This is a genomic window from Streptomyces sp. NPDC058576 (assembly GCF_042718715.1).
Taxonomy (GTDB): domain Bacteria; phylum Actinomycetota; class Actinomycetes; order Streptomycetales; family Streptomycetaceae; genus Streptomyces.
The window spans coordinates 57,672-106,705 of sequence record NZ_JBHXPF010000024.1 but is presented as its reverse complement, the minus strand read 5'-3'; the positions used below and the strand labels follow the sequence as shown (position 1 = coordinate 106,705).

Sequence of the window (49,034 nt, the reverse complement as noted above, 5' to 3'; positions counted from 1 at the left end):
GGTCATGGGGCCTGCGCCCGCCCCCCCCCCGCCCTACCCGCGCCCCGGCCGGGGGCCCCCGCCCCCCCCCCCCGCGGGGCTCGGCGGACACGGGACCTCGTCGGGATGCGGCGCGTCCCGAGCCGCTCGAACTCATCCACCGCGCTCTGTCGTTCGGGTGAAGGTTCCGGGTTGTGGAGGGAGGCGCCGACGGTCCCGACTCCCGGGCGCGCCGGAGTGGCGAGGTGCGGGGGACGTGCACCGTCGCGCGAGCGCGGATCTGCCAGAGATCTGCTGATCTATAGTCGTCGGACGTCGCACGGCCCGGGCACGCAAGGGCCAACGGGGCAATGGGGGTACGCATGGCGGAGGTTCGCGCGGACTTACTCCGCCCGCTGGTCGAGGCGTTACGCGCGCACGCCGCGCACGCGGGTGCGAAGACCGCTTTCCGCGACCGGCAACGCGTCCTGACGTGGTCCCAGTTGGAGCGCCGGACGGCGCGCGTCGCCGGACGGCTGGCACCGTTGGGCGTGCGTCGCGGGGACCGGGTGCTGCTCTGTCTGCCCAGCCGGGTGGAGATGGTGGAGAGTTGCCTGGCGGTCCTGCGGGCCGGCGCCGTCGGAGTGCCGCTGGACCCGGGTGCGGCCGACGACGAACTGGCCCATGTCCTCGCCGACAGCGGTGCGGTGGCGGTCGTGGCCGAGGCGCCGCTCCTGGACCGGCTGGACCGGCTGGAGACCTGGCGGGCCGGCCCGCGGGTGAGCGTGGTCGTGGGGCCGGTGCCCCCGCGGACCGGCCCGCCCGCCGACCGGGTGCCGTACGAGGAACTCGCCGGGAGCGACGCGCCGGAACCGCCCCCCGACGACCTCGGCCTGGACGAGCCGGCCTGGATCCTCTACACCTCCGGCACCACCGGCACCCGCAAGGGCGCGGTGACCAGCCAGCGGGCCGCGCTGTGGTCGACCGCCGTCGGTTACGCACCGCTCCTCGGCATGTCCGAGGGGGACCGGCTGCTGTGGCCGCTGCCGGTGCACCATGCCTTCGCGTATTCCCTGTGCCTCGTCGCGGTGGTCGCGACCGGCGCGAGCGCCTGCCTTCTCGACCGGGGCGTGGACATCGCCCGGGCGCTGCGGGAGCAGCCCGCCGAGGAGCCCTTCACGATGCTGGCCGGGGTCCCGGCCACCTACCACCTGCTGGTGGGCGCGGCGCGCCGGAGCCGCCCGGCCCCCGGCGGGCTGCGGGTATGCGTCACCGCCGGAGCGCCCTGCCCCGAGGAACTGCGCCTCTCCGTGGAGGAGTTGCTGGGCGCACCCCTGCTGGACGGCTACGGGGCCACCGAGGCCGGCGGCAAGATCGCGCTCGCCCGGCCCGGTCCGGACCGGGTGCCGCGACCGCTGCCCGGTGTCGACGTCCGGATCGCCGACCCGGTCTCCGAAGCCGCCCTCGCGGACGGCGGCGAGGGCGAGATCTGGGTGCGGGGCCCCGGTCTGATGAGCGGCTACCACCATCGCCCCGACAGTACGGCCCTGGTCCTACGGGACGGGTGGTACCGCACCGGCGACCTGGGCCACCGAACACCGGGCGGCGGACTGCGGGTCACCGGACGGGTGGGCGACCTGATCATCCGCGGCGGCCAGAACATCAATCCGGTCGAGGTGGAGCAGGTGCTGCTGTCCTGCCCCGGAGTCGTGGACGCGGCGGTCGTCGGCCGCCCCCACGACGTACTGGGGGAGGTCCCGGTGGCGTTCGTCGTCCTCGGCCCCGGGGGCAGCGGCCCCGCCGGGCCGGGGGACGCCGGTATCGCCGAGCTGCGGGCCATGTGCCGGGAGCGGCTGTCCGCGTTCAAGGTGCCGGACGAGTTCCGCAGGAGCGAGCCCCTGCCCCGTACCTCCTCGGGCAAGATCCGGCGGACCGTTCTCGCCGACCGGCTCGCCGAGGCACGTGACCACGACGGCGCGAAGACCCGCGCGGGGCTGCGCACCACGTTGCTCGCCCTGCCCGCCCCGGAGCGGCGCCGCACCGTGCTGCGCCTCGTCCTCGACGCCACGGCCGGGGCGGACGGGACGCGGGGAAGCGAACCCGCCCCCGGACAGACCTTCGCCGATCTGGGACTCGGCTCTCTCCAGGGCGTCCTGCTGCGCGACCGGCTCCGGGCGGCCACCGGCCTCGACCTGCCTCCGACCCTGGTCTTCGACCGCCCGACACCGGACGCGGTGGCCGGCTTCCTGTGCGACGCCCTGCTCGGCCCGCCGGCCCCGACAGCCCGACCGGCCGCCTCCCGCACCCGGGATGACGCCCCGACCGCCGACGAGCCGGTGGCCATCGTCGCGATGGCCTGCCGCTTCCCGGGGCCCGTGGACGACGTCCGCACGCCCGAGGAGCTGTGGCGACTGCTCGCGGACGGAGCCGACGCCACGTCCGCGTTCCCCGCCGACCGGGGCTGGGACCTGGGCGCGCTCTACGACCCCGACCCCGACCGGCCGGGCACCTCGACCACCCGGCGCGGCGGATTCCTGCGCCGGGCCGCCGACTTCGACGCGGGCTTCTTCGGCATGTCCCCCAAGGAGGCACTGGCCACCGACCCCCAGCAGCGGCTGCTGCTGGAGACCGCCTGGGAGGCGGTGGAGCGGGCGGGTATCGCCCCCACCGCCCTGCGCGGCAGCGACACCGGTGTCTTCGTCGGCGTGATGCACGGCGACTACGGCGGCCGGCTGCTGCACCGAGGAGGCCATGCGTACGAAGCCCACCTCGCCCTGGGGTCCGCAGGCAGCGTGGCCTCCGGGCGCATCGCCTACACCCTCGGCCTGGAAGGGCCCGCGGTGACCGTGGACACGGCCTGCTCCTCGTCGCTGGTGGCCATGGACTGGGCGGCCCGGGCGCTGCGCTCGGGGCAGTGCTCCCTCGCCGTGGCCGGCGGCGCGACCGTCATGGCCAGTCCGGTGCCGTTCACCGCCTTCAGCAGGCTGCGGGCGCTGTCCCCGGACGGCCGCTGCAAGCCGTTCTCCGCCGCCGCCGACGGAACCGCCTGGGGCGAGGGCGTCGGACTGGTCCTGCTGGAACGGCTCGCCGACGCACGGCGCAACGGCCATCCGGTGCTCGCCGTGCTCCGCGGCTCCGCCGTCAACTCGGACGGCGCGTCCAACGGCCTGACCGCGCCCAGCGGACCGGCCCAGGAGCGGCTGATCCGCGACGCCCTCGCCGCGGCCGGCCTCACCCCGGCCGAGGTCGACGCGGTGGAGGCGCACGGCACCGGCACCCCCCTCGGCGACCCCGTGGAGGCCCGCGCGCTCTTTGCCGCCTACGGGCAGGACCGCCCGGCCGACCGGCCCCTGTGGCTCGGATCCCTCAAGTCGAACCTCGGCCACACCCAGGCCGCGGCCGGTGTCGCCGGGGTGATCAGGACCGTACTGGCGATGCGGCACGGGGTGCTGCCGCGCACGCTGCACCTCGACGAGCCGTCCCCCGGGGTCGACTGGTCCTCGGGCGCCGTGCGGCCGTTGACCCGGGAGCAGCCGTGGCGGCCCGCCCCCGGACAGCCCCGCCGCGCCGCGGTATCGGCCTTCGGCATCGGCGGGACCAACGCCCATGTGATCCTGGAGGAGGCCGTCGGCGAACGGGACGCGGGGGAGCGGAACGGCAACGCCCCCGCCGCCCCGCACCCACCGCTTCTGCTGTCGGGCGCCGACGCGGGGGCGCTGCGGGCCCAGGCACGGCGTACGGCCGTGTTCCTCCGGGAGCGGCCCGAACAGCCCCTGGCGGACGTGGCGTTCTCCGCCGTCACCGCACGCGCCGCGCTCCGGTACCGGGCGGCGGTGACCGCGGACGACCGGGCCGGCCTGCTCGGTGGACTGGACCGGCTCGCCGCCGGGACGGCCGAGCCCGCAGCCGTCCGTACGGGCCGGCGGCTCGCCCTGCTCTTCACCGGCCAGGGCGCCGCACGGCCGGGCCTCGGCCGCGAACTGCACGCCGCCTACCCGGTCTTCGCCGACGCCTTCGACGCCCTGTGCGGCCGGTTCGACGCCGTGGGGGGCGTGGGGGACCTGCCGCTCCGCGACAGCCTGTGGCCCGCGGAACCGGGCGGGCCCACCGACGCCCTCGACCGGACCGATGTCGCCCAGGCGGGCCTGTTCGCGTTCGAGGTCGCCCTGTTCCGGCTGCTCACCTCCTGGGGCGTACGGCCCGATGTGCTGGCCGGACACTCCGTCGGTGAGCTGGCCGCCGCGCACGCCGCCGGGATCCTCACCGAGGAGGACGCCGTCCGACTGGTCGCCGCCCGGGGCCGGTTGATGCAGAGCCTGCCGGCCGGCGGCGCCATGGCCGTTGTGGAGGCCACCGAGGAAGAGGCGACCTCGGAACTCGCGAGGCTCCGAGCCACCGCCGGGCCGCTCGCTGCCGGACCTGCTACCGCTGGGCCTGCCGCTACCGGGCAGCCTGCTACCGCTGGGTCGGCCGCTGATGGGCCGTTCACCGTCGGGCCGTCCGCCACCGTCTCCGTGACCCCCGGACCGGCCCCCGTCGGCCCCGTCACCATCGCCGCGGTGAACGGCCCCCGGTCGGTCGTCGTCTCCGGGGAGGAGCGGGCGGTGGCAGCGGTCGTGGCGCGCTTCGAGGCCCGCGGACGCCGTACCGAACGCCTGCGGACCAGCCACGCCTTCCACTCCCCGCTGGTCGAACCGGTGCTGGCGGAGTTCGCCCGGGCCGCATCGCGCGCCGCCTTCCACGAGCCCCGTATCCCCGTCGTCTCGACCCTCACGGGACGCCCGGCCGTCGGGGACGACCTGCGCGCCCCGGAGTACTGGGTCCGCCACGCCCGTCAGACGGTGCGCTTCTCCGCGGCCGTACGGCATCTCGTGGACGAAGCGGGAGCGACCGCCTTCGTGGAGGCGGGTCCCGGCACCCACCTCACCTCGGCAGCGTTGAGCACGGTCGGGGAACCCGGGGACCGCGTGTTCACCGCGACGACCAGGCCCGGCCACCCGGAGCCCGGCACACTCCTGACGGCACTCGCCCGGCTCCAGGTGCACGGTCTCCCGGTCGACTGGGAGGCGGTCCGGCAGGCGCACCCGGGGCCGCCCGCCCGGCGCGTCGACCTGCCCACCTACCCCTTCCAGCGCGAGCGGCACTGGCTGGCCGAGCCCTCCGCCACGGCGGCACGCCCCGTGGCCACCGCCGCGTCCACCACGGGCCACCCGGTCCTGACCGCGACGACGAGCCTTCCGGGCAGCGACCGCGTACTGAGCACGGGGCACCTGTCCCGGGCCGGGCAGCCCTGGATGTTCGACCATGTCGTGCACGGCCGGGCGCTGGCGCCCGCGACCGCTCTCGCCGACCTGGCCCTTCACACCGGCGCGGCCTGCGGCCTGGCGGAACTGGAGGAACTGACGCTGCTCCACCCGCTGTACCTGCCCGGCTCGGGCGGACGCGTCGAGGTGCAGGTCGCGCTCGGCGCACCGGACCCGTCCGGCCGCCGGGCCGTCGACCTGCACGCGCGTCCCGGGGACGGCGGCCCCCTCGGGGCATGGGCCCACCACGCCACCGGCCGCCTCCGCGCGGCGGCCGACGACCTCGACCCGGCACACGGCGACGAGGCCTCGTGGCCACCTCCGGACGCGGTGGCCGTCGACCTCACCGGAGCATACGAGCGGCTGGCGGAGGCGGGTCACGCGTACGGCCCGATGTTCCGCTGTGTGCGGGCCCTGTGGCATCACGGCGAGGACCTGCTGGCCGACGTGCGGCTTCCCGACGACGCCCTGGCCGAGGCACAGGGCTACGGACTCCATCCCGCGCTGTTCGACGCCGCCCTCCACGCGTCGCTGCTGCTCCCCGCGCAGCCGGGACGACCCGGCGGGACCGGCCGGCTTCCGTTCGCCTGGCGCGGCGTCAGCCGCCGGGCCGCGGGCGCGACCGCCTTGCGGGTCCGGCTGCGCCGCATCGGCGACCACACCGTCGCGGCGGATCTCACGGACCCGGCCGGGCGGCCGGTGCTGCGGGTGGCGGAACTGACGACGCGCGCGGTACGTGCCCCGGGCGGTGCCAGGGGCACGGGTGGTGCCGGGGGCACGGGTGGTGCCGGGGGCACGGGTGGTGCCGGGGGCACGGGTGGTGCCGGGGGCACGGGCGGTGCGGGTCGTGAGGTCCGTGCTGATGACGCCGGTCTGCGGCACCGACCGCTCTACCGGCCGCAGTGGACGCCCGCCGAGCCGGCCCGCTCGGCTCCGCCCGCCTGGGAGGTGGGCGCGCCGGACGGCCTCGGGCTGGCCGCCGAGTTGACGGGTGCCGTGCGTCCCGCGTCGGACGCCGGCACGACCCCGGGCAGGGGCACCGCCCCGGGCACGGGGCCGGGCAGCAGAGCGTGGGTGAGCGGAAAGCCGGGGCCCGGGGTGTCCTCCGCCGGGTCCGCAACGCCGGCCGCCCCCGCCCTCGTCGTCTCCCTGGCCCCGCCCGGCCCGTCCGAGGGCCCGGTGGCCGCCACGCACCACCTGGTGACGCGAGCCCTGGAGCTGCTGCGCGACCGGCTGCCCGCGCTGACGCCGGGCACCCGCCTGGCCCTGGTGACCCGGGGCGCCACCGGCGCGGACCCCGATCCGGCCGCCGCCGGGGTCTGGGGGCTGGCACGCAGCGCCCAGTCCGAGTACCCGGGCCGCCTCACCCTCGTCGACCTCGACGACCACCCCGATTCGGTGCACCGGCTGCCCCTCGCCCTGGCCACGGGCGAACCCCAGCTCGCCGTGCACGCGGGCCGGGTGCACGTCCCCCGGCTGACCCGCCCGGTGGCCGCCGGGCCCGCGCGGGCGGGCGAGTTCGCGGCGGAGGGCACGGTCCTGATCACCGGCGGAACAGGAGCACTCGGCGCCCTGCTGGCCGGTCACCTGGCGGAGCGTCACGGGGTACGCCGTCTGCTGCTCACCAGCCGCAGCGGCCCGGACGCGCCCGGCGTACGGCGGCTGCGGGAGCGGATCGAACGGGCCGGCAGCCGAATCGACGTGGTCGCCTGCGACGCCGCCGACCGCTCCGCGCTCGCCCGGGTGATCGCCGGGTGCTCCGCCGGCCTGTCCGCCGTGGTGCACGCGGCGGGGGTGCTCGACGACGGTGTGCTGGAGAGCCAGACACCCGAGCGTGTCACGGCCGTCCTGCGGCCGAAGGTGGACGCGGCCTGGCATCTGCACGAGCTGACCAGGGATCTGGCCCTGTCGCGGTTCGTGCTCTTCTCCTCGGCGGCGGGTCTGCTCGGAAACCCCGGCCAGGCCGGATACGCGGCCGCGAACGCCTTCCTCGACGCCCTCGCGCTGCACCGGACGGCCCGCGGACTGCCCGCGCTCTCGCTGGTGTGGGGGCCGTGGGCGGGAGGCGAGGGGATGGCTGCCCGCACCGGACGGACCGGTGACGGTGTTCTCCGTGCCGTCACCGCGGCCGAGGGCTTGGCCCTGTTCGACGCCGCCCTGGCGGTGGGGGAGCCCGTGCTCGCGCCGCTGCCGCTGGACGCGGCGGCCTCCCGGTCCCGACGTCCCCTCCCGCCGCTCCTGCGCGGCCTGTTCCAACCGTCGGGCCCTCCGTCCGCCCCGTCCGGGGAGCCCGGGCGCGACCGCCGTGCTGCCGTTGACGCCGGAGGATTCGGCGACGGCCGAGGGCCTGGCGACACCGGAGAGGCCGGCTACGGCGGGGTACTCGACGACGCCACGGGTTCCGGCGACGCCACGGGTTCCGGCGACGCCACCGGTTTCGGTGACGCCACGGATTCCGGAGGCGGCCCTGCGCCGCGTGACGACCGTGCACCCGCCGGGGGCGGAGGGCCCGCCTCCGGTCCCGGCCCCGTGCCGGACGAGACGCCGGGCGCCTGGCGCGGCCGGCTGGCGCGGGTGCCCGCCCCCGACCGTTCCGCCGCTCTGCTCGCGCTGGTACGCGAGGCCGTCGCCGACGTGCTCGGGCACACCGGCGCGACCGCCGTCGCGCCCGACCGGGTGCTCGGCGAACTCGGCCTCGACTCGCTGGCCGCCGTGCAGCTGCGCAACCGACTGGGTCTGCTCACCGGTCTGGAGCTGCCCGTCACCCTCCTCTTCGACCTGCCCACCTGCGAGCAGCTGACGGAGCATCTGCTCGGCCGGCTGTCCGAGTCCATGCCCGATCAGGAGACGGCCGACCCCGGGCCCGCGCGCCCCGCGAAGACCCGGTCGCCCCAGACCCTCGCCTCCCTCTACCGCCGCGTGTGTGCGACGGGTGACGTCGTCTCGGCGATGCACCTCCTCGTGACCGCCTCACTCGCGGTCCCCGATTTCGGCCCCGAGGACTCCCCAGCGCACACCCTGGACCCGCTCCAGCTGGCCGAGGGCGATGCCGGGAGGCCGCCCCTGGTGTGCTTCCCCGGCTTCTCCCCGGCTCTCGGCAGGCCCTGGTACGCCACGCTCGCCCGCCACTTCGAGGAGGACCGCGACGTGCTGGAGGTGCGGCACCCGGGCGTCACCACCGGCGAGGCGATGCCGCGCGACTGGCGGACGCTGGTGGACCTGCACACGGCCGCCCTGCGCGAGCGGCTCGGCGGACGACGCCCCGTCCTGCTGGGGTGGTCGATGGGTGGCTGCCCGGCGCACGCGGTCGCCGCTCGGCTCGCGGCCACCGGCACGCCGCCCGCCGGCCTGGTGCTCCTCGACACCTACCACGTGACCCCCGAACGGGAGGCCGAGCCCTGGCTGCTCGCCATGCCCGCCCGCGCGGCCCTGGCCATGGGCGCGGAGTTCGACACGGCGGTGGACGACATGTCCCTGACCGCGCTCGGCGCGTACACGCGGATGCTCCGGGGGTGGCGCCCCGAACCCCCGGACGTACCCTTCCTGCTGGTCCGCGCCGCCGACCGGCCGCCCGAGGCCGACACCTACGGCGGCGACGCCTTCGGGCACGCGGGGCAGCCGCTCTGGCCGGGTCCGTACGACACCGTCGACGTCGTGGGCGATCACTGGACGATCGTGGAGGAACACGCGGCCACCACCGCCCGGGCGGTCCGTGCCTGGGCCGACGGGCTCGCGGGGCACACCGGCTGAGGCGCGGTCATCCGGAGCGAGGTCTTCCCTCCCGCCGGTCCATCCCCGACCGGAGACGGGCTCCCGCGTGGCGGATCGCCCCCGCGCTCAGGCCTGCGCCTCCTCGGTCGACGACGGCACGGCACACGGACGGAGGACCATCAGCGCGTCCTCCAGGGTCGCGACCATCGCGAAGGGAAACCGGTCGAGTTCGAGGCAGAGTGCCACGTCATCGGGGTGCGCTCCTTGACGTACCCCCTTTGTCAGTTCGGCGGCGGCGCGCGACCCACCGGCGCGTCGCAGGAAGTCCGTCGCATCGGTCGTATCCGTCGCAACCGATGTATGGGTCGCAGCGGTCGCCTCCGTCGACAGTGTCGTACGCGTCTCCGCCTCGGTGGCCCTCCGCGCGATGTACTGCGCGCACGCCAGGTCTTCATCGGCGCGCCCGTCCTCGCCGGTGACCACGAACGTGACGGCGTCGCCCCCGTGTCTCCGCAGGAGCCGGGCCGTCGCCTCCGCCACCACGAAGGAGGCGCACAGCACCAGGGACGCCTCCTTGACCGCAAGGGCGCCGACCGTTCCCGCCGTGGTCTTCTGCACGACGGTCCGTCCGCCGAGGTCGGCCGATCGCAGCAGACCCGGAGAGTTGACGGCGTCGAAGCCGGGCGCAGGCGGGCCGTCCTTGATCGCCACCCACTCCGGGTGGCGTGCCTTGAGCGCCAGGGCCTCGGCCTGCGACTCGGCGAGGACGATCTTCTCCGCACCCCGGGCGAACGCCCAGGCGGCCACCGTGTAGGCCCGCATGACATCGACGACCACCGCCACGGACGGGGTTCCGGTCAGTTCGGCGATTCCGAGGAAGTGAGTGTCCATCCGGTCATGATCGCGTCTGTGCGCCCCGAAGCCCCCGGTGGGTGAGGCGCGGTCACGGGCCGGGCAGTCGGCGTCGGTCACCTCGAAGGCGACCTCGCGGGTGAGGCCGGCGGCGGCGAAGGGGAGATCGGACTGCGGTCGGCCGGCGGTCTTCGGTGTCATGTGGGCCACCAGCGTGCAGACCCGGGTGCCGGGCGCGATGCTGAACCGCGTCCACGCCTACGAGGTCGCGGGTTCCGTCGGCATGACCCGATCGGCAGTGCGCCGGCCGGCCCCGCCGTCGGCGCCTTCGGCACCGACCAGGTGCTCCTGACCGGCGTCGTCGTCTCCTTCCTCACCGCCACCGCCACCGCCCTGCCGGCCGCCCGCCGTCGCGCAGGGAGGGGGTGCGGACGGAGCGACCGACCCGGGGCATGCTGGGGTGGGGGTACGCAGAAGCGCGCCACGGCGACGGCAGGGGGCGGTCCGGTGCTACGCATCCACTTCACGGCGGAAGACCTCGCGCGGACCCGGGTGGCCGCGACGATCGGAGCCGCGGCCGAGACCTATTACAGCCTGGAGCTGCTGCGGGAGAGCCAGGACGTCTCCTGCTTCCGCCGATGGCGGTCGGAGGTCGCGGGCCGGATGAGGCCGGACACGCGCCCGCTGACGTCCCTGCTCCCGGCTCGCGGCCCGGGGCTCGACCTGCTGGCCCTGATGGGCGATGCGCCCTCCCTGGACCACGCCGTGGACAACTGGATGTCCGCCCCCGCGGCGCGGCTGCGCCGCGAGTTCGAGGGCCTCGACTTCCCTCCCGTACACCGCTCCTGGGCCCGGCGGGTGTACGGGGGAGACCGCGAGGCGCGACGCGAGTTCGCCGACGCGGTGCGTGCCTGTCATCGGCTGACCGTGGAGCCCTACTGGAACACGGGGCGGTCCGCCCTGGTCGAGCTGTCCTCCCGGTACACGCATCTGATGCTCGACGGAGGCGTCGACCTGCTGTTGCGCTCCCTCTGCCCACCGCTGGTGCGCTGGCGTTCGCCCGTGCTGGAGGCGCACTACCCGCGCCCCACCGAAGTGCGTCTCCAGGGCCGGGGACTGGTCATCACGCCCACGGTCTTCACACCGCTGGCCGTCAGCCTGCTGTGGGATCCGCTCGACGCCACGCAGCCGCCGCGTCTGACCGTGCCGGTCCTCGGCGAACCGCTGACCGGAGCCGGAACGGCCGAGCACGACGGCGCTCCCGGCCGGAACCTGGAGGCGCTGCTCGGCCGCACCCGCGCCGCCGCGCTGCACGTGACGGCGGAGGGCTGCACGACGACGGAGCTGGCCCGCCGCCTCGGCGTCTCGGTCCCGGCGGCCAGCCAGCACGCGACCGTGCTCCGCAACGCCGGCCTCATCACCACGAGCCGCCGGGGCGGGTCCGTGCTGCACCTCGTCACACCGCTGGGGCGCACCCTGCTGAGGACGGGGTCGATCGCGCTGTGAGCGGTGCTCCCCGGACGGCCTCGCACCGGCGGAGTCAGCCGTGGAGGTCACCGCGGTCGGCAGCCCTGTCCACGCGGATGAGCGTCTGCTGCCCGTTCGCGACGAGCTTCCGGGCGCCGTCGGCCCGCACGCCGTAGACCTCCAGCCCGCAGACGGTCAGGGTGCGGCCGGGCTTGAGGACGGTGCCGATCGCTTCGAGGCGGTCGCCGGCAGCGGGAGAGAGGAGGTTGATCTTGTACTCGACGGTGAGGACCTCGGATCCCTCGTCGAACAGGGTGAGCGCGGCGTAGCCGCCTGCGCTGTCCGCGATGGCGCTGGTGGCGCCCGCGTGGACGTAGCCGTGCTGCTGGGTCACCTCCGGGCGGGCCGGGAGCACGATGTGTACGCGGCCGGGGCCGATGTGGGCGAGGCGCGCTCCGAGATGGGACATCAGGCCCTGGCGTTCGAAGCTGTCCCGGACGCGCTTGCGCACCTCGGGGCCGGCCTGCTCCTGCCGCATCCGCTCTGCCACGTGCGTGCTCTCCTTCGGTCCATGTCGGGCGGAGCGGGACGGGCCGCCCCTGGCCGGCCGGGCGTTCCTCCGGGAGGAAGGCGCCGATGGTGATCAGCATGGCACCGGTGACGCGGGTGTCGAGCCGGGCTGCCGAACCGGTTCTTCCGGTCGGGCCCCTGTTAAGGCGTGACTTAAGAGGTGGGGCGAGGGACCCCGAGGCCCCCACGATGTGAGCCGCACACCGGCTCACGTCCTGGAGAGTTGTCTTGATGTCACACCGTTGGTCGGCCACGGTCGCCGTGGGCTCGATGCTCCTGCTCGCCGGCTGTTCGGGCGGCGACCGGGAGGACCCGGCGCCGGGTGCCGACCCGGGCGGCACCCCACCGCCGAGCGTGTCCGCCCCGGCGTACACCCCGTTCGACGAGTTCCCCGGCGATGAACTCCTCCACACCGGCATCGGCGAGCCGCTCGGCGTCCGCTTGAAGCCCGTCGACGCGATGTGGACACCCGAACTGGCCGGCGAGTCAGCGGCCGCGGGACAGCACTTCCTCGCGGTGTACGTCGCGACCACGGGTGAACTGGCGGACCGGGGGGTGAAGAGCGCCCGGCTCACCGGCGTGACGTTGCGCATCACACCCGCCTCGGGCACCTGCGGGAAGGGCCTGCGCCTCAAGGAGGGCGAGATCGACTGCGTCACCGAGGCCTATCCCCGCAGCCAGCTCGCCGAGGTCGCCGACGGCGAGTGGCGGAACTTCGCCTGGACCAACATGAGCGTCATGGGATCGCCCCTCCAGCGGGGCGAGACGAGGATCGGCGTCTTCGGGTTCAGCCTTCCCGACACCGTGGACCCCACCGGCTTCGAGCTGTGCGCACCGACCGAGGAACACCCCGTCGACACCACTGCCTTCCCCTGCGTACCGGTGAAGGCGCTGGAGAACAGCAGGAGTTGAACCGCCGCCGACGTCCTCTCGCGGCTCTTCATCCGGCCACGGGTGTCAGGGGCGCGTACCGGCGGGCCGGTGGGTCCGCGGCCCGGGTTCACGGCAGCCTCGGCCAGGGGGTCGGCGGTGGGCCGTACGCCTCCGCCAACGCGTTCCGGACGGCTTGTCGCCCCGCCTTGTGGAACGCCCGGGGGTGGGTGTCCACTTCGTGCACCTTGATGGACCGCAGGACGACCGCGACGGCCACGGTGGTGCCGGGATCCAGGGCCGCCAGCTCCTCGCGTACCCCGGAGTCGAACGCCTCGTGCAGCTCGGACAGTTCGGCGGCCGACCAGCCCGGCGCCGTACTCGTGTCCGCCGTCTCGAACTCCACCCCCTCCACCCAGGGCTCGAAGTCCGCCACCGCCAGGGCGAAGGAGGACGGGCAGCCTGCCTGACGGGCGTACACGGCCATGACGCCGCGCAGGGGCCGGGGAGGGAAGGTCCGGGTCTCGCTGGTCATGCGCCCACGGTAGCGAGGCACCGGCGGCCTCCCCGCGGGCTTTCCGCGGGGAGGCCGTCCGTTCAGTCGCCCCGGCGCAGCTCCAGGGTGCAGCACTTCACGCTGCCGCCCGCCTTGAGGAGTTCCGACAGATCCACGCCGACCGGGCGGAACCCGCGCTCCCTCAACTGCCCGGCCAGATCCGTGGCGTTCTGCGGCAGGACCACGTTGTACCCGTCCGACGTCGCGTTCAGCCCGAATGCCTCGGCGTCGGCGGCGGTGGCGAGGAGGGCGTCCGGGAACAGCCGCTCCAGCACCGCCCGGCTGCCGGGGGAGAAGGCCGCCGGATAGTAGGCGACCGTCTTCTCGTCGAGCACCGTCAGGGCGGTGTCCAGGTGGTAGTAGTCGGGGTCGACGAGGGTCAGCCCGATCACCGGACGTCCGAAGTACTCCTGCGCCTCGTCGTGCGAGCGCGGGTCGCTGCGGAACCCGGTGCCCGCCAGCAACCAGTCGCCGGCCAGGAGATAGTCGCCCTCCCCCTCGTTGACGTGAGCGGCCGTGCGCAGGTCCGGGAAGCCGTTGGCGCGCAGCCAGTGGTGGTAGGCGGGCCCCTCGGCGATGCGCTCGGCGTCGCGGAACCGGGCCACGAGAGCCCGCCCGTCGACGACCGTGGCGCCGTTGGCCGCGAAGACCATGTCGGGCAGACCGGGGACGGGGTCGATCGTGTCGACGGTGTGCCCGAGGTTCAGGTAGACCTCGCGCAGGCGCTCCCACTGGGCGATGGCCAGCGGAGTGTCGACGGGCTTCGTCGGGTCCATCCACGGGTTGATGGAGTAGACCACGTCGAAGTAGGTGGGCCGGCACATGAGGTAGTGCCGGGCACGTGCGGTACGCATATGGGGTAGGTCCCGATCGTCAGGGGCGGCCGGTGAGATAGCCGCCCATCGAGGTGAAGTACTCGGTCGCGGGCAGCTCGCGGCCGTCCGCGGTCCGTACGCGGGTGATCGCCAGGCCGTGGTTGCGGCCGGTGCGGGCGTCGGCTCCGGCGACGATCACGACGCCGTCGCCCTCGCGGTAGAAGACGCGGCCCGGGGTGCCGCCGTAGCGGCCCTCGGACACGACGGCCGAGACGACCTCGATCCGCTGCCCCCGGTGGAACGTGAAGGCGGCCGGATACGGGGCCGACTGGGCGCGGACCAGGCGCTCCAGATCCTCGGCCGGCCAGTTCCAGTCGATGCGGACGTCCTCTTCGGCGCGCTTGTGGAAGAAGCTCGCCCTCGACCGGTCCTGCGGAGTGAACTCGGTCTGCCCGGAGGCGATGAGGCCGAGGGCCTCGACGGTGACCGGCGCGATCAGGTCGACCGTACGGTGGAAGAGATCGGTCGCGGTGTCCGTCGGTCCCACGGGCACCGCCCGCTGGACGACGATGTCACCGGCGTCCAGCTCCTCGTCCATCATGTGGGCCGTGACGCCGACCTCCGGCTCGCCGTTGATGAGCGCCCAGATCAGCGGCGAGAAGCCCGCGTAGGCGGGCAGCAGCGAGTCGTGGATGTTGAGCGTGCCGTGGACCGGCAGGTTGTAGATCTCCGGCGGCATCCACGTCCGCCAGTTGTTGGCCACGATGATGTCCGGGGCCACTTCCCGCAGCTGGTCCAGGAGTTCGTCGTCCGGCCGGTTGCGGATGATCACGGGGACGCCGTGCTTCTCCGCGAGATCGGCGACCGAGTCGCTCCAGATCTTCTCGTAGGCGTGCTCGCTCCGCGGATGTGTCACCACGGTCACCACGTCGTGCTCGGAGTCCAGCAGGGCTTGCAGGGTGCGGTGGCCCCAGGTCTGGTAACCGAACATGACGACCCGCATGAAAGTGCCTCCTTGGGAAGAGCGATGACCGGCGACTCAGTAAAGCAAGGCTTACCTAAGAGCACAACGGCCCCTGATTCACCGGAAGGTTGACAGCCGATGACGGCTGGAAACTCACCCTGGCGTCGACAGGGAGGGGTATTTGCGGGTTAGCTTGGCCCGGCCCGCTCTCCGGCCGCGTGCCGTGGGTCCGAACGCGACGGGGAGGGACCTCCCATGCTCTGCACGAGGCTGACGAACGCGCGCGTCCTCACGATGGACCCCCGCCACCCCGTCGCCCACGACCTGGGCATCTGGCGGGGGCGGATCGTCGGCGTGGACGAGGCCGTGACCTCCCTGCCCGCGCGCGAGGTCGTCGACCTGGACGGGGCGACCGTGCTGCCCGGCTTCATCGACAGCCATGTCCACCTGGCCTGGGCCGGGTTGAAGGCCGGCACGCCGAGCGACGCCCCCTGTGAGCGGGTCGAGGACATCCTCGCCGTGGTGGACGCGGCGGCCCGGCGGCCCGCTCCGCCCGGCGCCTGGGTGGACGTCGCCGGGTACGACCAGCGGGCCCTGGGCCGGCATCTGACCGCCGCCGACCTGGACCGGGTCAGCCACGGCCGCAAGGTCTTCCTGATGCACGACTCCGGGCACGCCTGCGTCGTCAACACCGCGGTCCTGGACCTGCTCCCGGACGGAACCCCGCACGAGGACGGGTTTCTCGCCGAGAGCGCCATGACCGCCGCCCGCCGACTGCGGCTGCCCTACTCCCAGCAGGAGCTGGCCGACGCGATCGAGCTGGCCGCCCGCACCTGCCTGGACGAGGGCATCACCGCTTGCGCGGAGGCGGGCGTCGGCGGCGGACTCCTCGGCCACAGCCCCGTCGAACTGGGCGCCTACCAACTGCTCCGGGACCGCGGCCGACTGCCCCTGCGAGTCCAGCTCATGGCCTCCGGCGACACCCTCCGCCCCCGCGCGACGCACACCGACGACGGGTTCACCCAGGCCCTGGACCTCGGCCTGCGCACCGGATTCGGCGACGACTGGCTGTCTCTCGGCGCGCTCAAGATCTACACCGACGGCGGGATGATGGCGCGTACGGCGGCGCTCACCTCCCCGTACGAGGGCACGGCCGACAACGTCGGCCGCTTGCAGGACGACCCGGAGCGCCTCAGCGCCCTCATCGTCGACGGCCACCTCGCCGGCTGGCAGCTCGCCGTCCACGCCATCGGCGACCGCGCCGCCGACCTCGCCCTGGACGCCCTGGAGCGGGCCCAGAAGCTGCTGCCCCGTCCGGACGCGCGCCACCGCGTCGAGCACGCCGGGCTGATCCGGCCCGACCAGCTGCCCCGCTTCGCCGAGCTCGGCGTGAGCGCGGTGGTCCAGCCCACGTTCCTCTACTCCTTCGGCGACGACTACGCGACCGTGATGGGGGAGGAGCGGGCCGGCTGGATGTACCGGGGCCGGGGATTCCTGGACCACGGGGTCACCCTCGTCGGCAGCTCCGACCGCCCCGTCACGGACGGCGCACCGCTGCGGGCCATCCAGTTCATGGTCGAACGCGCCTCCGCGTCGGGCCGCCTCGTCGGCCCGGACGAGGCCGTCACCGTCGACGAGGCGCTGCGGGCCTACACGGTCGCCGGCGCCCACGCCTGCCGCTGGGAGGGCGCGGCGGGCGTCCTCTCTCCGGGGAAACGGGCCGATCTGGTGGTGCTGGGCGACGACCCGCACCGCGTGGACCCCTCCCGGATCGGCGACATCGACATCGTCCGGACCTTCGTGGACGGCCGGGACGCCCGCGCCGGGCGGTGACGCTACGCTCGACGCCATGCGTACGGAGAAGCCGGGGAGCGGGACGGGTGCCGCGTGGGTGACCGTCGTGTCGTACGAGAACCTGCCGGGCGGCCCGCGGCCCCCGGCGGCCCTCCGCGCTTGACTGCGTGACCGCGGCATCGACTGGATGCCCTTCGCCGGGGAGCTGATCCGCTGCGACCTCGCCTGCGGCATCGGCGCGGACGGGCACGGGCGCGGCTGGTACGCCGTCCGGGTCGACGCCGCCGCGCTGCGCGCCCTCGGCCTGCACCCCGAGCAGCCCACCGCCGTGATCACCGGCCCCTCTCCGCCCCGCTGGTGGCACGCCGCCGCCGAGCGCAACGCCGAACGGGACCCGGGGGGCTGACGGCCCCTCCGGCCGTCGGGGCTGCCAACTCCCCTCGCGCCGGGTCTTTTTGCGGGGCGCCGACCGGTTCGCCGGTGTCCTCCCGCAGGCGGGTGGCAGAACAATACGTCGCCCTTTTCGTGTTATTTAGGGTGAATGTGGACATTGGCCCGTAGGTTGGGGAGAAACGCCACCCGAGTGGCGTCCTGTGTCCCCCCGGCCCACCACCGGCCGGGCCGGGCGGCCGCCGTTCCACCGGCCGTCCGGCATCCCGCGCCGCAGGTCACGAACGAGGAAAGGCAGGGCAGGTGAACGTGCTGGGGATCATCGCCTCCGGTGTGGCCGCGCTGTTCATCACGGTCGCACTCGCCAAGAGCGCCCGCCGCGTGGCGCTTCGCCCCCGCGTCCCGGACGAACCGGGCGGGCGGGCGCCACGCGCCGAAGCGCTGCGCAGGACAGGCGGTGCGACGGCCGTGCTCGGCGTCGGCACGGCGACCGGTGCGGCCCTCTGGCTCGGCGCGGCGGACGACGCGGCGGGCTCCGTCACGGGGCTGCTCGCGGGGGCCGGAATCGTGGCCGCCCTCGGTCTCGTCCACGACCTGAAGCCGTTGTGGGTCGCCCTGCGCCTCGCCGTACAGACGGCCGCCGCGGTCCTCGTGGTCTGCCTCTCCGGCCTTTCACCGGCGGCGGGCGTCCTGGCCGTGCTCTGGATCGTCCTCGTCACCAACGCGTTCGCCCTGCTCGACCAGGTCGACGGGGTGCTGACCGCGATCGGCGTGATCACCGCCGCCGGGCTGCTCGCGTGCGCCGCCGTCGGCGGGAGCCCCGCCCTCGCCCTGCTTCCGGCGGCCCTGGCGGCGGGCCTCGCGGGCTTCCTGCTCCACAACTGGCACCCCGCGCGCCTCCAGCTCGGCGCGTGCGGTGCGCAGTTCACCGGATTCGCGCTGGCGGCCTCCGGAGCGCTGCTCCAGGCGGCCGCCCCGTCGGGCCGCGCCGCGTGGGCCGCGCTCCCGGCTCTGGCCACGGTGGCCCTCGCCGACACCGCCCTGGTCCTGGTCTCCCGCCGCCGCGCGGCACGTTCCCCGCTGCGCGACACGGACGACCACATCGCGCACCGCCTGCGCCGGGTCCGTGTCACCGTGCCGGGCACGGCGGTCCTGATGGCTCTGTGGGCGGGGGTGCCCGTGGCCACCGGGACGCTGGTCCACGCGGAGCTGCTGCACCCCGCGTTCCTCCTCCTGCCGCTGGCGGGGACGGCGGCCGCCGTGTTCGCCCTGCTGAGGATTCCGGCGTACGGCCCGTCCCGCACAACCCCGTCCCGCACCTCCACGCCCCGTACAGCCGCGTCCCGCACGGCCCCGCCCCGTGCCTCCACCGCCCGGCGCACCGCGGCGCCCGCCACCGGCGCCGCGATTCCCGCCGCGGCCTCCGCACCGGCCGGCAGGGGGTCTGCCGCCGGGAAGGGCGCGCCCGCCGGCACCGCCAGGACCGCTGCGGGGCACCCCACCGTGCCGCCCCCGCCCACCGGTCGCCCCACGGCCGAAGCCGCCGGGGTCGCGGCAGAACGGGGCTGACGCCGCCCGGTCCGTGATCACCCCCGCAGCCGGCCGAGGGTGGCACGGGCCGCGGTGCGCGCGTACGGGGAGACCATCAGATACGGCGCCCACGGCCACGTGTGCCGCAGGCAGTACACCCACCACTGCCGCGGCGGCAGCTCCCGTACGGAGGTCACCCGGCGCAGCGCCTCCCGGACGCCGATCCCCGGCTCCCGGGAGCCGGGAGCGTCCGGCCCGCCCACGCACTCACCGGCATGCCCCGGGGCGACGAGCGCACTCACCCCGGCCCGCCGTGCGCGCCGGCCGTGGTCGTAGTCGCCCATCCGGTGGCGGAAGACCTTGTCGGGGTCCCCGACGGCGTCGTACACGGCACGGGGGACCAGGACCACCCGCCCGTCGTAGGTGTCGCAGCGCTCGGGCCGGTGCTCGCCGGGCTCGACGAGGATCAGGGACCTGCCCCGCCGTCCGGAGTACACCGTATCCCCGTACGCGTTCCGCACCGCGCCGACGACGACTGTGCCGGCCCCGGCCGCCGCCGATGTGCGCAGCAGCGTCGCGAGGGCGTCCCGGAACAGCTCGACGTCGTCGTCGAGCCACAGCTGATGCGTCCACGCGTGGCTCGGCCCGCCCGGCTCACCGCCGAGCGGGCCGCCGCCTCCGCCACCGCTGCGGCTGTTGCGGCTCGCGATGCGCAGCGCCTGGTTGCGGAGGACGTCCGCGCCCACCGACATGACCTCGACGGCCGGATGCCGCAGCCGGACCGCCTCCGGCGTACCGTCGGTGCTGCCGGTGTCCACGAGATGCACGCCCAGCGTCGTCCCGGCGGGCAGCCCGCGCTGCTCCTCCAGGGCGTGCAGCGCGGACAGCGTCCGCGCGCGGCGGTCGTGACTCGTCATCAGCACGGCCAGGTGGACGGAGTGCACAGCGGGCTCCTCAACTCCTGAATCTCATCATTCATGCATAAAATCTGACATTCCGCATAGGCTGGGTGAGTGAGCGCCGAACCAACGGCGAACCCGCTCGGGCCCGTGCGGGGCTCCGTCTCTCCGCGCCGATCCGGCCGTCCCGTGCCGGTGCTCGCTTTCCTGCCGGCCGTCCTGTGCGTGAGCACCGTCGCGCCGGCCGCGACCGTCCGGCCCACGGCCCCCGACTGACGGAACGTCTCCCACCGCCCGGCCGCCCTCCCCGCGACGTGGCCGCACCCCGAAACCCCGGGAGAGCCGGGAGGGGGGCGTGAGAGGCTACGTTCCCAGGGGCTCCCCACCGTGCGGACGGAGCCGGACGACCGCCGACAGATCAGGAACCCAGCGCCCATGACTCCTCCGAGCGACCTCGCACCGCACGGTGCTCCCGCCGCCGCACCGTCCCCGGGCGACGGGTCCCGACAGCGGGGCGAGGGTCGTCTGCTGGCCGTGAGCGACCTGCACGCGGCGGTGACCGACAACCGGCCCATCGTCGAGTCCCTGTATCCGACGTCCGACGCCGACTGGCTGATCGTGGCGGGCGATGTGGCGGAGCAGCCGAAGGACATCCGGTGGGCGCTCGCACTCCTCGCCGAACGCTTCGCCCACGTGATCTGGACCCCCGGCAACCACGAGCTGTGGACCGTGGCCAGAGACCCGGTCCAACTGCGCGGCCAGGCCCGCTACGACCACCTCGTCGAGCTCTGCCGGGAGCTCGGAGTGTCGACTCCGGAGGACCCCTTCCCGCTCTGGCCGGGCCCGGACGGACCGGTGGCCATCGCGCCGCTCTTCCTCCTGTACGACTACACCTTCCGCGCCCCGGGAACGCACACGAAGGAGGAGTCGCTCGCCGTCGCACACGAGTCGGGCATCGTCTGCAACGACGAATACCTCCTGCACCCGGACCCCTACCCGACCCGGGACGACTGGTGCCGGGCCCGGGTCGCCGAGACCGGACGCCGTCTCGCGGAGCACGACTCGCGGATACCGCTCGTCCTCGCCGGGCACTGGCCGCTCGTCCGAGAACCCACGTCGGTGATGTGGTACCCGGAGTTCGCACAGTGGTGCGGCACCGAACTGACCGCCGACTGGCACCGCCGCTTCAACGTCACCGCCGTCGTCTACGGCCACCTCCACATCCCCCGTACGACCTGGTACGACGGGGTGCGCTTCGAGGAGGTCTCCATCGGCTACCCCAGGGAGTGGCGCGAGCGGGGACATCCGCGCGGCCTGCTGCGGCAGATCCTCCCCTACGAGGGCGAACCCGCCCCAGCGGCCGGCACCGACGCGGAACCGTCCGCCCAGCGGCGCATCCCCGGAGGCTCCTCGTGATCGAGCGGCTGCTGACCGCCGACGTCTCCTGCGCGGCCACCCGCGCGGAGAGCGTCCCGGACGGAACCCTCTTCCCGGAGGAGGAGGCGCTGGTCGCCAAGAGCGTGGCCAAACGCAGGAACGACTTCGCGACGGCCCGCGCCTGCGCCCGGCGCGCCATGGCCGGACTCGGCCTGCCGCCCGTGCCCGTGCTCCACGGCCACCGGGGAAGACCCCTGTGGCCGGAGGGGATCGTCGGCAGCCTCACCCACTGCGCCGGGTACCGCGCGGCCGCGCTGGCCCGTGCGACGGACGTGCTGTCACTGGGCATCGACGCGGAGCCGCACGCCCCGCTCCCCGACGGCGTACGGGAGTTGGTGACCCTGCCGGCCGAACGTGAGCGGATCGGGCCGCAGATGCCGGAAGGCTCGGGCGCCATCCACTGGGACCGTCTCCTGTTCAGCGCCAAGGAGAGTGTCTTCAAGACCTGGTACCCGGTCACCGGCGTCGAACTGGACTTCACCGAGGCGGATCTGACGTTCCATCGGGCAGACGGCGTGGGTGACGTGGGCGGCCCGGTCGGCGGCGAAGGGCACCGGGGTCACCTCACCGCCGACGGGACCTTCACCGCCCGTCTGCTCCTCACCGACCCGGCCCTGCCGACGACGCTTCACGGGCGCTGGCGGATCGAGGACGACATCGTCGCCACGGCCGTGCTGGTCCGGCCCGACTGGCGTGCGGGCGCCGGTATGTGACGTTCAGCCGGCCGGGGGAGCGGTCAGGGGGCGTCCGAGCCCGACGTTCCACCGGCCGGAGCGCCCGCTGAGTCCGGTCAGCGTCAGCGGGGCGACGTCGAGCCGCCAGAACGCCTCCGTCGGCAGCCGCAGGCCGTGGACGACCGCCGCCCGGACGACGGCGGCCTCGGCCACCGCCAGGATGCTCGCGCCGGGTGCGTCCGGTCCGCCGAGGGAGTCCAGCCAGTCCCCGGCCCTCCCGACCAGGTCGCGCAGCGACTCGCCACCGTGCGGGGCCGCCGCGGGGTCGCCGAGCCAGGCGGCCACCTCCGCGGGTTCGGCGGCCGCCACCTCGTCGAGGCGGCGGCCGGCCCAGCGCGCCAGGTCCCAGCCGCCGAGGGCCGGTTCGGTCCGTGCCGCCCCCAGGCCGAGCGCCTCGGCGGTCTCGCGGCACCGGCCGGAGGGGCCGCTGAACGCGAGCCCGGCCGCCGGCACCGCGCCGGCGGCCGCCCGCGCGCTCTCCCGGCCGGACCGGTCGAGGGGGGAGTCGCCGTCGAAGCGCGCCTCCCGCAGCGCCGCGTTCATCGCCGGTGAGATCAACATCACCCGTACTGTCATGTCCCTGCCCTCAACCCTGCGTCCGGGGGACCGCAGCCCTGTCGCCCCAAGGAATCCGTGCTCCGTGACGCTGCACATTTGACCATGGCGGCGCCTGCGTACAGGCGGTATGGTCACGTCGACCATGACGAGGGTGTGACGGAAGTCCGGTTGAGAATCCGGCACGGTCGCGCCACTGTGAACCCGCCTTCGGGCGGGAAGTCAGACCCGGCACCTTCGTCTGAGGCACCACGACAGGGACGCGTGTTCCCACAGGAGGTACTGCCATGGCACAGTCCGCCGTTCCCGCAACGGGGACATCCGAGATCACCCCGATCTCGGCGAAGGCCCTCGCCCCGTGGGCGGTCTTCTTCGGCATTCTCATGCTCGTCCTGCTGTACTTCGTCGGCGCCGAACAGGGCGCCACCGCACTCATATCGGGCGAAGGCGTCCACGAGTGGGTTCACGACGGCCGCCACCTGCTCGGCTTCCCCTGCCACTGAGACACCTGCGAAACCAGGGGACCCGCAAGGGAATCATCCCCCAGGCAATCGGCGGACGCGGCAAGCAAGAGAAATCAGGAAACCATCGTGAACTCCATATCTGTCAGAGCCCTGCTCGTGCGCGGCATGCTCGCGGGCCTGATCGCGGGCGCCCTCGCGCTCGTGGTCGCCTACTTCCTCGGTGAGTCCCAGGTGGACGCGGCCATCGCCCTCGAAGAGGCCCGCAGCCACGACCACGGCGGCGGCGAGGAACTGGTCAGCCGCACCATGCAGGCCACCGGTGGACTCGCCACCGGCGTCCTGGTCTTCGGCGTCGCCGTGGGCGGGATCGCCGCCCTGGTGTTCTGTTACGCCCTGGGCCGCATCGGCGGCTTCGGCCCCCGGGCCACAGCGGCGCTGATCGCGGGCGCCGCGCTGCTCACGGTCTACGTCGTGCCGTTCCTCAAGTACCCGGCGAACCCGCCTGCCGTCGGCAACCCCGACACCATCGGCAAGCGCACCGCTCTGTTCTTCCTGATGGTCGCCCTCAGCGTGCTGCTGGCCGTCGCCGCCGTCATCATCGGCAAGCGGCTCGCCCCGCGTCTGGGCAACTGGAACGCGAGCATCGCGGCCGCCGCCGGCTTCGTCCTGCTGATCGGCCTCGCCTATGCCTTCCTGCCCTCCTTCGACGAGGTGGGCAAGGACTTCCCGGCCGGACTGCTGTGGGAGTTCCGGCTGTCGACGCTGGCGGTCCAGGCGACGCTGTGGAGCACCTTCGGCATCGTCTTCGGTCATCTCACCGAACGGCTTCTGACGCCCGGCGCACGTGCGGCGACGCCTCGCGCCATGAGTGCGGTGAGCTGAGCCCGTTCGCACCCGCACGCACTGACGCACCGGACACGCACGCGACAGCACCCGCCGGGAGGTATCCGGCGGGTGCTGCCGCGTGCGGGCGGGGCTGATGGCGGGTAGCGACGATGATGGGCATCGCCGCGATCTCGCAGGTGGCGGGGTGTCAGGGGGCGGGGGAGGAGGCGGCGTGATCGCGCAGGCCGTCCTCCGTGCGGCGTGCCGCGTTCCCGACGATCCGTTCGAGGTCCTCCCGCACCTCGCGTTCCGTGCTCCCGTGCGGTGCGTACGCGGAGACCGTGAGCACGAGGTCCCCGTTCCACAGAAGGAGGGTGCGGCCGGGACGGCCCCGGTCGTCGGCCGGTATCGCGTAGGCGGCGTCGTGCACCCTCTCGGGCCCGCGCCCGTGAGCGCGGTCGAGATCCTCCTTGACGCGGTAGGCGTGACGGGCGGGCTCGGGGTCCTCGTACACCGAGGCCGTGGTGCTGAGCTTCCAGAACTCTCCGTCCGCGGCCTTCAGGTCAGCGAGACAGCCGGTCTGCCGGTAGAGCGGCCGTGTGCCGTTCTCGCCGATGTCCTCCCGGGCGTCGGGGGAGGCGGAGTCGGTGGTGCTGCCGAGGCTGAAGCCCTCGGCGGGCGCCGCGCCCGCGAGGAGGTCGCACGGTCTGCCGGTCCAGCTGTGGGTACCCGGCGGGCGAGCGGTCTGCTCCGCCGCCTCCCCGCCCCGCCCGTCGTCGCTGCCGGAGCAGCCGGCCGAAGCCGCCACGGCCAGCCCGATGAGCGCGGCCGACGTCGCCCGGCGCAGCGCGGCCGACCGCACCCGAGGTGACGCGGCCGACCGCGCCGGGCGTAACGCGGCGCTCCTGGATCCGTGCATCTCCCACCCCTTCGTCCTGGAGATCGCATTGTCCGATGCTCGTACCGACGGGTAAAGGAGGCCGGGCCCGCACCGAGGGATGCGGGCCCGGCCGGTGATGTGCGGCGGCGGCTCAGGAGCGCGCGGCACCGGGGCCGAAGTCGCCGGTCAGGGCGGCGGCCATCCGCAGGTGCGGCGCCGCGTCGGCGTTCCGCCCCTGGCGCTCCAGGGTCCGGCCCAGCATGAGGTGCGCGTACGTCTCCACCGGGTCGAGCTCCAGCACCCTGCGCAGCTCCTCCTCGGCCTTTCCCAGCCGGGCGGAGTGGTAGTAGGAGCGGGCCAGCAGCAGCCGCGGCGCGACCTGCTCCGGCGCCTCCTCGACGAGTCCGCCCAGGATCCGCGCGGCCGTCAGGTACTCCTTGGCCTCGAAGAACATCTGCGCCCGGTCCCACCGGTCGGCGGCGGTGCCGAACTCGTAGTAGGTCTCGGTCTCGCTCACGTGCCCTCCTTCGTGTGGGCGGGCCGCTCCCGGACCGCCCCGCCGTACGTTCAGCCATGACAACACCGCACAATGGTTGAACATTCCACTAAAATTTTGGCGTGGGACCCGGTGCCTCACGCCCCCACGGGAATAGGTTGAGCGCCATGAGCAATCTCGATCGCCAGGCCGCGCCCTCCGTCTGCGGAGGCCGGGGGTTCGTCGTCGCCGAGCCCGTCCGTGAGCTTCTGGCCCCGCGCCGCGTTCAGTTGGGCGAGGGCACCGAGGTCCGCCGCCTGCTGCCCAACCTCGGCCGGCGCATGGTGGGCGCGTGGGCCTTCGTGGACCACTACGGGCCGGACGACATCGCCGACGAGCCGGGCATGCAGGTCCCGCCGCACCCGCACATGGGCCTCCAGACCGTCAGCTGGCTCCACGACGGGGAGGTGCTCCACCGGGACAGCCTCGGCAGTCTGCAGACGGTACGCCCCCGCGAGCTCGGCCTGATGACCTCGGGCCGCGCCATCAGCCACTCCGAGGAGAGCCCGAAGGGCCATGCCCGGCTCCTGCACGGGGCGCAGCTCTGGGTGGCCCTCCCGGAAGCCCACCGCAACATCGAGCCACACTTCCAGCACCACACGGACCTGCCCGTCGTCACCGCCCCCGGCCTGGCCGCCACCGTCATCCTCGGCGAACTGGACGGGGCGGCCTCGCCCGGCACCGCGTACACCCCGATCGTCGGCGCCGACGTGTCCCTGACCGGTGGCGCCGAGGCCCGCCTCCCCCTGAACCCCGACTTCGAGTACGCGGTCCTGTCCATGTCGGGCGAGGCCGAGGTCGACGGCGTACCCGTGCTCCCCGGCTCGATGCTCTACCTCGGCTGCGGCCGCACCGAACTCCCGCTGCGCGCCGCCTCCGACGCCGGGCTGATGCTCCTGGGCGGCGAGCCGTTCGAGGAGGAGCTCGTGATGTTCTGGAACTTCATCGCCCGATCCGGTGAGGAGATCGTACAGGCGCGAAAGGACTGGGAGGAGGGTTCCCGGTTCGGCGAGGTGCAGGGCTACGACGGCGCCCGGCTGTCCGCCCCGGAACTGCCCACGACCCCGCTGAAGGCGCGCGGGCGAGTGCGCTGACCTGGGGAAACCTAAAGACGGTCTGGCCGCTCCGCCGCTGGCGACGGCCATGGCGAAGCCCCGATCCGCATACTGCGGGGCACAGTGGTGTTTGACCCGGTGGTTCAGCCTGTCATGGCGAGGTTGTGCATGATGGCGACGGCCTGGACGGCGTGTGGGGCCGTCTCCTTTCTGGCGGCAGTTGCGGAGGATTTTCCCGTTTGCCGACCGAGGGCACGAGGACGGTTCTGCTGGCTTTGACGGCCTGCGCAGACGGTGCCGTCCGGGCCCGTTGCCACCACCAGGACCGCCGCCGGTAGCGGCCGATAGTCTGACCGGCATGAGTGACGGCATCGCGTGGATCGGCGCACACCACCACACCCCTTCATCGGCTTGCCCGGCATGCTCGGCGGTATCTCGCTGACCCTGGCCCGGGGCGTGGAGACCGACGAGTTCCTCATCAACCTGGGCGCCGGCCTCGACGAGCTGGCCGCGCGCACTCCGTGCAGGGAGCTGCGCGCACCGGCCGGGCAGCCGGGCCGGCCCTCCTCTCACCTCAACGTCGCCATGTACGGCACGTGCGGTGAGTGGACGTACGTGCTGGAGAACTGGGGTAGGGCGACCGGCTACCGGGGCAAGGCCGAGTCGATGCTTCCCTGCGAGGGTGAAGCGATCCTCTGCCTGACCGCCAACCGTTTCAGCGCTCCGGTGATCATCCATGCGCCCGATGCCTGCGCGTACCGGGTTGAGTTCGGCACCGACACTGGGCAGGGCTCGGCTCTGGATGCCGCCCTCACCGCCGCGGGCGCGGTGTTCCCGTCGATGCCTGAGGCCAGTGAGGCTGAAGTCGTCGCGTACTTCGAGGAGCATGGCGAGCGCCTGCCCGGGCTGGTGTTCACCGCCGTGGGCGCCTACACGGGCGTGGCCATCGACCGGGACGCCGTGGAGGCCGGTGACCTTCCCGGTGTCCTCATCGCTCCGGCCTGACCGTCTGCCGCGTACATGCGACCGGCCCCCACCTCGATCGCAGGGTGGGGGCCGATGCCGTTGAGGCCAGGGGTGTTACTCCGCGGCCAGCTTGCAGATCACCGGCTGACCGCCGCCGATGCCGTACGTGCAGGTGCCGGCGTCATCCATCCGTGTGTCCAGCCAGTACGCGTCCTTGTCCATGATCCGCATGTCCCGCATGAACGTCGCGAGTGGTTGCCCATGGATTCCTGGTTGTGCATGCCGGAGATGGCCGATCGGCCGCACACCTCGCTGAACGTGGGGTCGGTGCCGTTCAGGGAGAACAGGTGGACCATGCTGCCGTGCTTCTAGGCGTAGGTGCCGATACACGCTGCACCCGTCGGGGTGGTCCCGCCCGGGAGCAGGGCGGGGTTCAGGCCGCCCTCGGCGGATGACATGCCGCCGCTGTTGTAGGTGGAGGCGAACGCGAACTCGTCACAGTTCAGCGTGTCGGCCGCGTCCACCAGGGCGGAGGCGTCCCCGTTCGCCGCGGCCCACCCGGTGGGGCAGATCGCCCCGCCCGGCGCGATCGCCGCGGCGCCCGTGCATGAACCAAGCCCTGCCCGGCACGGTCGGTCACCTGCCCTGCCGGGCAGGGCAGGGCGGACCCTTCGTGCGCAGGGCGGTCACGCGGGCATGACCGGCAGCTGGAGGTACGAGGCCCGGTCGCCTCCGGTGTGGACGATGTGGCGACCGCCGTGGGGCGTGGTGTATTCGCGGTTTCCGGGCATCATCGTGCCCAGAAGTGACCGGCTGCTGACGACGAGGCGCAGCTGCTCGCCCGGGCGGAAGGTGAGTCCGACTGGGAGCAGGTCGATCTCGACGTCCACGATCTCGCCGGGGGAGAGCTTCTCGACTCGGTCGAAGCTGTGGGCGGGGACGTCCTCGGTCGACAGCTTCTCGTCCAAGTGGCGCATCGAGACGCGCAGCCGTCCGTCCGCCCCTTTGTAGCGCAGGATCGAGGCTCCGTGCTCGGTGACGTCGTGCACCCGCGCGTTGTGGTTGGGCACGGTGAACGCCTGGAGCGGCGTGCCGTACGCGTCGAGCTTCTGGATGAGGAGGAACAGGTCCATGTCGTCCGCGCCCTCCGCCTCGACCCACAGATGCGCCTTCGGGTAACCGACCAGCACGGTCTTCTGGTCGAAGCGCGTCACGAACGACACCTGGCCCGGGTTGGCGCCCACGGCATAGTCCGCCGTCGCCCCGACGGCGGGCCCTGCCGTGGCCATGCCCCGCGAGAGCCCGTCGAGGTAATACTTCACCGGGGTGACGTCCGCCGGCGGGAACTGGTCCGCCGGTACGTTCACCTCGTCGCCGCCCTGGAGGTCGAGGAGGGAGTAGCGCACGCGGGGCGTCTGCTCCCATCCGTTGTCCTCGTCCTTGAGGAAGCGGTCGAAGAACCGGCGCAGGTCCTCCGTGTTCTCCGCGTCGTAGTAGTCGGGCCATTCCTGACTGTTGTGGACACGCAGCCACTTGTCCTCGGACGCCATCCGGCGCCAGGCACGGAAGGTGCCCGCGGTGTGCAAGGTGTTGGAGTAACTGGCGACGACATAGGCGGGCACGTCGATCTTCTCGAACTGCGGGATCTTGTTCTCCCACAGCTCGTTCATCAGGGGGCACTGCTCGGCTTCGGCGAGGATGTCCTCCCGCCGGCCCTTGCCCCGGAAACTGTTGTTCTGGAGCTGCTCGGCGAACCCGGTGTCCGGCAGGCCGCCGCGCATCACCAGGTCACGGTAGACGTCGCTCACGCCCTCCCACGGGTTGATCGCCGCCAGGTGCGGGGGCTGCTCGGCCGCGGTGAACCACTGGGAGACCGCGAGATAGGACGTGCCGCTCATGCCTACCTTGCCGGTACACCAGTCCTGGACACCCAGCCACTCGATCAGGTCGTAGCAGTCCCGGCCCTCCTGCCGGTCCCACAGGACACTGTCGCCCTCCGAGTCGACGACGCCCCGGATGTCGGGGTTGCAGATCGCGTAGCCCTGCGCGCACCAGTACGCCGGGTCCGGTCCCTCGAACTTCGCCAGGCCCGAGACGACCCCGTTGTCCAGCCCGACCATGCCGAAGATGCCCATCACGCTGGCGGAGGTCCCCTGGCCCTTGCCGTACGGGCTCCACGCCACGATGACCGGCACCCGCTCGGCCCCGGCGGGCCGGAAGAGGTCCACGTGGATCGTCACGCCATCACGAAGGGTGACCGCCACATCCTTCTCGAACACGATCTCCACGGGCAGCGGCTTGAACGGCGGGGCGATCTGGAAGCCCGCCGCCAGGGTCCGGGTGCCGGGCTCGAAGCCGCTCAGGATTCCGTACCGAGCGCCCTGCTCGAGGGGCTGGGAGGGCGTGAATACCTGGTGGATGTCACTCATGGTGAGCTCCTCGCATGTCTCCGTCCGCAGGCGGTTTCTGCCGACGAATCGAGCGTACGTCCGCGAATCCGATAACTCAACAGCTGTTGAGTTAGTGATCGGGCAGTAGTTTTGGGTCATGACCGCTCACACGAATCCGACCACCGCCCGTCGCGGACGGCGACCGGGGCCGAACTCGACGCGGCAGGCAATCCTCGCCGCGGCCCGCGCCCGATTCGCGACCGACGGCTTCACCGCGACCACGATCCGGCGGGTCGCGGCCGACGCCGGGGTGGACGCGTCGCTGGTGATGCAGTTCTTCCGCTCCAAGAACGAGTTGTTCGCCGCCGTCATGTCCGTTCCCGCGGACGCGCTGACACGCTTCAGCGCCGCGTTCGAGGGCGAGGAGAACGGCCTGGGGGAACGCGTCGTCCGCGCCTTCTTCGACGTGTGGGAGAAGGATGTACGGAGCTCGGAGCCGCTCATGGCGATGCTCCGCGGAGCCATCGCCAACGACGGGGCGAACGGCCAACTCCGCGAGTTCCTCCAAGAACGACTCCTCGTGGACGCTCTCGCGTCGCGCTCCCCGGACGACGACGTGACGCTCCGGGTCGGGATCGTGTCGTCGATGCTCGTCGGGCTCGTGGTGGGACGGGGCGTTGTCGGCGTTCCCACTCTCAGCGAGGCGGAACGCGAAAGGCTGATCACGCTCGTCGGGCCTGCCGTGCAGAGCGTTCTGATCCCGGTACCGCGAGCCGATGGCGGCGAAGGGGCGGCTCGATGACGACCATCGACGGCCGCATCCAGACCGAAGGGAAGCCGCAGTTCGTCATCACGGTCCGGCACGGCGATGTGCCCGACCTGTCGGCGGCCCGCGACGCCCCCTAAGCGGAACCGCAGCTCCTCAGCACCGGACCCGAGGCGATGCTCACGGCGTTCCTCGACACGATCGTCGACGGCTGCGCGCCCGTCGTCCCCGGGCTGACGAACGACATCGACGAGGTCGAGGACAGCCTGTTCGGAACGGGAAACGCGGATCCCGCCCTGTCCGAGCGGATCTACCGGCTGCTCGCGCAGGCGATCGCACTCCAGCGATCCATCGGAGCGCTGCCGGACAGGGTGCGGGGCCTGCTGCGCGGTGCCGGCCGGTACGGGCTCCGCCCTCGCGGCTGATGCTGACGACAACGCGTCTTCCCGATCCGCTGCTTCGCGTCGGGCACCTGCTGATCGGCGTCGTGTTCGCAGGCAACTGGTCGGTGGACGAGCGGTATTGAGTGGTTGGAAAGTTTGATTGTTGATGGTTGCTGAGTGATTCCTTTCGAGTATGTTCCGTGTTACGTTCCCGGTGCCTCGGCTTCAACGTCCCTGCCTGGCACGAGGTTTGGGGCGTCCCCCGCTTCCTTGCGTTCCACCTCTCACCCAACCCCGCACGGATTCCCCGCACGCGGCCACACCTCTTCGCCACGCGACGCGCCGGAGTCCTGCGCCGTCCTGCCTGGAGGAGTTCGATGCGACGCGTCGTCGCTTGTCTGGTGGCTCTGCTGGTGATGGCCGGAGGTCCTCTCCTCACCGGAACCGCCTCCGCCGCCGTGGTGCCCAAGGCCCCGCCGCTGACCACCCCGTGGACCGATCAGGTGTCTACCACCCATCCCCTGCCGGAATACCCGAGACCGCAGATGACACGGCCGGACTGGCAGTCGCTCAACGGGGAATGGGAGTTCCTCAACCCGCCTGTCGACGGGTCGGGCAACGTCAACCGCAACGCGGCACCGCCCGTGGGCCAGACCCTGCCCGAGCGCATCCTCGTGCCCTACCCGGTGGAGTCGGCGCTCTCCGGCATCATGCGCAACGACAACCGTGACCTGATGTTCTACAAGCGGTCCTTCACCGTCCCCCAGAACTGGGCCGGACAGCGCGTCCAACTGCACTTCGGTGCCGTCGACTACGAAGCCACCGTCTGGGTCAACGGTGCCCAGGTCACCACACACAGGGGCGGCTACGACCGCTTCGAGGTCGACATCACGCCCCAGCTCAGGAGCGGGGCGAACGAGCTGATCGTGCGCGTCTACGACCCAACCGACGGGCGAGGCGAGAAGCAGCCGGTCGGCAAGCAGGTGAACGACCCCAGCGGCATCTTCTACACGCCGTCGTCCGGCATCTGGCAGACCGTCTGGCTGGAGCCCACCCCCGCCTCCTCCATCTACTCGGTCGACATCCGTCCCGACCTGGCGACCAACACGGCACGGGTCCGCGTCTTCACCCGCGGCAACGTCGGTAGCCACACCGTCCGGGCCGAAGCCCTGTCCGGCTCCCAGCTGGTCGGCCAGGCCACCGGGGCCTTCACCGAGTTCTCCGTACCGGTGCCCGACGCTCGCCGCTGGTCCCCCGACGACCCCTTCCTCTACGACCTGCGAGTGACCCTGCGCAATGCCTCCGGCGCCGCCGTTGACAGCGTCACCAGCTATTTCGGTATGCGCGAGATCGGCAAGAAGATGGTCAACGGGGTCATGCGCCCCACTCTGAACGGTGAATTCGTCTTCCAGATAGGCACCCTTGACCAGGGCTTCTGGCCGGACGGCCTGTACACGGCGCCTACCGACGCGGCCTTGGTCTCCGACCTCCAGAAGCACAAGGACCTCGGATTCAACATGGTGCGCAAGCACATCAAGGTTGAACCCGCGCGTTGGTACCACCACGCCGACCGGCTCGGACTGCTGGTGTGGCAGGACATACCCTCCACGCCGGCCTTCGACCAGAACCGCACGCCGGCGCAGGCCGCACAACTGGAGACCGAGGCACGCGAGATCATCGACGAGCACCGCTTCTCCCCGGCCGTCGTCTCCTATGTCCCGTTCAACGAGGGCTGGGGCGAGTGGGACCTGAACGCCACCAAGCGCATCACCACCGACCTGGAGAACTACGACCCCTCCCGGTTGATGAACGCGCACAGCGGCTACAACTGCTGTGTTTCCAAGGGCGACCCGGGCACCGGCGACATGATCGACTGGCACGTCTACACCGGACCCGACGCGCCACGCCCCTCGGACTCCCGCATCTCCGTCCTGGGCGAGTTCGGCGGCGTCGGCCTGCGCACCCCCGGCCACGAGTACAGCCCCAACGGTCAGTTCTTCGCGTACGAGCAGGTGTCCAGCCGGGAGCAGCTCAACGATCGCTACACCGGCATGGTCCGCGACGTACAACAGCTCATGACCACCAAGGGGCTGTCCGCCTACGTCTACACCGAGATCACCGACGTGGAGGGCGAGTACAACGGACTTCTCACCTACGACCGGCGTGTACAGAAGGTCGACACCAACCAACTGCGCGCGGCACACAGTGCCCTCATCGGCGCCTCGCGGAACCTCAACGCCAATCCGAGCCACACCCTCGGACATGTCCGGTCGTTCAAGGTGACCACGGCCGGCCACACCGACCGCTACCTCCGGCACACGAACTCGACGGCCCGCACCGATGTGCTGAGCGCGACCTCGGCCGACGGCGCCCGTCAGGACGCCTCCTACCGTACGGTCGCCGGTCTGGCCGACCCGCGCTGCTACTCGTTCGAATCGGTCAACCAACCCGGCCGCTACCTCCGGCACGCCGAGAGCCGGGTGCGCCTCGACGCGCCCACCGGCGGCTCCTTCGAGGCGGATGCCACGTGGTGCAGCCGACCCGGACTCGCCGCAGGTGGCACATCCTTCGAATCACTCAACTACCCCGGCAGCTACCTGCGGCACTATGCCGACGACGTCCACCTGGCCCGCAGTGGTGGCCCGAACGCCTGGGACACCCCCACCGGCTTCAACGCCGACGCGACCTGGAACACCGGCGAACCCGCTCTTTGGCGCAGTTCCGTGGTCCTGCCGACCGATGTGCGACGGTCACTGCGCGTGGCCACGTGGGGCCACACCAACCGCTACCTGCGGCATGCCGACAGCCTGGCCTACACCGAGATCGTCGACGCCGGCAGCGGCTCCACGCTCAAACAGGACGCGACGTACACCGTGCGGCGCGGGCTCGCCGACTCGTCCTGCTACTCCTTCGAGTCGGTCAATTTCCCCGGTCAGTTCCTGCGGCACGCCGACAGCCGGGTGCGTAACTCGCCGGGCGACAACTCGGCGCTGTTCCGCCAGGACGCCACGTTCTGCGCCCGTCCGGGGGTCGGCGGAACGGGTGTCACCTTCGAGTCGTTGAACATTCCCGGCTCCTACATCCGCCACTACGAGTCCGCGGTGCACCTTGCTTCCGGCGATGGCAGCGGCGGCTTCGATCGGCCGCAGACCCTCACCGCCGACAGCAGCTGGACTCTCGCAGCCCCGTGGGCACCCTGACCACTGAAGTCGCATGATTCGACCGGGCCGATAGCGCTGGTCGGGCCGCTGTGCCCGTTCCCCCAGGGGGCGGGCACAGCATCGTCTCCGGGGGAGGGCCCACCCCGGTCACGGTGTCGCTCGTGGCGGGGTGCGGGTGGGGGTGCGTCGCTTGCGGTGAACGCGTAGACGCATAGGGGGCTGCGTAGTCCTATCGGAATCGACCGCCTGGATCGGGACACCGGTGTCCTGAAACCGTCCTCCGAAGTCCCGGTAAGAACGCCGGGAACGGTTTCATCGGTACGCGTGTCTTCCCCCGGCGTCCGGTGTGTGCCACCTTCTCGTGTGGGAGCGCTCCCACCGCAAGGACGCTGCCGACGTTCGGGACGCCACCTTCTCCTCGAACCCTGCGACGGGTTTCCCGGCCCCGGCTGACCGCTGTACCGCCGACATGGCCGGAATGGGACACCTCGAAGGCGTGGCAGCCCGCGCCCGCACAGACCGTGCCGCATCAGCCGACCGAAGGACCCTCGTGAAACTCTTCTTACGACACCGATCCGCGGTGTCCGCCCTGGCCGTGGCCACGGCCTCAGTGATGGCGGCCGCCGCCCTCGTCGTACCCGGTAGCCTCTTCGCCCCGTCTGTCCCGGCCGCCGCGGCGGCCGAGGCTCACGTCGACAACCCGTTCGCCGGTGCGAGCGCGTACGTCAACCCGGACTATGCCAAGTTGGTGGACGGCACGATCGCCAAAACGGCCGACGCCACGCTCAAGGCGAAGATGCAGACGGTCAAGACCTACCCGACCGCCGTCTGGCTCGACCGGATCGCCGCCATCGAGGGCGGTGCGGCGAACGCGGGGCGCAAGAGCCTGCGCGACCACCTCGATCTCGCCCTCGCGCAGAAGAAGCCCGGGCAGCCGATCACCGCGAGCATCGTCGTCTACGACCTGCCGGGGCGCGACTGCGCAGCCCTCGCCTCGAACGGCGAACTGCCACTGACAGCGGAGGGACTCGCCCGGTACAAGAGCGAGTACATCGATCCGATAGCGGCGGCCTTCGCCGACCCGAAGTACGCGGAGATCCGGATCGCCACGGTGATCGAACCCGACGGGCTGCCCAACCTGGTGACCAACGTCGCCGGCGACCCGGAGTGCCAGGCGGCCAAGCAGAGCGGGATCCAGGTCGACGCCGTGCGCTACGCGCTCAACAAGCTGCGCGCCGTCCCGAACGTGTACACGTACATGGACTTCGCCCACTCCGGCTGGCTGGGCTGGGACGACAACCTCACCCAGACCGTGCGGCTCTACACCGACGTGGCCAAGGGGACGACCGCCGGGTTGTCGAGCGTGGACGGGCTGATCACCAACGTCTCCAACTACACCCCGGTCGCCGAGCCGTACATGACCGACCCGTCGAAGCAGGTGGGCGGGCAGCCGGTGAAGGGCGGCAAGTACTACGAGTGGAACGGGAACTTCGACGAGTCGGACTTCACCGCCGCCGTCCACAAGGAACTGGTGGCGCAGGGCTGGCCGGCCTCCACCGGGATGCTCGTCGACACCTCCCGCAACGGTTGGGGCGGCGCGGACCGTCCCGGCCGGGAGAGCACCAGCACCACGCTGGACACGTACGTCAGCGAGTCCAGGATCGACCGCAGGGCGCATCGCGGACTGTGGTGCAACACCTCCGGGGCAGGGCTCGGCGCGCCACCGCAGGCCGGCCCGCAGGGCTACCCGGCCTCGCACATCGACGCGTTCGTCTGGGTGAAGCCGCCGGGCGAGTCGGACGGGGCGAGCAAGGACATCCCGAACGACGAGGGCAAGCGGCAGGACCCGATGTGCGACCCCGACTTCTCGGCCCCCAACGCGGGCGGCGCGAAGACGGGTGCGCTGCCGGACGCCCCGCTGGCCGGGCACTGGTTCGACAAGCAGTTCGAGATGCTGGTGAAGAACGCCTATCCGGCTGTTCCCGCATCCGGTACCGGCGACACCGAGGCGCCCAGCGCGCCGACGGGACTGAAGAGCACCGGCAAGACCGCGACCAGCGTGTCGCTGTCCTGGACGGCGGCCACCGACAACACCGGGGTGAGCGGGTACGACGTCTACCGGGGCACCACCAAGGTCAACACGGCAGCCGTCGCCGGTACGGTCTTCACCGACTCCGGGCTGACGGCGAGCACCGCGTACAGCTACACCGTCCGGGCGCGTGACGCGGCGGGCAACACCTCACCGGCCTCCGCGGCGCTCGCCGTCACCACCGACCCGGGCGGCGGTGGCGGGGACAGCCAGGAGCCGACCGCACCCGCCGCCCTCACGGTGAGCGGGACCACGACCACCTCCGTGTCGCTGTCCTGGACGGCGGCCACCGACAACACCGGGGTGAGCGGGTACGACGTCTACCGAGGCACGACCAAGGTCAACAGCGCCCCCGTGACCGCGACTGTCTTCACCGACTCGGGGCTCACCGCCGACACCGCGTACAGCTACACGGTCCGCGCCCGTGACGCCGCGGGGAACGTCTCCGCCGCCTCATCCGCCGCCTCGGCGCGCACCAAGGCCGCGGCCACCGGCAGCGGGAAGGACTGGCTGCACACCTCGGGCAACCAGATCGTCGACGAGGACGGCAACAGGGTCTGGCTGACCGGGACGAACTGGTTCGGCTTCAACGCGACCGAGCGCGTCTTCCACGGCCTGTGGTCCGGCAACATCACCAGGATCACCAAGTCGATGGCCGACCGCGGCATCAACATCGTCCGGGTCCCGGTCTCCACCCAGTTGCTGCTGGAGTGGAAGAACGGCCAGGCCGCTGTCCCGAGTGGCGTGAACACCTACGCCAACCCCGAGCTCAAGGACCTGACGACCCTCCAGGTCTTCGGCCACTGGCTCGACCTGTGCGAGCAGTACGGCATCAAGGTGATGCTGGACGTGCACAGCGCCGAGGCCGACAATTCCGGCCACATCTACCCGGTGTGGTGGAAGGGCGCGATCACCTCCGAGTCGTTCTACGCCGGCTGGGAGTGGGTGACCAGCCGCTACAAGAACAACGACACCATCGTCGCCATGGACGTGAAGAACGAGCCGCACGGCAAGCAGTCCGAGTCACCGCGCGCCAAGTGGGACTCCTCGACCGACCAGGACAACTTCAAGTACGCCTGCGAAACGGCCGGCAAGCGCATCCTGGCCATCAATCCGAACGTCCTGGTGCTCTGCGAGGGCATCGAGATCTACCCGAAGGCCGGCAAGTCCTGGTCCTCCACGGCCGAGCTGGACTACCACTTCAACTGGTGGGGCGGAAATCTGCGCGGGGCGAAGGACCACCCTGTCGACCTGGGTGCGAACCAGGACCAGCTGGTCTATTCGCCGCATGATTACGGGCCGCTCGTCCACCCGCAGCCCTGGTTCCAGGGCGACTGGAACCGCCAGACCCTCGAACGGGACGTCTGGGACCCGAACTGGCTCTACCTGCACAAGGAGAACGTCTCCCCGCTGGTCATCGGCGAGTGGGGTGGCTTCCTGGACAACGGCCCGAACCAGAAGTGGATGACGGCGCTGCGCGACCTGATCGCCGAGAACAAGATCCACCAGACCTTCTGGTGCCTCAACCCCAACTCCGGTGACACCGGCGGCCTTCTGAACAACGACTGGGAGACGTGGGACGAGGCGAAGTACGCTCTGCTCAAGCCGGCCCTGTGGCAGAGCGGCGGCAAATTCGTCAGCCTCGACCACCAGGTCAGGCTCGGTGGCGCCGACAGCACCACGGGCATCAGCCTGGCCGACCTCTACGGCGGCGAGCCGCCGGCCGAGGACAAGCAGGCGCCGTCCGAGCCCGGCGGTCTGAAGTCCACTGCCAAGACCTCCACCAGCGTCACCCTGGCGTGGAGCGCGTCCACCGACAACGTGGGCGTCACCGGTTACAGCCTCTTCCGCAACGGCGTCCGGGTCGCCACTCCCTCGGGAACGACCTACACCGATACGGGGCTGAGCCCCGCCACGGCGTACAGCTACACCGTGCGGGCCCGGGACGAGGCGGGCAACCTGTCGGCCGCCTCGGCGGCCCTGGCGGTCACCACGGAGGCCGTCGGCGGCGGCAACGGCACCCTGCTCTCCCAGGGCAGGAACACCTGGGCCTCGTCCTCGGAGAACGGCGGCGTCACACCCGACAAGGCCGTCGACGACAACGGCACCACCCGTTGGGCCAGTTCCTTCCAGGACAACCAGTGGATCAACGTCGACCTCGGCTCCTCCAAGGCGCTCTCCCGGGTCGTCCTCACGTGGGAGGCGGCCTACGCCAGGGGCTACCGCGTTCAGGTCTCCGACGATCCGAACTTCGGTACCTGGAAGGATCTTTACTCCACCACGACCGGTGACGGCGGGGCGGACACCCTCGACGTCAACGGGTCCGGCCGGTACGTGCGCGTGCTCGGCCAGACGCGGGCGACGCCGTACGGCATCTCGCTGTACGAGTTCCAGGTGTACGGCCGCTGACCGATGGCCGAGGCCCCATGCCGCACCGTTCACGCTGTGCGGCACGGGGCCTCGTGCTGTCAGGATCGTGGCGCAGGCGGCGCGGTGCTGCCCCGCACCATGAGCTGGGTCGCCATCTCCAGCCGGAGGGTCTCCACGTGCTCCCCGTCGATCATCCGCAGCAGGGTGGTGGCCGCCATCGAGGCCATCTCCAGGAGCGGCTGTCGCACGGTCGTCAGGGCGGGATGCGTCCAGCGCGCCACCGGCAGGTCGTCGAAACCGACCACGCTCACGTCCTGGGGAATGGCGAACCCCCGGTCCCGGAGCACCTCGAACGCACCGAGCGCCTGGAGGTCGCTCGCCGCGAAGACCGCGGTCGGAGGCTCCTCGCCCCGGGCGGCGGTCCGGTCCAGGAGGCGTGCCGTCTCCTCCCGTCCGGAGCGGTCGTTGAACTCGCCGTACGACACCCAGCCTTCCGGCACGGCCAGTTCGGCCCGTTCCATCGCGGCGTGGAAGCCGTCGGCCCTGGCCCTGCTGCACAGCAGCTGCCGAGGACCGGCCAGATGGGCGATCCGGCTGTGGCCGAGGCCGATGAGGTGGTCACAGGCGCTCACGGCGCCGGCCCAGTTGGTCGCTCCGACCGTGGGTACCAGGGCGTCCACGCTGCCCACCGGGTCGACCAGCACGAACGGTATGTCCATGGCGACCAGCCGCTTGCGCTGCTGCGGGGTGAGTTCGGAGACGACGAGGATCGCGCCGTTGCTGCGGCGGGCGGCGAGCTGGTCCAGCCATTCCCGGGTGTTGGAGCTGCGGCCGTGCACCGCGGAGAGCACCATGCTCGCCCCGGCCCCGTCGAGCACCTCGTCGACGCCCCGGATGATCTCCACCGACCAGAGGCTGTCGAGCTCGTTGAGGACGAGGTCGACGACGCTGCCCCGGCGGCGGGCGGGCCGGCGCTGGTAGCCGAGGTCGTCCATGACCGACTCGACGCGCCCCTTCGTCTCGGCGGACACGTCGGAGCGACCGTTGAGGACCTTGGAGACGGTGGAGACGGAGACCCCGGCCACGGACGCGATGCTGCTGAGCGTGATCCTGCCGGTGGCGCCGGTGCTGTCCGCCGTCATGCTTGCCGTCCGTTTCGCCTCGTCGGTGCTCTGCTGCCGTCCCGGGAAGGGTAACGGCCGGGGGGCGGGCACCTGGATCACCCGCCGTCGGGCCGGTCGTCGCGGGACTGCCGGTATTCGGCCCAGGAGAAGGTGGTCGCTGAGCCCGCCCCTGTGAGGTCCTGGGCGCACAGTCCGATGAAGGCGCCGGTGAACCCCCATGAGGTGAAGTGGCCGGTGGCGGGGTCCCCCCGGGTGGCGCTCTCGTCGGAGAGCCGGGTGGTGTCCAGCCAGGGGCCGATCCGCTGCCACCCGCTGTGCACCCCTGGCCGCCAGAAGAACCGGGCTCGGGCGCCCCTGCCGGTCAGGCGCAGCTCGACGGGGCCGTCGCCGACGGGGACGGGTGCGCACGCTTCGGTGTAGTGGCCGTGGTCGCAGACACCGAGCCGCAGCACCCGGCCCAGCTCCTCGTCCCGGCTGAGGTGGAGGTAGTGCCAGAGCGTGGAGTTGTAGTAGTGCACGAGGCCGGACATCTGCAGCGGTGAGCGGGGGTCGGCGTGCAGCCGGGTCGCGAAGGTGAAGTCGGGGGACTGCTGGCGCCGGGCGACCAGACTCTGGCGGTGCGTCGAGCCGAGTGACTCGCCGCCGCGCAGCCGAAGCCGGCCGGGGTGGTCGGTGAGGCTCAGCCAGGAGGGGGCGGGGTGTCGGCGCAGGGTCGCCCAGGCCGGGCCGAGCTCGGGGCCGTCGAAGATGTCGCGCGCCGGCGCGGTGGGGACGGGCTCCGGTTCGAGGGCGGGGCCGACGACGACGGGCCGGGGGAGAGCCGCCCCGTCGGCCGGGACCGGCGGAACTCCGCCCAGGCGGGGCCAGCCCTCGTCCGTCCACTCGATGCGCTGGATGGCGGATTCGCGGCCCATGACGCAGGCGCCCAGAGGGCTGAGTGGGCGGGCCATGAGATGGGCCAGGAACCACTCGCCGGCGGGAGTGGCGACCAGGCTGCCGTGGCCGGTCTTCTGGAGTGGCAGGTCCTCGTGCCCGTGGGCGGTGAGCAGCGGGCCGGCGGGGTCGGCCTCGTACGGCCCGGTCAGTTCCCGGGAGCGGGCCACGGTGACGGCGTGCGCCCAGGAGGTGCCGCCCTCGGCGGTCAGCAGGTAGTACCAGCCGGCGCGGCGGTAGAGGTGCGGCCCCTCGGTGTGGGCGAGGGCGGTGCCGGTGAAGATGCGGTGGAGCGGCCCGGTGACGTGGCGGGTGGCGCGGTCCCACTCCTGGAGCAGGATGCCGCCGAAGGGGTGCCGGCCGGGTCGGTGGTCCCACTCCATCCACAGCGCCCAGCTGCGGCCGTCACCGTCGGGACCGTCGTCGTGGAAGAGGGACGGGTCGAAGCCGTGGGAGGGGAAGGGGACCGGGTCGGACCACGGGCCGGTGATCGCCGGAGCGGTGATCACATGGTTGCGGACGTCCTTGAAGGCCCCGGAGAGATTCGTGACGTCGCTGTAGACGAGGTGGAACAGGCCGTCGGTGTAGGAGAGGCAGGGTGCCCAGACCCCGCCGGAGTCAGGCCGCCCGGTCAGGTCGATGAGCCGTTCCTCGCGCAGCAGCCCGCCGAGCGGACGCCAGTGGACGAGATCGCGGGAGTGGTGGACGGCGACCCCGGGGAGCCATTCGAAGGTGGAGGTGGCGAGGTAGTAGTCGTCGCCGACCCGCAGGATCGACGGGTCGGGATGGAACCCGGGCAGTACGGGGTTGGTGATCGTCCCGTTCGCCGCGGCCCCAGGGGCCGACGTCCCGTCGGGCTTTCGTCGGGAGTGTTCCGGGTCGCGGAGGCGCTGCGCGGCGGTCATGGGTACTCCGTAGGTTGTCGGGTGGCCGGGGCCGGATCAGCCCTTGACCGCGCCGGCCATCACGCCGGAGACGATCCGGCGGGCCAGGACGGTGAAGACGACGAGGACGGGCAGAACCGAGACCACGACGCCGGCGAGCATCAGCGTGTAGTCGGTGTAGTAGCCGGCCGCGAGCTGGTTGAGCGCGATCTGTACGGTGCCGTTCTCCGGCGGCAGGGCGATCAGCGGCCAGAAGTAGTCGTTCCAGGCGAACATGAAGGTGAACATGCCGAGGACCGTGGCCGTGGTCCGTACGCCGGGGACGACCACGTGCCAGTAGGTGCGCAGGAGTCCCGCGCCGTCCATCCGGGCCGCCTCGATGAGTTCGTCGGGGATGTTCTCCTCGACGGCCTGGCGCATCCAGAAGACGCCGATGGCGGAGACCAGGGCGGGCACGATGAGCGCCGAGAGCTTTCCGTACAGGCCCATGTCCGTGACCAGCATGTACAGCGGGATGATGCCGAGCTGGGTGGGGACCATGACCGTGATGACCACGCACACCAGCAGGATGTTGCGGCCGGGGAAGCGGAGTTTGGCGAAGGCGAAACCGGCCAGTGAGGAGAGCAGCACGTTGCTGACGGCGGTGGTGGAGGCCACGATCAGCGAGTTGCCGAGGGCCTGCCAGAAGGCGGAGAGTTCGAAGACCCGCTGGATGTTCTCGATCAGGTGACCGCCGGGCACGAGGGGCGGGGTGGACCCGGCGAGCACGGAGTTGTCGTCGTGGGAGGCGACGACGACGCTCCAGTAGAGCGGGAAGACCGAGGCCGCGATGACTGCGGCGAGCAGTGCGTACGCGACGGAACCCGCCTGATCGTGACGCCGGGGCACCTTGCGCAGCACCGCCCGGCCGCGTCCGTCGCGGGCGCGTTGTCGTGCGGGCGGGACCCGGGTGGGTGTGCTGACAGCCATACGTATCTCCTGTTGACCCCGGTGACCGGGTCAGTTGCGGCCGGAACGGCGGGCGAGCAGGAAGTTCACCGCGGCGATGAGGGCGATGACGAGGAAGAGCACCCAGGAGACTGCTGAGGCGTAGCCGGCGTCGTTGTTGATGAAGCCGTACTTGTAGAGCATCAGCGTCAGTGTCTGGAACTGGTGCTCAGCGCCCCCTTCCGCGTTGCCCTGCTGGTCGAAGAGGAAGGGTTCGGCGAAGAGCTGGAGTCCGCCGATGGTGGAGATGACCACGGTGAACACGACCGTGGGCCGGATGGCGGGGAGAGTGACCTTGCGGAACGTCAGAAGACGTCCCGCGCCGTCCAGTTGTGCTGACTCGTACAACTCGCGCGGGACTGCCTGCATGGCGGCCAGGTAGATCAGCGCGTTGTAGCCGGTCCAGCGCCACATCACCATGAAGCTGATCGCGAGGTGCGAACTCCACGTGTCGGCGGTCCAGTCGACGGGTTCGCTGATGATCCCGAGCCCTTCGAGAGCCCAGTTGACGATCCCGAAGTCCCGGCCGAAGAGCTGGGAGAAGACGAGGGCGACGGCGACGACGGAGACGTACTGGGGCACCAGGACAAGGGCCCGCCAGACGCTGGGCGAGCGCAGGTGGCGATCCAGCAGCCAGGCCAGGCCGAGGGCGGCGAGAAGCTGGGGGACGGTGGACAGCACGAAGATGCTCAGGGTGTTGAACGTCGCCGTGTAGAAGTCGGAGTCCGCCAGCAGCCGGGTGAAGTTGTCGGCTCCGACCCACTCACCGGGCCCGGCGAGCCGGTCCCAGTCGTGCAGGGAGACCCAGAAGGTCTGAAGCAGCGGGTAGAGACCGAAGATCCCGAAGACGACGAAGAAGGGGGCGATGAAGAGGTACGGGAGCAGATGCCGTTCCGGGCGCTTCCGGCCGGTGCGGTGTCCGTCTCTCGTCCGGCCCGGGGTGGTGCGGACCTGGAGCGCCATGCGCGTTCTCCGTGGGGTCGGGTGAGGCTCGGGGCAGGTGGATAGCGGTCGGCCCGGGTGGCGGCGCCCGACCCTGCGGGGAGGCCGGTCCGGCGCCGCCGGGGGCGCACGGTGGTCCCGGGTCGGGGCCGCCGCCGTGGTGGGAGCGGGACCGTCAGCGGAGGTTCTTGTCCGCTTCCTCCAGCGCCTTGGCCCACGCCTGCTGAGGGTCGGCCTTGCCCTGTTCGACGAGCTGGAGGGCGTTGCCGAAGGGGATGCGGGCCTGCTGGTCCTTGGTGCCGCGATAGTTGGGCCGGAGGCTCTTGGCTGAGGCGGCGAAGATCTTGCCCGTGGGGGCGTCGTTGAAGTAGGGCTGTCGGGTGCCCTGCACTTCGGGGTCGTCGAGGACGGAGGCGAGGGAGGGCAGCGCCCCGACGGGGCCGGTGAAGATCTTCTTCTGGGAGTCGGCTGAGGTCAGGAAGTCGGCCAGCGCGGCGGCTTCCTTCGCATGCTTGCTCTGCTTGGGCACGGTGAGGAAGGACCCGCCCCAGTTGCCGCCGCCACCGGGGACCGCGGCGATGTCCCACGTGCCGGCGTCGGCCTCGCCCGCGGCGGTCTTGATCTGTCCGGTCATCCAGGCAGGACACGTCATGGTGGCCATACGCCCCTGCTTGATGCCCGCGTTCCACTGCTGGCTGAAGGGCTGGAGGTTGGCCGACTGCTCGTCCGCGGTCGCCTCGGCGGTGGCGCGGAAGAATTCGCTCACCTTCGGGTTGGTCCTGCCGATGTACGCGTCGTTCGCGTCGAAGAATCCGAACTCCGTCTGGTTCATCATCGCTGTGAAGATGTTTCCGGAGCTGTCGAACCACGCCTTGTCCTCGACCTTGCTCTGGAAGGTCCTTCCGGTGGCGAAGTAGTCGTCCCAGCTGGGCCAGAGCTTTCCGACCTCGTCGCGGTCGGTGGGCAGACCGGCCTGGGCGAACAGGTCCTTGCGGTAGCAGATGGCGAGGCTGCCGACGTCGGTGCCGTAACCCATCACGAAGTCGTCGGTTCCCAGGGTGCCCTGCTCCCACTTCCAGCCGAGGTACTCGCTCGCGCGCTTCGCCGCCCCGTGGTCGGCGAGGTTGGTGAACTTGTCCTTCACCGAGCGGAACTTGGGCAGGTAGCCCTCCTCGATCGCGACGACGTCGGCAGCCCCGCTGCCGGAGGCGATCTGCGTGGAGAGCTGGTTGTGGTGCTGGTCGAACTGGGAGATGCGCTCTTTGATGACGATGTCGGGATGGCTCCGGCGGTACTCCTCGATCAGAGGCTTGTAGCCGAAGTCGCTGAACGTGGCAACGGTCAGCGTGATCTTTCCGTCCGCCTCCCCGGCATCCGCGCCGCAGGCGGACAGGGCGACGAGCGAGACGGCGGCGGCGAGCGCCGCGGCGCTTCTGCGGGCACGCGTACGACCCATGGTGATCCTCCGGGAGAGTTGCGGGATGAGTGGGCACCAAGGTCGCGGCCCGCGAAATCGGTGTCAATAGTTTCGCGAAAACGATCGACAAATTCCCGACTGTCGTCGGCGCATATCCCATGAAAATGCTGAAACGCAGCGAACCAATCCACTCATAGTGGATAAACAGTTGTGATGTGCTGGCCAGGGCGCCGCTGTGTGGCGTGTTTTCGTCAGGTCATTACGGCTGACCTGCACAGTGCTACGAAACTTTCGCGCACGATTGTCCTCGTCGCCCTTCGCCCCCATCATTCGAGCGCTCACCCAGACCGCGTGGAGCCACAGCCAACGCCGTAGACGAATCCGGAGCCGCCATGACCGTCCGCTGGCACCAACGACCACTGCACAGAGCTTTCGCGGCGGGGGCCGTGGCCCTCGGGGCCCTCGTCGCCCTCGCCGCACCCAACTCCGCCGCCGGGGCCGCTGTGCCTGCCGCGCGGGGCGTACCGGCCGACGGGAAGGTCATGTTCGTCATGGGGCAGGACTCCGACACGCTGTCGGACTACCGCTCCGACGTGCTGAACAAATCGTCGCTGGACGCGCCGGCGCCCGGTGGCGTCACGTTGTACACCAACCTCGTCCTCGGCGGCACACCCGCACCTCTGGCCGGCATGACCGGCCCGGCGAACTGGGGTGCGGGCACCGTCGATTTCGGGCGCACGCTGCGCGAGTACCCGAACTCCACACTCGCCGTCGGCCTGTACCTCTCCGACGCGACCAGCGGCTGCGGCAACCAGCCACTGCGGGCGATCATCGGCCGCAACGACTCCGACGTCACCGCCGGCAGCCCGAACCTCATCGCGCAGTACCGGGCCAAGGTCGACGAGATGATCGGCCGGCTCAAGGGCTACGACCGCGACGTCCTGCTGCGCATCGGCTACGAGTTCGACGGCCCCTGGAACTGCTACAACGCCGACTTCTACAAGGAGGCGTTCCGGTACATCAAGGGCCGCATCGACGCCCTCGGAGCGACACGTGTCGCCACCGTCTGGCAGAGCGCCGCGTGGCCGGTCAACACCAACCCGGACCGCCCCGAATACAACTACGTCGTCACCGATCCCAGGCACTTCGACACGTGGTACCCCGGGGACAGCTACGTGGACTGGGTCGGCACCTCCTCCTTCTACAACTCCCGCTCCGTGCAGTCCCAGTGGGGCTGCGGTTCGTACGACACCGACCCGGTGGGCCTGCAGAACCGGGTGCTCGACTTCGCCCGCGCCCACGGCAAGCCGGTCATGGTCTCCGAAGCGGCACCGCAGGGGTCCCGCACCGGTGCGAAGACGAAGAGCTGCATCTTCCGCAACAATCCCGCGGGCTCAAGCGGCCAGGCCATCTGGGACGGCTGGCACGCCGGCTACTTCGAGTGGGTCGACCGCAACAAGGACGTCATCCGCTCGGCCGCCTACATCAACACGAACTGGGACGCCCAGACCCAGTGGCAGTGTCAGCCCGGCGCCCAGGCGGGGGGCCCCGGCTGCGCGAACGGCAACTGGGGCGACTCCCGGGTCCAGGCCGACCCGACGGTCCTGAGCAACTTCCTCGCCGAGATCAAGAAGCCGATGTGGACGAACGGGGCCGGCGGTCCGGCACCGACACCCAGCCCGACCCCGACCCCGACACCCACGCCGACTGAGCCCGCACCCGCCGACTTCACGCAAGGGGTGACCGGCAGTCCCGCCGCCACGGTCTGGTTCAAGCCGAAGGGCTTCACGGCCACCTTCGTCACGGTGCAGTACCGCATCAACGGCGGTTCCCCACAGAACCACTTCCTCTCCCACGACGACGGTGACGCGCGTTGGGAGCTCCCGGTGACCGTCCCGGCCGGGGCCACCCTCACCTACGCCTTCAACTACCAGCCCACCGACAGGACCCACCAGACGACCACTCCCACCTACACCTGGGTCACCCGCTGACCTGTGCGCCGCACCGCGCCGGGCCGCCGTGAGGCCACGTTCCGCATCTACGGCTGCCCGGCTGCCCGGCTGCCCCCTTCCCTCGTACCCTCCCCAAGGAGGCAACGTGTCCACCGACCGATCCCGCCCCCGGCCGCGCAGTCACCGCGTACGCGCCGCTGTCCGTTCCCTGACAACAGCTCTGGCCGCCGGGCTGCTGCTGATGACCCCCGCCCCGGCTGCCGCCGAGGCCGAGGCTCCGGGCGGCGCCAACGCCGAGGCCGCCGCTCCCGAGCTGCTGATCGGCCAGTCCACCAGGAGCGCCCTGGACGACTTCACCACCTTCGCCGGCGGTGCCGACGGCGGCTCGGTCTACTACGAGCTCCGCAAGGGTGACTGGGTGAACCCGGCGCACCGCTCGTTCGCCGAGCACGTGGCCGCGCAGGGCGGGACCGTGCAGGTGGGCATCAGCTGGAAGGACAACCCGCCCGGCTTCGACGGAGGCGACGAGACGGTGAAGGCCGCCCGGTCCCGTGCGGTCACCGCCGAGATCGCGGCCGGCGGGCACACCGCCTCGCTGGAGCGGCTGGTGGCGTTCGCGAACGCCTATCCCAGGGCCACCTTCAAGCTGCGTCTGGACTACGAGGTGAGCAGCTTCTACCACTGCACCGACGCGAGCTGCTCCTCGTACAAACAGGCGTTCAACCGCCTCGCCGGCCATCTCGACGGCCGCTCGACGCCGCGCAACCTCCAGTTCGTCTTCCACCCCGTGCGCGGCGAGTTCGAGTCGATGTACCCGGGTGACGGCGCCGTGGACTGGATGGGCGTCTCCGTCTTCGCCCACGAACTGTGCCTGCCGATCCACGACCGGGGCTACCTCTACAACGGAACTCCGCCGCAGAACTACGACGTCGGGGCGAGCCAGTGCCGCAACGCGTACATCGGTACCGACTCCCACGGCAACCCGGCCGCGATCTGGCGCAACTTCGACCATGACGCGAACGTGCTGAAGCTGGTGAAGTTCGCCAAGGACCACCGCAAGCCGGTCGTGCTCTCCGAGGCGGGCATGATGAACTTCACCGCCGACAACGGCTCCACGGACGGACTGGAACAGCAGCGCGGCGATCTGTGGGTGAAACGGTTGTTCTCCCTGATGAACTACCGGGGCCCCATCCCCAACCTGCCGGGCGAGCACGACCTGCGGGGCGTGATCAAGTCCGTCGCCTACATCAACCTGGACTTCCGGTACGGCTGGGACGGCATCGACGACGGCAGCTTCGACTTCGCCCCCGACACCACCTGGTTCGTCGACGGCAGGCTGTCCCGCTACACGGCCGCCAAGGCGTCGTTCTGCCGGGGCCTGGCCGACAACGCCTTCACCGCACGCTGCCGCTGACCGCGCACGGCGACGGGGTCCCGGTTCCCCGGGACGAGCTCGTCCCGGGGAACCTCACTGTCCGAAAACCGTCACCCGCATTCCCGGTAGTTCGCTCGGGATCCCGCTCGTACCGCGCAGCACCTTCCGCGCTGCGAGGGGCTGTGCCACTTTCGATGCCGTGGGAGCGCTCCCGCACTCCCCACCTCTCAACTCCCCATCTGCCTTCAGATCCCCGCAGAGAGGCGAACACCCATGTCCCGAACCGCCAGTCCGAGCCGGAGAGCCGGCCTTCTCCGGCTGTGGGCAGCCGTGATCGCGCTGCTGGCCTCGATGCTCGGCGCCGTGCTGACCTCGGCTCCGCCGGCCGCCGCGGCCCCCGTCCTCTGCGACCAGTACGCCTCGACGGCGATCCAGGGCGGCAAGTACGTCGTCCAGAACAACCGCTGGGGTGCCTCGACCCGTCAGTGCATCGATGTGCGGGCTGGCGGGTTCGCCATCACCGCGGCGGACCACGACAACCCCACGAACAGCGTGCCTGCCGGGTACCCGTCGGTCTATGCGGGCTGCCACTACGGCAGCTGCACTCCCGGCAGCGGGCTTCCTCTCCGCGTACAGGACTTCGGCAACGTTCGCAGTTCGGTCGCCATGACGCGCCCCGACTCAGGTGAATGGAACGCCGCTTATGACCTGTGGTTCGACCCGACGCCGCGCAGCGACGGTCAGAACACCGGTGCCGAGCTGATGATCTGGCTCGACCACCGGGGCCGCCCGCAGCCCATCGGCTCCAAGGTGGCCACGACCACCATCGAGGGCGCGAGCTGGGACGTATGGGTCGGTAACATCGGCTGGAACGTGATCAGTTACGTCCGCACCGCCGGCACCGGCACCCTGGACTTCGCGGTCCGCTCCTTCACCGACGATGCCGTCGCCCGCGGCCAGATCCAGCGGTCGTGGTACCTGACCAGCGTGCAGGCAGGCTTCGAGCCGTGGATCGGTGGCGCGGGCCTGGCCGTCGACGACTTTTCCTTCACGATCAACGGGCCAGGGGGCGGCGGGGGAGCGAAGAGCATCGTCGGCAGGCAGAGCAACCGCTGCCTCGACGTGACGGAC

At 71.8% G+C, this 49,034-nt stretch carries 35 protein-coding genes and 2 pseudogenes (1 of these 37 only partly in view); 20 read left to right on the top strand and 17 right to left on the bottom strand.

Features of this window, described 5'->3' with window-relative positions; genetic code table 11:
* Nucleotides 1–341: 341 nt before the first annotated feature.
* Nucleotides 342–9,011 carry a type I polyketide synthase gene (locus tag ACFWRV_RS18875; RefSeq protein WP_384335898.1) on the top strand — a complete coding sequence of 2,890 codons (8,670 nt, stop codon included), beginning with the start codon at nt 342–344 and terminating at the stop codon, nt 9,009–9,011.
* 87 nt (nt 9,012–9,098) lie between these two features.
* On the opposite strand, the gene ACFWRV_RS18870 is transcribed toward ACFWRV_RS18875, so the two are convergent.
* Entirely contained in the window at nt 9,099–9,863 is a 765-nt protein-coding gene (locus tag ACFWRV_RS18870; protein ID WP_384335908.1) for a 2-phosphosulfolactate phosphatase, read from the bottom strand.
* A gap of 54 nt (nt 9,864–9,917) precedes the next feature.
* Nucleotides 9,918–10,016: pseudogene (locus ACFWRV_RS18865) on the bottom strand (LysR family transcriptional regulator); the annotation flags it as partial.
* A 315-nt stretch (nt 10,017–10,331) separates the two neighbouring features.
* Here ACFWRV_RS18865 and ACFWRV_RS18860 point away from each other — a divergent pair.
* Complete coding sequence (locus tag ACFWRV_RS18860) at nt 10,332–11,330, top strand: ArsR/SmtB family transcription factor (protein WP_384335896.1); 999 nt, start codon at nt 10,332–10,334, stop codon at nt 11,328–11,330.
* A 34-nt stretch (nt 11,331–11,364) separates the two neighbouring features.
* On the opposite strand, the gene ACFWRV_RS18855 is transcribed toward ACFWRV_RS18860, so the two are convergent.
* A complete protein-coding gene (locus ACFWRV_RS18855; RefSeq protein ID WP_384335906.1) occupies nt 11,365–11,829 on the bottom strand; it encodes a PaaI family thioesterase in 465 nt (154 codons plus the stop codon).
* 263 nt (nt 11,830–12,092) lie between these two features.
* Here ACFWRV_RS18855 and ACFWRV_RS18850 point away from each other — a divergent pair, with 263 nt between their 5' ends.
* Nucleotides 12,093–12,773, top strand: coding sequence for a hypothetical protein (locus ACFWRV_RS18850; protein WP_384335894.1), 681 nt, complete (start codon nt 12,093–12,095; stop codon nt 12,771–12,773).
* 88 nt (nt 12,774–12,861) lie between these two features.
* Here ACFWRV_RS18850 and ACFWRV_RS18845 read toward each other — a convergent pair whose 3' ends face one another.
* From ACFWRV_RS18845 to ACFWRV_RS18835, 3 genes are all read right to left on the bottom strand, one after another.
* Nucleotides 12,862–13,266, bottom strand: coding sequence for a hypothetical protein (locus ACFWRV_RS18845; protein WP_384335892.1), 405 nt, complete (start codon nt 13,264–13,266; stop codon nt 12,862–12,864).
* A 62-nt stretch (nt 13,267–13,328) separates the two neighbouring features.
* Nucleotides 13,329–14,180 (bottom strand): dimethylargininase, encoded by an 852-nt coding sequence (gene ddaH, locus ACFWRV_RS18840; protein ID WP_384335904.1) that lies wholly within the window; start codon nt 14,178–14,180, stop codon nt 13,329–13,331.
* The gene (locus ACFWRV_RS18835; protein WP_384335890.1) at nt 14,161–15,105 is read right to left on the bottom strand and encodes a methionyl-tRNA formyltransferase; all 945 of its coding nucleotides are present in this window, start codon (nt 15,103–15,105) and stop codon (nt 14,161–14,163) included. The genes ddaH and ACFWRV_RS18835 overlap by 20 nt, the downstream gene beginning before the upstream one ends.
* 216 nt (nt 15,106–15,321) lie before the next feature.
* Between ACFWRV_RS18835 and ACFWRV_RS18830 the strand changes: the two genes are divergently transcribed.
* The 3 genes from ACFWRV_RS18830 (at nt 15,322) to ACFWRV_RS18820 (ending at nt 18,819) form a co-directional block, all read left to right on the top strand.
* Entirely contained in the window at nt 15,322–16,899 is a 1,578-nt protein-coding gene (locus ACFWRV_RS18830) for an amidohydrolase (RefSeq protein ID WP_384335888.1), read from the top strand.
* A gap of 148 nt (nt 16,900–17,047) precedes the next feature.
* A complete protein-coding gene (locus ACFWRV_RS18825) occupies nt 17,048–17,266 on the top strand; it encodes a hypothetical protein (RefSeq protein ID WP_384335886.1) in 219 nt (72 codons plus the stop codon).
* Nucleotides 17,267–17,553: 287 nt separating this feature from the next.
* A complete protein-coding gene (locus ACFWRV_RS18820; protein ID WP_384335884.1) occupies nt 17,554–18,819 on the top strand; it encodes an undecaprenyl/decaprenyl-phosphate alpha-N-acetylglucosaminyl 1-phosphate transferase in 1,266 nt (421 codons plus the stop codon).
* Nucleotides 18,820–18,836: 17 nt separating this feature from the next.
* Here the strand turns inward: ACFWRV_RS18820 and ACFWRV_RS18815 are convergent, their stop codons facing one another.
* A complete protein-coding gene (locus tag ACFWRV_RS18815; protein WP_384335882.1) occupies nt 18,837–19,724 on the bottom strand; it encodes a glycosyltransferase family 2 protein in 888 nt (295 codons plus the stop codon).
* 390 nt (nt 19,725–20,114) lie between these two features.
* Here ACFWRV_RS18815 and ACFWRV_RS18810 point away from each other — a divergent pair, with 390 nt between their 5' ends.
* Together ACFWRV_RS18810 and ACFWRV_RS18805 are read left to right on the top strand one after the other, a co-directional pair.
* Nucleotides 20,115–21,095 (top strand): metallophosphoesterase family protein, encoded by a 981-nt coding sequence (locus ACFWRV_RS18810; protein ID WP_384335880.1) that lies wholly within the window; start codon nt 20,115–20,117, stop codon nt 21,093–21,095.
* Nucleotides 21,092–21,829, top strand: a complete 738-nt coding sequence (locus ACFWRV_RS18805) for a 4'-phosphopantetheinyl transferase (RefSeq protein WP_384335878.1) — start codon at nt 21,092–21,094, stop codon at nt 21,827–21,829. Before ACFWRV_RS18810 ends, ACFWRV_RS18805 begins: the two co-directional genes overlap by 4 nt.
* Nucleotides 21,830–21,832: 3 nt before the next feature.
* Here the strand turns inward: ACFWRV_RS18805 and ACFWRV_RS18800 are convergent, their stop codons facing one another.
* Nucleotides 21,833–22,426: a histidine phosphatase family protein gene (locus tag ACFWRV_RS18800; RefSeq protein ID WP_384335876.1), complete on the bottom strand. Its 594-nt coding sequence runs from the start codon at nt 22,424–22,426 to the stop codon at nt 21,833–21,835.
* A gap of 266 nt (nt 22,427–22,692) precedes the next feature.
* Between ACFWRV_RS18800 and ACFWRV_RS18795 the strand changes: the two genes are divergently transcribed.
* Nucleotides 22,693–22,908, top strand: a complete 216-nt coding sequence (locus tag ACFWRV_RS18795) for a CbtB domain-containing protein (protein WP_384335874.1) — start codon at nt 22,693–22,695, stop codon at nt 22,906–22,908.
* Nucleotides 22,909–22,995: 87 nt separating this feature from the next.
* Entirely contained in the window at nt 22,996–23,751 is a 756-nt protein-coding gene (locus tag ACFWRV_RS18790) for a CbtA family protein (RefSeq protein ID WP_384335871.1), read from the top strand.
* 151 nt (nt 23,752–23,902) lie between these two features.
* Here ACFWRV_RS18790 and ACFWRV_RS18785 read toward each other — a convergent pair whose 3' ends face one another.
* Nucleotides 23,903–24,613: a hypothetical protein gene (locus ACFWRV_RS18785; RefSeq protein ID WP_384335868.1), complete on the bottom strand. Its 711-nt coding sequence runs from the start codon at nt 24,611–24,613 to the stop codon at nt 23,903–23,905.
* A 112-nt stretch (nt 24,614–24,725) separates the two neighbouring features.
* Nucleotides 24,726–25,091: a tetratricopeptide repeat protein gene (locus ACFWRV_RS18780; RefSeq protein WP_384335865.1), complete on the bottom strand. Its 366-nt coding sequence runs from the start codon at nt 25,089–25,091 to the stop codon at nt 24,726–24,728.
* 146 nt (nt 25,092–25,237) lie between these two features.
* Here ACFWRV_RS18780 and ACFWRV_RS18775 point away from each other — a divergent pair, with 146 nt between their 5' ends.
* Both ACFWRV_RS18775 and ACFWRV_RS18770 read left to right on the top strand, forming a co-directional pair.
* A complete protein-coding gene (locus ACFWRV_RS18775) occupies nt 25,238–26,203 on the top strand; it encodes a pirin family protein (protein ID WP_384335862.1) in 966 nt (321 codons plus the stop codon).
* Between the two features lie 372 nt (nt 26,204–26,575).
* Nucleotides 26,576–27,169 (top strand): hypothetical protein, encoded by a 594-nt coding sequence (locus ACFWRV_RS18770; protein WP_384335859.1) that lies wholly within the window; start codon nt 26,576–26,578, stop codon nt 27,167–27,169.
* Nucleotides 27,170–27,498: 329 nt separating this feature from the next.
* Here the strand turns inward: ACFWRV_RS18770 and ACFWRV_RS18765 are convergent, their stop codons facing one another.
* Nucleotides 27,499–27,654 (bottom strand): hypothetical protein, encoded by a 156-nt coding sequence (locus tag ACFWRV_RS18765; RefSeq protein WP_384335856.1) that lies wholly within the window; start codon nt 27,652–27,654, stop codon nt 27,499–27,501.
* A 162-nt stretch (nt 27,655–27,816) separates the two neighbouring features.
* Nucleotides 27,817–29,559, bottom strand: a complete 1,743-nt coding sequence (locus ACFWRV_RS18760; protein WP_384335853.1) for a CocE/NonD family hydrolase — start codon at nt 29,557–29,559, stop codon at nt 27,817–27,819.
* A gap of 118 nt (nt 29,560–29,677) precedes the next feature.
* Between ACFWRV_RS18760 and ACFWRV_RS18755 the strand changes: the two genes are divergently transcribed.
* The 5 genes and pseudogenes from ACFWRV_RS18755 to ACFWRV_RS18735 all read left to right on the top strand — a co-directional run bounded on the left by ACFWRV_RS18755 (nt 29,678) and on the right by ACFWRV_RS18735 (nt 38,328).
* Nucleotides 29,678–30,322, top strand: coding sequence for a TetR family transcriptional regulator (locus tag ACFWRV_RS18755; RefSeq protein ID WP_384335850.1), 645 nt, complete (start codon nt 29,678–29,680; stop codon nt 30,320–30,322).
* Nucleotides 30,323–30,462: 140 nt separating this feature from the next.
* Nucleotides 30,463–30,711, top strand: coding sequence for a hypothetical protein (locus tag ACFWRV_RS18750; protein ID WP_384335847.1), 249 nt, complete (start codon nt 30,463–30,465; stop codon nt 30,709–30,711).
* Nucleotides 30,712–31,046: 335 nt separating this feature from the next.
* Nucleotides 31,047–33,374 (top strand): annotated as a pseudogene (locus tag ACFWRV_RS18745) (AbfB domain-containing protein); the annotation flags it as partial.
* A gap of 18 nt (nt 33,375–33,392) precedes the next feature.
* Nucleotides 33,393–33,869, top strand: coding sequence for an AbfB domain-containing protein (locus ACFWRV_RS18740; RefSeq protein ID WP_384335902.1), 477 nt, complete (start codon nt 33,393–33,395; stop codon nt 33,867–33,869).
* A gap of 541 nt (nt 33,870–34,410) precedes the next feature.
* Nucleotides 34,411–38,328 (top strand): glycoside hydrolase family 6 protein, encoded by a 3,918-nt coding sequence (locus ACFWRV_RS18735; protein WP_384335844.1) that lies wholly within the window; start codon nt 34,411–34,413, stop codon nt 38,326–38,328.
* Nucleotides 38,329–38,387: 59 nt separating this feature from the next.
* Here ACFWRV_RS18735 and ACFWRV_RS18730 read toward each other — a convergent pair whose 3' ends face one another.
* The 5 genes from ACFWRV_RS18730 to ACFWRV_RS18710 all read right to left on the bottom strand — a co-directional run bounded on the left by ACFWRV_RS18730 (nt 38,388) and on the right by ACFWRV_RS18710 (nt 44,615).
* On the bottom strand, nt 38,388–39,431 hold the full coding sequence (locus tag ACFWRV_RS18730) for a LacI family DNA-binding transcriptional regulator (protein ID WP_384335841.1): 1,044 nt from the start codon (nt 39,429–39,431) through the stop codon (nt 38,388–38,390).
* Between the two features lie 77 nt (nt 39,432–39,508).
* Nucleotides 39,509–41,251, bottom strand: coding sequence for a glycoside hydrolase family 43 protein (locus ACFWRV_RS18725; protein WP_384335838.1), 1,743 nt, complete (start codon nt 41,249–41,251; stop codon nt 39,509–39,511).
* A 36-nt stretch (nt 41,252–41,287) separates the two neighbouring features.
* Nucleotides 41,288–42,199, bottom strand: coding sequence for a carbohydrate ABC transporter permease (locus tag ACFWRV_RS18720; protein ID WP_384335835.1), 912 nt, complete (start codon nt 42,197–42,199; stop codon nt 41,288–41,290).
* A 30-nt stretch (nt 42,200–42,229) separates the two neighbouring features.
* Entirely contained in the window at nt 42,230–43,180 is a 951-nt protein-coding gene (locus ACFWRV_RS18715) for a carbohydrate ABC transporter permease (RefSeq protein ID WP_384335832.1), read from the bottom strand.
* A 154-nt stretch (nt 43,181–43,334) separates the two neighbouring features.
* Nucleotides 43,335–44,615: an extracellular solute-binding protein gene (locus ACFWRV_RS18710; RefSeq protein WP_384335829.1), complete on the bottom strand. Its 1,281-nt coding sequence runs from the start codon at nt 44,613–44,615 to the stop codon at nt 43,335–43,337.
* A 353-nt stretch (nt 44,616–44,968) separates the two neighbouring features.
* Between ACFWRV_RS18710 and ACFWRV_RS18705 the strand changes: the two genes are divergently transcribed.
* The 3 genes from ACFWRV_RS18705 to ACFWRV_RS18695 form a co-directional block, all read left to right on the top strand.
* Complete coding sequence (locus ACFWRV_RS18705) at nt 44,969–46,567, top strand: endo-1,3-beta-xylanase (protein ID WP_384335826.1); 1,599 nt, start codon at nt 44,969–44,971, stop codon at nt 46,565–46,567.
* 106 nt (nt 46,568–46,673) lie between these two features.
* Nucleotides 46,674–47,942 carry a hypothetical protein gene (locus tag ACFWRV_RS18700; RefSeq protein ID WP_384335823.1) on the top strand — a complete coding sequence of 423 codons (1,269 nt, stop codon included), beginning with the start codon at nt 46,674–46,676 and terminating at the stop codon, nt 47,940–47,942.
* 234 nt (nt 47,943–48,176) lie between these two features.
* Nucleotides 48,177–49,034, top strand: the 5' portion of a protein-coding gene (locus ACFWRV_RS18695) for an RICIN domain-containing protein (protein WP_384335820.1). It continues 336 nt past the right edge of the window; only the first 858 of its 1,194 coding nucleotides appear in the window; it begins with the start codon at nt 48,177–48,179; its stop codon lies off the right edge, out of view.

Coding starts and splice junctions, on each gene's coding strand:
- ACFWRV_RS18720 (WP_384335835.1), bottom strand. CDS start 42,199: ATGGCTGTCAGCACACCCACCCGGGTCCCGCCCGCACGACAACGCGCC.
- ACFWRV_RS18760 (WP_384335853.1), bottom strand. CDS start 29,559: ATGAGTGACATCCACCAGGTATTCACGCCCTCCCAGCCCCTCGAGCAG.
- ACFWRV_RS18755 (WP_384335850.1), top strand. CDS start 29,678: ATGACCGCTCACACGAATCCGACCACCGCCCGTCGCGGACGGCGACCG.
- ACFWRV_RS18875 (WP_384335898.1), top strand. CDS start 342: ATGGCGGAGGTTCGCGCGGACTTACTCCGCCCGCTGGTCGAGGCGTTA.
- ACFWRV_RS18730 (WP_384335841.1), bottom strand. CDS start 39,431: ATGACGGCGGACAGCACCGGCGCCACCGGCAGGATCACGCTCAGCAGC.
- ACFWRV_RS18785 (WP_384335868.1), bottom strand. CDS start 24,613: ATGCACGGATCCAGGAGCGCCGCGTTACGCCCGGCGCGGTCGGCCGCG.
- ACFWRV_RS18795 (WP_384335874.1), top strand. CDS start 22,693: ATGGCACAGTCCGCCGTTCCCGCAACGGGGACATCCGAGATCACCCCG.
- ACFWRV_RS18800 (WP_384335876.1), bottom strand. CDS start 22,426: ATGACAGTACGGGTGATGTTGATCTCACCGGCGATGAACGCGGCGCTG.
- ACFWRV_RS18835 (WP_384335890.1), bottom strand. CDS start 15,105: ATGCGGGTCGTCATGTTCGGTTACCAGACCTGGGGCCACCGCACCCTG.
- ACFWRV_RS18775 (WP_384335862.1), top strand. CDS start 25,238: ATGAGCAATCTCGATCGCCAGGCCGCGCCCTCCGTCTGCGGAGGCCGG.
- ACFWRV_RS18855 (WP_384335906.1), bottom strand. CDS start 11,829: ATGCGGCAGGAGCAGGCCGGCCCCGAGGTGCGCAAGCGCGTCCGGGAC.
- ACFWRV_RS18810 (WP_384335880.1), top strand. CDS start 20,115: ATGACTCCTCCGAGCGACCTCGCACCGCACGGTGCTCCCGCCGCCGCA.
- ACFWRV_RS18845 (WP_384335892.1), bottom strand. CDS start 13,266: ATGACCAGCGAGACCCGGACCTTCCCTCCCCGGCCCCTGCGCGGCGTC.
- ACFWRV_RS18750 (WP_384335847.1), top strand. CDS start 30,463: ATGCTCACGGCGTTCCTCGACACGATCGTCGACGGCTGCGCGCCCGTC.
- ACFWRV_RS18715 (WP_384335832.1), bottom strand. CDS start 43,180: ATGGCGCTCCAGGTCCGCACCACCCCGGGCCGGACGAGAGACGGACAC.
- ACFWRV_RS18725 (WP_384335838.1), bottom strand. CDS start 41,251: ATGACCGCCGCGCAGCGCCTCCGCGACCCGGAACACTCCCGACGAAAG.
- ACFWRV_RS18830 (WP_384335888.1), top strand. CDS start 15,322: ATGCTCTGCACGAGGCTGACGAACGCGCGCGTCCTCACGATGGACCCC.
- ACFWRV_RS18825 (WP_384335886.1), top strand. CDS start 17,048: ATGCCCTTCGCCGGGGAGCTGATCCGCTGCGACCTCGCCTGCGGCATC.
- ACFWRV_RS18710 (WP_384335829.1), bottom strand. CDS start 44,615: ATGGGTCGTACGCGTGCCCGCAGAAGCGCCGCGGCGCTCGCCGCCGCC.
- ACFWRV_RS18850 (WP_384335894.1), top strand. CDS start 12,093: ATGTCACACCGTTGGTCGGCCACGGTCGCCGTGGGCTCGATGCTCCTG.
- ACFWRV_RS18870 (WP_384335908.1), bottom strand. CDS start 9,863: ATGGACACTCACTTCCTCGGAATCGCCGAACTGACCGGAACCCCGTCC.
- ACFWRV_RS18705 (WP_384335826.1), top strand. CDS start 44,969: ATGACCGTCCGCTGGCACCAACGACCACTGCACAGAGCTTTCGCGGCG.